Source organism: Paenibacillus massiliensis 2301065 = DSM 16942, from assembly GCF_000377505.1.
Lineage (GTDB): Bacteria > Bacillota > Bacilli > Paenibacillales > Paenibacillaceae > Paenibacillus > Paenibacillus massiliensis.
This window is the reverse complement of record NZ_KB898188.1, coordinates 57,672-115,342: the sequence shown is the minus strand read 5'-3', so window position 1 is coordinate 115,342 and position 57,671 is coordinate 57,672. Positions and strand designations below refer to the sequence as shown.

General features: G+C 49.5%; 45 protein-coding genes, 2 pseudogenes and 2 riboswitches (1 of these 49 only partly in view). Of the genes and pseudogenes, 38 read left to right on the top strand and 9 right to left on the bottom strand.

Annotated elements, in window-relative coordinates:
• A protein-coding gene (locus D328_RS0109405; RefSeq protein ID WP_018884743.1) for a helix-turn-helix domain-containing protein crosses the window boundary here: on the bottom strand, positions 1-1,770 show its 5' portion. 525 nt of this gene lie to the left of the window's left edge; only the first 1,770 of its 2,295 coding nucleotides appear in the window; its start codon is at positions 1,768-1,770; the stop codon falls past the left edge of the window.
• Between the two features lie 241 nt (positions 1,771-2,011).
• Here D328_RS0109405 and D328_RS0109400 point away from each other — a divergent pair, with 241 nt between their 5' ends.
• The 22 genes and pseudogenes from D328_RS0109400 to D328_RS28700 all read left to right on the top strand — a co-directional run bounded on the left by D328_RS0109400 (position 2,012) and on the right by D328_RS28700 (position 28,383).
• On the top strand, positions 2,012-3,682 hold the full coding sequence (locus D328_RS0109400) for a response regulator (RefSeq protein WP_018884742.1): 1,671 nt from the start codon (positions 2,012-2,014) through the stop codon (positions 3,680-3,682).
• A complete protein-coding gene (locus tag D328_RS0109395; protein ID WP_018884741.1) occupies positions 3,679-5,508 on the top strand; it encodes a cache domain-containing sensor histidine kinase in 1,830 nt (609 codons plus the stop codon). The genes D328_RS0109400 and D328_RS0109395 overlap by 4 nt, the downstream gene beginning before the upstream one ends.
• Positions 5,505-6,932, top strand: coding sequence for a sugar ABC transporter substrate-binding protein (locus D328_RS30225; protein WP_018884740.1), 1,428 nt, complete (start codon positions 5,505-5,507; stop codon positions 6,930-6,932). Before D328_RS0109395 ends, D328_RS30225 begins: the two co-directional genes overlap by 4 nt.
• Positions 6,933-7,055: 123 nt before the next feature.
• Positions 7,056-8,126 (top strand): galactose ABC transporter substrate-binding protein, encoded by a 1,071-nt coding sequence (locus D328_RS0109385; protein WP_018884739.1) that lies wholly within the window; start codon positions 7,056-7,058, stop codon positions 8,124-8,126.
• A gap of 73 nt (positions 8,127-8,199) precedes the next feature.
• Positions 8,200-9,717: a sugar ABC transporter ATP-binding protein gene (locus tag D328_RS0109380; protein ID WP_018884738.1), complete on the top strand. Its 1,518-nt coding sequence runs from the start codon at positions 8,200-8,202 to the stop codon at positions 9,715-9,717.
• Positions 9,718-9,737: 20 nt separating this feature from the next.
• The gene (mglC, locus tag D328_RS0109375) at positions 9,738-10,757 is read left to right on the top strand and encodes a galactose/methyl galactoside ABC transporter permease MglC (RefSeq protein WP_018884737.1); all 1,020 of its coding nucleotides are present in this window, start codon (positions 9,738-9,740) and stop codon (positions 10,755-10,757) included.
• Between the two features lie 243 nt (positions 10,758-11,000).
• Positions 11,001-11,372 (top strand): annotated as a pseudogene (locus D328_RS0109370) (DUF2262 domain-containing protein); the annotation flags it as partial.
• A 197-nt stretch (positions 11,373-11,569) separates the two neighbouring features.
• Complete coding sequence (locus D328_RS0109365) at positions 11,570-12,721, top strand: cysteine desulfurase family protein (protein WP_018884735.1); 1,152 nt, start codon at positions 11,570-11,572, stop codon at positions 12,719-12,721.
• A gap of 22 nt (positions 12,722-12,743) precedes the next feature.
• Positions 12,744-13,267 (top strand): annotated as a pseudogene (locus tag D328_RS0109360) (PRC-barrel domain-containing protein).
• Positions 13,268-13,278: 11 nt separating this feature from the next.
• Positions 13,279-13,488 (top strand): hypothetical protein, encoded by a 210-nt coding sequence (locus D328_RS0109355; RefSeq protein WP_018884733.1) that lies wholly within the window; start codon positions 13,279-13,281, stop codon positions 13,486-13,488.
• A 254-nt stretch (positions 13,489-13,742) separates the two neighbouring features.
• Positions 13,743-14,285 carry a flavoprotein gene (locus D328_RS0109350; RefSeq protein ID WP_018884732.1) on the top strand — a complete coding sequence of 181 codons (543 nt, stop codon included), beginning with the start codon at positions 13,743-13,745 and terminating at the stop codon, positions 14,283-14,285.
• A gap of 128 nt (positions 14,286-14,413) precedes the next feature.
• On the top strand, positions 14,414-15,442 hold the full coding sequence (locus tag D328_RS0109345) for an AI-2E family transporter (protein ID WP_404821475.1): 1,029 nt from the start codon (positions 14,414-14,416) through the stop codon (positions 15,440-15,442).
• A gap of 504 nt (positions 15,443-15,946) precedes the next feature.
• A complete protein-coding gene (gene alaS / locus D328_RS0109340) occupies positions 15,947-18,571 on the top strand; it encodes an alanine--tRNA ligase (RefSeq protein ID WP_026281093.1) in 2,625 nt (874 codons plus the stop codon).
• A gap of 131 nt (positions 18,572-18,702) precedes the next feature.
• Complete coding sequence (locus D328_RS0109335) at positions 18,703-18,963, top strand: IreB family regulatory phosphoprotein (RefSeq protein ID WP_018884729.1); 261 nt, start codon at positions 18,703-18,705, stop codon at positions 18,961-18,963.
• 10 nt (positions 18,964-18,973) lie between these two features.
• Positions 18,974-19,390 carry a Holliday junction resolvase RuvX gene (gene ruvX / locus D328_RS0109330; RefSeq protein ID WP_018884728.1) on the top strand — a complete coding sequence of 139 codons (417 nt, stop codon included), beginning with the start codon at positions 18,974-18,976 and terminating at the stop codon, positions 19,388-19,390.
• A 13-nt stretch (positions 19,391-19,403) separates the two neighbouring features.
• Complete coding sequence (locus tag D328_RS0109325) at positions 19,404-19,706, top strand: DUF1292 domain-containing protein (protein WP_018884727.1); 303 nt, start codon at positions 19,404-19,406, stop codon at positions 19,704-19,706.
• Positions 19,703-20,002 carry a DUF1292 domain-containing protein gene (locus D328_RS0109320; RefSeq protein WP_018884726.1) on the top strand — a complete coding sequence of 100 codons (300 nt, stop codon included), beginning with the start codon at positions 19,703-19,705 and terminating at the stop codon, positions 20,000-20,002. Before D328_RS0109325 ends, D328_RS0109320 begins: the two co-directional genes overlap by 4 nt.
• A 102-nt stretch (positions 20,003-20,104) precedes the next feature.
• A complete protein-coding gene (gene mltG / locus D328_RS0109315) occupies positions 20,105-21,154 on the top strand; it encodes an endolytic transglycosylase MltG (RefSeq protein WP_018884725.1) in 1,050 nt (349 codons plus the stop codon).
• Between the two features lie 12 nt (positions 21,155-21,166).
• Complete coding sequence (locus D328_RS0109310; RefSeq protein ID WP_018884724.1) at positions 21,167-22,099, top strand: peptidase U32 family protein; 933 nt, start codon at positions 21,167-21,169, stop codon at positions 22,097-22,099.
• Between the two features lie 28 nt (positions 22,100-22,127).
• A complete protein-coding gene (locus D328_RS0109305; RefSeq protein ID WP_018884723.1) occupies positions 22,128-23,456 on the top strand; it encodes a peptidase U32 family protein in 1,329 nt (442 codons plus the stop codon).
• A 386-nt stretch (positions 23,457-23,842) separates the two neighbouring features.
• On the top strand, positions 23,843-26,152 hold the full coding sequence (locus D328_RS0109300; protein ID WP_018884722.1) for a methyl-accepting chemotaxis protein: 2,310 nt from the start codon (positions 23,843-23,845) through the stop codon (positions 26,150-26,152).
• 332 nt (positions 26,153-26,484) lie between these two features.
• A complete protein-coding gene (locus tag D328_RS28700; RefSeq protein ID WP_018884721.1) occupies positions 26,485-28,383 on the top strand; it encodes a peptidoglycan D,D-transpeptidase FtsI family protein in 1,899 nt (632 codons plus the stop codon).
• Here D328_RS28700 and D328_RS0109290 read toward each other — a convergent pair.
• The gene (locus tag D328_RS0109290) at positions 28,357-29,493 is read right to left on the bottom strand and encodes an AI-2E family transporter (RefSeq protein WP_018884720.1); all 1,137 of its coding nucleotides are present in this window, start codon (positions 29,491-29,493) and stop codon (positions 28,357-28,359) included. The two genes, D328_RS28700 and D328_RS0109290, sit on opposite strands and share 27 nt — an antisense overlap.
• A 358-nt stretch (positions 29,494-29,851) precedes the next feature.
• Here D328_RS0109290 and D328_RS0109285 point away from each other — a divergent pair, with 358 nt between their 5' ends.
• Positions 29,852-31,312 (top strand): polysaccharide deacetylase family protein, encoded by a 1,461-nt coding sequence (locus D328_RS0109285; RefSeq protein ID WP_018884719.1) that lies wholly within the window; start codon positions 29,852-29,854, stop codon positions 31,310-31,312.
• Between the two features lie 133 nt (positions 31,313-31,445).
• On the opposite strand, the gene ilvD is transcribed toward D328_RS0109285, so the two are convergent.
• The 3 genes from ilvD to D328_RS0109270 form a co-directional block, all read right to left on the bottom strand.
• Positions 31,446-33,134: a dihydroxy-acid dehydratase gene (ilvD, locus tag D328_RS0109280; protein ID WP_018884718.1), complete on the bottom strand. Its 1,689-nt coding sequence runs from the start codon at positions 33,132-33,134 to the stop codon at positions 31,446-31,448.
• Positions 33,135-33,366: 232 nt separating this feature from the next.
• Positions 33,367-33,615 carry a KGG domain-containing protein gene (locus tag D328_RS0109275; RefSeq protein ID WP_018884717.1) on the bottom strand — a complete coding sequence of 83 codons (249 nt, stop codon included), beginning with the start codon at positions 33,613-33,615 and terminating at the stop codon, positions 33,367-33,369.
• A gap of 165 nt (positions 33,616-33,780) precedes the next feature.
• Positions 33,781-34,821 carry an acyltransferase family protein gene (locus tag D328_RS0109270; protein WP_018884716.1) on the bottom strand — a complete coding sequence of 347 codons (1,041 nt, stop codon included), beginning with the start codon at positions 34,819-34,821 and terminating at the stop codon, positions 33,781-33,783.
• Between the two features lie 392 nt (positions 34,822-35,213).
• Between D328_RS0109270 and D328_RS0109265 the strand changes: the two genes are divergently transcribed.
• The 5 genes from D328_RS0109265 to mgrA all read left to right on the top strand — a co-directional run bounded on the left by D328_RS0109265 (position 35,214) and on the right by mgrA (position 39,544).
• Positions 35,214-35,882 (top strand): bifunctional 2-keto-4-hydroxyglutarate aldolase/2-keto-3-deoxy-6-phosphogluconate aldolase, encoded by a 669-nt coding sequence (locus D328_RS0109265; protein WP_018884715.1) that lies wholly within the window; start codon positions 35,214-35,216, stop codon positions 35,880-35,882.
• 126 nt (positions 35,883-36,008) lie between these two features.
• Positions 36,009-36,824: an alpha/beta fold hydrolase gene (locus D328_RS0109260; protein WP_025681313.1), complete on the top strand. Its 816-nt coding sequence runs from the start codon at positions 36,009-36,011 to the stop codon at positions 36,822-36,824.
• A 42-nt stretch (positions 36,825-36,866) separates the two neighbouring features.
• On the top strand, positions 36,867-37,643 hold the full coding sequence (locus D328_RS0109255; protein WP_018884713.1) for an HAD family hydrolase: 777 nt from the start codon (positions 36,867-36,869) through the stop codon (positions 37,641-37,643).
• Between the two features lie 55 nt (positions 37,644-37,698).
• Positions 37,699-38,439, top strand: coding sequence for an NAD-dependent protein deacylase (locus D328_RS0109250; RefSeq protein WP_018884712.1), 741 nt, complete (start codon positions 37,699-37,701; stop codon positions 38,437-38,439).
• A gap of 88 nt (positions 38,440-38,527) precedes the next feature.
• Positions 38,528-39,544: an L-glyceraldehyde 3-phosphate reductase gene (gene mgrA, locus D328_RS0109245; RefSeq protein ID WP_018884711.1), complete on the top strand. Its 1,017-nt coding sequence runs from the start codon at positions 38,528-38,530 to the stop codon at positions 39,542-39,544.
• Positions 39,545-39,787: 243 nt separating this feature from the next.
• Here mgrA and D328_RS0109240 read toward each other — a convergent pair whose 3' ends face one another.
• Positions 39,788-40,648 carry an AraC family transcriptional regulator gene (locus tag D328_RS0109240; protein WP_018884710.1) on the bottom strand — a complete coding sequence of 287 codons (861 nt, stop codon included), beginning with the start codon at positions 40,646-40,648 and terminating at the stop codon, positions 39,788-39,790.
• 389 nt (positions 40,649-41,037) lie between these two features.
• Between D328_RS0109240 and galE the strand changes: the two genes are divergently transcribed.
• From galE to ptsP, 9 genes are all read left to right on the top strand, one after another.
• The gene (gene galE, locus D328_RS0109235) at positions 41,038-42,024 is read left to right on the top strand and encodes a UDP-glucose 4-epimerase GalE (RefSeq protein WP_018884709.1); all 987 of its coding nucleotides are present in this window, start codon (positions 41,038-41,040) and stop codon (positions 42,022-42,024) included.
• A gap of 29 nt (positions 42,025-42,053) precedes the next feature.
• Entirely contained in the window at positions 42,054-43,661 is a 1,608-nt protein-coding gene (locus D328_RS0109230) for a UDP-glucose--hexose-1-phosphate uridylyltransferase (protein WP_018884708.1), read from the top strand.
• Positions 43,662-44,026: 365 nt separating this feature from the next.
• Positions 44,027-45,190, top strand: coding sequence for an iron-containing alcohol dehydrogenase (locus D328_RS0109225; RefSeq protein ID WP_018884707.1), 1,164 nt, complete (start codon positions 44,027-44,029; stop codon positions 45,188-45,190).
• Between the two features lie 362 nt (positions 45,191-45,552).
• Positions 45,553-46,071, top strand: coding sequence for a membrane protease regulatory membrane protein (locus tag D328_RS0109220; RefSeq protein ID WP_025681318.1), 519 nt, complete (start codon positions 45,553-45,555; stop codon positions 46,069-46,071).
• A 30-nt stretch (positions 46,072-46,101) separates the two neighbouring features.
• On the top strand, positions 46,102-47,682 hold the full coding sequence (locus D328_RS0109215) for a flotillin family protein (RefSeq protein WP_018884705.1): 1,581 nt from the start codon (positions 46,102-46,104) through the stop codon (positions 47,680-47,682).
• A gap of 212 nt (positions 47,683-47,894) precedes the next feature.
• Positions 47,895-48,752 (top strand): glucose PTS transporter transcription antiterminator GlcT, encoded by an 858-nt coding sequence (gene glcT / locus D328_RS0109210; RefSeq protein ID WP_026281092.1) that lies wholly within the window; start codon positions 47,895-47,897, stop codon positions 48,750-48,752.
• Between the two features lie 276 nt (positions 48,753-49,028).
• On the top strand, positions 49,029-49,853 hold the full coding sequence (locus D328_RS0109205) for a glucose PTS transporter subunit IIA (protein ID WP_018884703.1): 825 nt from the start codon (positions 49,029-49,031) through the stop codon (positions 49,851-49,853).
• 166 nt (positions 49,854-50,019) lie between these two features.
• A complete protein-coding gene (locus tag D328_RS0109200; RefSeq protein ID WP_025681322.1) occupies positions 50,020-50,295 on the top strand; it encodes an HPr family phosphocarrier protein in 276 nt (91 codons plus the stop codon).
• Positions 50,288-52,000: a phosphoenolpyruvate--protein phosphotransferase gene (gene ptsP, locus D328_RS0109195; protein WP_018884701.1), complete on the top strand. Its 1,713-nt coding sequence runs from the start codon at positions 50,288-50,290 to the stop codon at positions 51,998-52,000. The genes D328_RS0109200 and ptsP overlap by 8 nt, the downstream gene beginning before the upstream one ends.
• A 293-nt stretch (positions 52,001-52,293) precedes the next feature.
• On the opposite strand, the gene gcvPB is transcribed toward ptsP, so the two are convergent.
• Genes gcvPB through gcvT form a run of 3 tightly spaced genes read right to left on the bottom strand, consistent with a single transcriptional unit; the run spans position 52,294 to position 56,251 of the window.
• Complete coding sequence (gene gcvPB / locus D328_RS0109190) at positions 52,294-53,760, bottom strand: aminomethyl-transferring glycine dehydrogenase subunit GcvPB (RefSeq protein ID WP_018884700.1); 1,467 nt, start codon at positions 53,758-53,760, stop codon at positions 52,294-52,296.
• Complete coding sequence (gcvPA, locus tag D328_RS0109185) at positions 53,757-55,112, bottom strand: aminomethyl-transferring glycine dehydrogenase subunit GcvPA (RefSeq protein ID WP_018884699.1); 1,356 nt, start codon at positions 55,110-55,112, stop codon at positions 53,757-53,759. The genes gcvPB and gcvPA overlap by 4 nt, the downstream gene beginning before the upstream one ends.
• Before the next feature lie 38 nt (positions 55,113-55,150).
• Positions 55,151-56,251, bottom strand: a complete 1,101-nt coding sequence (gene gcvT, locus D328_RS0109180; RefSeq protein WP_018884698.1) for a glycine cleavage system aminomethyltransferase GcvT — start codon at positions 56,249-56,251, stop codon at positions 55,151-55,153.
• 133 nt (positions 56,252-56,384) lie between these two features.
• Positions 56,385-56,469, bottom strand: a riboswitch (glycine riboswitch).
• A gap of 3 nt (positions 56,470-56,472) precedes the next feature.
• Positions 56,473-56,633, bottom strand: a riboswitch (glycine riboswitch).
• A gap of 365 nt (positions 56,634-56,998) precedes the next feature.
• On the opposite strand from gcvT, the gene gcvH reads away from it, so the two are divergent.
• Entirely contained in the window at positions 56,999-57,391 is a 393-nt protein-coding gene (gene gcvH, locus D328_RS0109175) for a glycine cleavage system protein GcvH (protein ID WP_018884697.1), read from the top strand.
• The last annotated feature ends 280 nt before the right edge of the window (positions 57,392-57,671 follow it).

Here is a 57,671-nt window from a genome sequence, read left to right as displayed (position 1 = left end):
CCTGTACAGGACCAGTTGAAAGTCTTGATGACGCTGATTGTCCTTAAGCAAGAGTTGTAGAAGTTCCTTCAAAAGCAGGCGGGAATTATCGGTGTCTGAGGCCTTGATGGCATCAAAGAGCTGTTTTTCCAGCCATTCTGGGTAGGAAGCTCGAATTTTATGATTCGGCAGTACATCGTCTAAATACAGCACGGAGGATTCTCCGAGTCTAATCCTGTAATGCAAGGCTTCCAGGCTTTCCAGATAGGCCTCGCCAGAATGCTCTAACCCTTGGTATGTCCGACTGATGCCGATACTGACATTCAAATGCAAGATCTTCGCTACCGTAGACTGAATGATTTCTCCCCAATGATAAATGGTATTCGTTGCCTCCACATCGGAAATTTCCCCCAGATGATGCGGATTATGCAATATCGTAGTCTGGTGCTCCCTCATCACAACTGGGGGAAGTTGATGGGAGTCTCCTAGAAGATCATTCACAATGTTATTAATTGCGAACATCAACAAGTCCTTATCCTGCTCTTCATAGCGACTTTCTTCAAGAGAGTCGATCCGAACAGTCAGCACACAGAAGAAGCCCTCTCTGAAGCTGTAACCAAGCTGATCCAAGCGTTCTGTAACCTCCCGTTGTTTGATCTCTCCAAGCAGCAGCTTGCGGACAAAAAAAGCTCTCAGCTGTCCAGTCTGACCAACGATCCGGGCGCGTAGCTCCGAATGTGTGGAATGTAGAGAATGAATATGGTCAGTGATAAGCTTGAACTCATCGCTCGCCGGAGTCAGCTTAGGAGTCGCAGTACCAACGAATACAGAATCCATAATGTTGCGAATGGGAATGTACATGCGTCTTGAGCCGAATATGGCTAGCAAGAAGACAATTAGCAGCATCACGGTAGAGAGAGATAGTGTATACCAGCTTATGGATTTGGCATCCTTGGTCATTTCTTCAATCGATACGAGGGAGACGTAGGTCCATCCGTTGTATGCGGATTTACGGTACGTAATACTGGTCTTAACGCCGTCCATATCGAGTCTTAACGTATTCGTGTCTGGATACACGCTTGCTTGATGGCTGACATAATCTGTGAACCAGTCGGGCGGATACGCTAAAGTGCCTACGGAAGCCAATGGTGTATTATACGCATCAAGAATTAACGAGACTGCTTCGCCTTTAGCTGGAGGGAGCAGCTTTTGCAGTCTTGCCACGGGGATCTCTGCGATGATGAGACCCGTGGGGTTCTTCAGAGTATTAATTGGTAGCTTTTTCATCAGATAAATCCGTTCGGTCTGATCTCCATGGAATTCAGTAATCCATTGTGTTAATAGGGAGGGGTCGTTCTGCTCCAGCAGTTGTTGTACAAGAGGCTCCTTGTTCACGGAACTGAAGCCATTGTTAGAGATGAGCCATCCGTGCTGCTGATTTACCAGATACACATCGCTTATCCCTAGATCATAGGTCTGCAGCCGATATAGACCCTCCTTCATCTGTTCGATGGCAAGGTAATCCATCACCCCCAGATCCCGATGGAAGGATTGATTGATGACTGTAGTATTGGAAAATTGTGTGATGGAGTTGTCAATCATCTGAATAATCTGCTCGACCTTCAGTTGTGTCTGTGTGAGCGTCTGCATAGTACCTTCATTGACCTTTTGTTCAATAATGCCATTTGCCTTCAGCGTGGACAGTATTCCAAGCAGAACAAGCGGCACTGTTCCCAGAAGCAATCCGAACATCATAAGTGTCCGAACATATTTGGATTTCGTCCAATTCATTGACTCCGAACCCCCATCTACTGTGAATCACAGGAATGTAAGCGCTATTATTTATCCACTATCATAATATAGATCCGAGGCAGAGACTATCATTTATTGACAAAGGGGCTTATAGAACAAAAAAAAGGTAAGCGGTTACAATATTTCGAATCTATTGTATAGTAATGTCCGGGCACTTCACACATATGATTTTGGAGCAGGCGCTGCTCATTCATTTTAGAGGTAAGGGAGGCATATCCCCATGTATCGGGTATTGCTGGTAGATGACGAAGAGGATGTAAGAGAAGGACTTGTGCTGGAGATTGATTGGGAGGCATTGGGCCTTCGAATTGTGGGACTTGCCGAGAATGGAAGGGAAGCCTTGGAGCTAGCAGAGCGGGTGGAACCCGATATTGTAATTACGGATATCAGCATGCCCTTCATGAACGGTCTGGAGTTGGCCCACGAGCTGCGTAGGCACAATCCACTCATTAAGCTAGTCATATTGACGGGATACGATGAATTTGATTATGCCCGGCAAGCAGTATCCCTTAGCGTAGACGAATATCTGCTGAAGCCTTTCTCAGCAGGACATCTGACGGAACTATTGACTCGTCTACGTTCACAGATGGCTGCGGATGTAGCAGAAAGGGAGAATTTACGAAAGCTGAAAGAGTACTATCACAATAGCCTTCCACTGCTACAATCAAATTTTCTGGCCTCCTTGTTATATAGACAGCGATCAGAGGACTACGTACACGATAAAGCAAGGCAACTGGACCTTGACCTCACAGGCTTCAGATACAGCATTTCTGTATTGACATTACATAAGAACGAGACGGATAGGAGGTCTGGACAAACGGGAGAGGAAGCCGACGATACAGCTATCGTGCTATGGAAGGATGCAGAGCTTAAGCAATTCGCTGCCCTGAATATTGCGAGTGAGGTGTGGAATGAATTCGGTGCAGGCTATGTATTCTGGCATCAGGATATGATCGTATTGCTGTTCATTGATCGGGACGGCCTTAATGAGCGTGAGCTGGAGCGTCAGGAAGCGCTTGATCGTGTGCTGCGCAGCATGAATCATTATTTACGGCTGGCAGTTACGATTGGTGCAGGCTCGCTCGTCGATTCCCTGGGTCTGCTGACGCATTCTTATACGGATGCGATGCTGGCCCTGGATTATCGTCTGGTACCTGGTACCGATCGACTGATCTACATTGATGAGGTCGAGCGACGAGCAGGCGGGCAGCTGCGGTTCGATGAACTGAAGCAGCAAATGCTGACCCGCTGCCTGAAGGCAGGCACCGAGGACGAGCTGGAAGAGGCTCTGGATACGATCTTCGCCGAAGTAACCCGCCAGCATGGTAGCCATGATATACAGCTTTATCTCATTGAAGTTGTTACGACCGTATGGAAAGCCACCCTGTCCTCGGGTGAGGAGCTGGAGGAATTGTTCGGGGCAGGTTTCCAGGTCTACGCAGAGCTGCTCAAGCTGGCTGGATTGGAGGAGGCCAAGCGCAGACTGCGCGATATCTGTCAGTTGGTGCAGAGGCGGATCGCCTCCGGTCGCCAGCATGCTTACCGGGATATGATCGACCAGGCTTTGCAGTACACCAAGGCGCATTACAGAGACCCGGAATTGTCCATTCAAAAGGTATGCAGCCATCTCCATATCAGTCAGGGGTACTTTTGCAGCATTTTCAAGAAAGAAGTTCAGCTGACCTTCCTGCAATATTTGATGCAGCTACGGATGGAGGAGGCGAAGCGCCTGCTCCGCTCGACGGAGCTGAAGTCCTTCGAGATTGCGGCGGAGGTGGGCTTTGCGGAGCCGAATTATTTTAGCTTTTGCTTCAAAAAGCAAGTTGGCGTCTCCCCCAAGGAATACCGCAAGCAGGCAGAACGGGCGGAAGGCGAGGAGCGTCATATATGAAGCGCTGGTTAGGAGACAGAGGGGCATTGCTACTGCGATCTATCAACCGCCGATTCTCCGATCCGGTACAATTCATAGGTGCGAAAAGCATCGGTACGATTATTACGAGATCGTTCTCCGCATTCATGGTCATCGTGCTAACTGTAACGTCGATGCTGCTGTATAACCAGTTCACGCGAGCTGCCGAGCGCAGCGCAGAGCTTGCAACCCGGCAGATAGTAGACCAGGTCAGCTACAATCTGGAGGACTACGTCCGGGGCATGTCCCACGTGTATCGTGCGATTGAGGAGCATATGCTGGCGGACGGTGACTGGCAGGGGCAACAGGTAGATAAGCAACTGGATACCCTCTTAAGTAGTCGTGAGGATATCATATCAATCACCCTGCTGGATCAGGAGGGAGGATTGCTCAAAAATCGACCAGCTGCCGAATTGAGAAGCAGTGCGCATATTACCCAACAGGGCTGGTTCCAGTCCGCGTTGCGTGTGCCTGATCACTTGAGCTTCTCGCTGCCGCATATTCAGAATATGTACGCAGGCTCATATCCGTGGGTAGTCTCGATGAGCAAAGGCATAACCGTCCGGCGAAATGGTCAGGATGAGCAGGTGATTTTACTGGTAGATATCAACTTCAAGCAGATCGACGAGCTCAGTCGTCGTGTAAGCCTAGGTCAGCGTGGCTACGTGTACATTATTGATGAGAGTGCAGGCAATATCGTCTATCATCCGCAGCAGCAGCTTATGTACATGGGGCTGAAGCGGGAAAATATCGAGCAAGCGCTGGTTGCGACGGGCACTTATGAGGATACAGCGGAAGGGCAGCAGCGCTTGAATGCTGTCAAATCCGTCGCCAATATCGGCTGGAAAATTGTTGGGGTCGCCTACAAGGAGGAGATCATGACGACCCGTCACGAGGTAACAGCTTATTTGTTGCGCATGTTGGTCGTGGTTCTGGTGCTGGTCATTATCATTTCGATATTGCTATCCACGACGTTAACGAGGCCGATCCGTCGAATGGAACGCCGGATGAAGACCGTAGAGCAGGGAGACTTCAATGTAGAGCTGCCGATGACGGGACCGCTGGAGGTGCAGCAGCTGTCCAGACGTTTCAATCTTATGGTCAGTCAGATTCGGACGCTGATGGATGAGATTATTCGGGAGCAGGAGCAGAAGCGCCAATTGGAGCTGGCAGCATTACAGGCACAGATTAACCCCCATTTTTTGTACAATACGCTGAATTCGGTCGTACGGATGGTTGGCATGAGTCGTAACGAGGAAGTAATCACGATGATTACCTCGCTTTCCAAGCTCTTCCGCCTAAGCTTAAGCCAAGGACGTACTATCATTACCGTTCGCGAAGAGCTGGAGCATGTCTATCATTATTTGACGATTCAGCAGATGCGCTTCAAGCAGAAGTTCCAATTCCACATAGATGCCGAGGAGCAGACATTGGATTGCACCACACTGAAGCTGATTCTACAACCATTGGTAGAGAACGCGATTGTACACGGTATTGAGGGATTGGGCGATGAGGGCTTCATCCAAATACGTACGTACACCAATGAGCAATTGCTATATATCGAGGTTAGTGATAATGGCATGGGTATGTCTGAGGAGCAAATGAAGCGGTTATTCACCGGTAAGCCTGTGGTTAAGAGCGGAGCCGGTTCAGGTGTGGCGGTTCGGAATGTTCATGATCGGATTCGCCTGGTGTATGGCGAAGGTTACGGCTTGACATTTGACAGCGAATTGGAGGAAGGGACAGTCGTGACCATCCGACTCCCCGTCAGACCCGTCCACGACGTAGGAGAGGAGCATTCTCAATGAAAGGGATCATCCGTCGCGAAAACGATTGTACAACGAGAGGAAATGTAGATAGTAGGCTCAGGTTCAATTGGGTACGGGTGCCATTATTCATTATGTTGGGTCTGCTGCTGACTAGCTGTAGCTATTCATCTAGCGATGCTGAGCCACATGTCTATCGTATTGCACTCATTACCCCGGCAGGGAGTAAAAGTGTATCCGATGCGGTACAGTTCGGAGCCGAATCTGCTGCCAGGGAGCTGGGGGCAGAGCTGATTACGGTGGAAATGACCACGGCCGCAAGGGACTCTTCACAAGAACATGGTGCGATGGTAGAGGCCAGCAATACGAAGGAAACTGCTAATTCCGATAGTGCCACGACAACACTCTATACGAAGCCCATCATTGCATTCGATGCTGCCCACTCACAAGCCAAAGTTGATGAGCAATCGGCTCAAGCTGCAGCAGTGGCCCATGCTCTGGAGTTGGGTGCCACGGCAATCATTTTGAATCCGGAAAGCGATCGTGGATTGGAGCAAGCCATTCGCGAGGTAGCTGCCATTACAGGACAGAAGGGCAAGACGATTCCGGTTATATCACTGAATGCTCAACATGTGCAAGGAGTTACCAGCAGTATTTCGATGGATCATCATGCAGCTGGTCGTCAGGCTGGGCAAGCCATGGGGGAGCTGCTAGAGGGTAGGGGAAGGGTGCTGTTACTTGGCATTACTCAGGATACGGCTCGGGTCGCGGATCAAACCAATCCTAAGCAAATGACTCAACAAACGAATCAGAATACAGGCCGGAATACAGATCGAGACGCAAATCAAATTACAGATCAGAAAACAGATCATGACGCAGGTCAAAATGCAGGTCAAAATGCAGGTCAAAATGCAGGTCAAAACACTTATCCGGGCTTGAGTATAGATAGCTATGCTCTCGCTGAGCGTGAACAAGGAGTACGGGAGATCCTCCAGCAGCAGTATCCACAGCTGCAAGTCGAGTCTCAGTTGGCTTGTCAGGATGAGGCGTCGTGCCAGCTGCATATTGAGCAATGGCTTCATGCTCAATGCGCCAAGCCGGATCAACAGACGAATGCGAATTCACCAGCAGAGCCTGCTAGGTCCATTGGGATGATCGCTCTGGATGAGTCGGCGAGCATTATTGCTGCACGGAGTGCTGCCGAGCAATGCAGTTCCCACAACGGCATTCCGATCGTAGGGTTCGGGAGTGAACGTGAGCAACTGGAGCAACTACAGGAGGGAATTATACGCCGTCTGGTCGTTCACAATGGCTTCAGTGCAGGCTATCTTGGCGTTCAACAAGCGACAGCGTATCTGAATGGTGAGCAGGTACAGCCACAGATTACGCTGGAGACGAGAGTGGTCAGCACCGAGAATATGTTCTGGATGGATAACCAGAAGCTGTTATTTCCCTTTGTTCAATGACAGGTCCACCAATAAATGAAGATTTTTATATAACAGATGAAGATATTGTATTCGAAAATACTGAAAACCCTTTCATAATAAAGACATCGGCATTGCCGAATGAATCAGGGGAGGTCATTATACATGAAGAAAACATGGACCATGCTTGCGATGACAGGATTGATGCTGGTTACTGCAGCTTGCGGCGGAGGTGCTGGCAGTACGACTACCGGGAACAGCGGCGGTACAGATACAGCGGCGCAAAACACATCCTCGGGCACAGAACTGCCCAAAGTCGGGGTAGCCATCTATAAATTCGACGATACGTTCATGACTGGAGTCCGAAATGCGATGAAGGCTGCTGCTGAGAGCAAGGCTGAGCTGGATATTGTCGATAGCCAGAATGCCCAGCCGACCCAGAACGAGAAGGTCGATTTGTTTATTTCTAAAAAGTACAATGCCATGGCCGTGAATCCTGTGGATCGCACAGCAGCCGGGGTTATTATTGACAAGGCCAAGGCAGCTAACGTGCCTGTCGTGTTCCTGAACCGGGAGCCGGTAGCTGAGGATATGAACAAATGGGATAAGGTCTATTATGTTGGAGCAAAAGCTGAGGAATCCGGTACCATTTCCGGCCAACTAATCGTCGACTACTGGAAGGCACATCCTGAGGCTGACAAGAATGGGGACGGCAAGCTTCAATATGTCATGCTGAAGGGCGAGCCAGGTCATCAGGATGCGGAGCTACGCACCAAATATTCCGTGCAGGCGATCGAGGATGCAGGAATTGAAGTCGAAGCATTGGCTGTAGATACCGCGATGTGGGACCGCGTCAAAGGGCAGGAGAAAATGCAGGCATTCCTGGCCTCACACGGTGACAAGATTGAAGCCGTACTCGCGAACAATGACGACATGGCTCTGGGGGCTATTGAGGCGCTGAAGGCAGCTGGATATTTCCAGGGTGACAAGAGCATTCCTGTCGTAGGTGTGGATGCCACTGCACCAGCTATTCAGGCTTTGCAGGACGGTACGATGCTCGGTACGGTGCTTAACGATGCCAAGAATCAAGGGGCAGCTACGGTAGCTATTGCTGAGGCTCTGGCTAAGGGCGAGACGCCTACGAAGGACAACACTGGCTTCGATATTACGGATGGGAAGTACGTATGGATCGCCTATAAGAAAATAACCAAGGACAATATCGCAGACGCCCAATAACCGCGAAGAGAGGGGGAGCCGTGAAGTCACGGCACCCTTCTCCGCAAGGGAAGCGGAAGGGGAGATACACAATATGGAATCACCGTATTTGCTGGAGATGAACGGCATCTCCAAGGCTTTTCCCGGTGTGCAGGCGCTGAGTCAGGTTACGCTGAAGGTCCGACCAGGAACCGTACATGCTCTTATGGGTGAGAACGGTGCGGGAAAGTCCACGTTGATGAAATGCCTGTTCGGGATCTATCGACCGGATGAAGGCGAGATCAAGCTAAATGGGCAAGTGGTGGACATTCCGAATTCTAGTACAGCGCTGGCGCAGGGCATATCCATGATTCATCAGGAGCTGCATCCCGTACCCCATCGTCCAGTGATGGAGAATATATGGCTCGGGCGCTTTCCTATGATGGGTATAGGTCCGTTCAAGCTGGTGGATGAGAAGCGGATGGCTGAGGATACAAAGGGGCTGTTCGCAGATTTGGGCTTGGACATCGACCCCAAGGCGCTTACGAGAACGCTCTCCGTGTCCAAAATCCAGTCGATTGAGATCGCGAAGGCCGTATCCTTCCGCTCCAAGGTCATCGTCATGGACGAACCGACCTCTTCATTAACAGGTAAAGAAGTGGAGCAGCTGTTCACCATCATCCGGGAGCTTCGCAGTCGCGGGGTATCCATTATCTACATCTCCCACAAAATGGAGGAGATACTGACGATCTCCGATGAGGTGACGATCATGCGGGATGGCGCATTGGTTGGAACCTGGGCTGCAGCCGAGCTTACGACAGACCTGATCATTACACGTATGGTGGGCCGTGATCTGAATGAGCGTTTTCCAGAAAAGACGCATGTGCCTGGTGAAGTCATAATGAAAGCGGAAGGGCTGACGGCTATGCAGCCGAACTCTTTTCGGGATGTGTCCTTTGAGCTCCGTAAGGGAGAGATTCTAGGCGTCGGAGGGCTGGTAGGCGCACAGCGAACAGAACTGATCGAAGCCTTGTTCGGATTGCGGGCGCTGGCTGCTGGCAAGATCCACATCAATGGTCGTGTAGCGAGGATCTCTTCACCTGCTGCCGCCAAGCGGCATAATATGGCGCTTCTGACGGAGGAACGTCGGGTAACAGGGATTTTTCCAGTGCTATCGGTCTATGAGAATACGATTATTGCGAATCTTGGACGCTACAGGAATCGCCTGGGCCTGTTGAACGAGAGGAGAGGACGAGAGGAGGCAGCCGAGCAGACGCAGAAGCTTCGCACGAAGACACCATCGGTGAATACATTAATTCGCAACCTGTCTGGTGGCAATCAGCAAAAGGTGCTGCTGGCCCGTTGGCTGCTTACCGATCCAGATATATTGCTGCTGGATGAACCCACTCGTGGCATTGATGTCGGGGCGAAGTTCGAGATTTATACCATCATTACAGAGCTGGCCCGTCAGGGCAAAAGTATCATCATGATCAGCTCCGAAATGCCTGAGCTGCTGGGGATGTCGGATCGCATCATGGTTATGAGTGAGGGCAGGCTCACAGGAATTGTGGAAGGCGCCGAGGCTACGGAGCAGCATATCATGCGGCTGGCGGCGCAGCAGCGCATGGCTTAAGCTTAGCGGGAGGAATAGAAATGAATACACGTGTGATGACACAGGTGCGGCAATATATGATGCAGCGCGCCATCTTTATGGTGTTGATCCTGTTGGTAATCGGGATTGCCATTGCAGACCCCAATTTTTTGGCCTTTTCTACATTACGAGATATTCTACAGCAGTCTTCTACTAGAGCCATTATTGCACTTGGTGCCGCTTTTATTCTGGTCACAGGTGGGGTAGACCTGTCTGCCGGTCGGGTCGTAGGGCTGACCGCAGTTATCTCGGCCTCCATGCTCCAGATAGATACCTATGCCAATCGTTTCTTCCCTGATCTTCCCCAGCTATGGGTAGGGTTACCGATTGTGATCGGGATTATTGCAGGACTGCTCGTAGGCCTGGTCAACGGAATTATTGTTGCAAAATTAAATGTTCCACCTTTCATAGCCACTCTGGGAACTATGGTAGCCGTATATGGTCTGAACTCCATCTATTTTGACATGGAGCCCAACCAGTCCCAGCCGATTGGTGGGTTAAGACCTGACTTTACAACGATAGGCTCAGGCTATATTGATCTGGGCGGGGGCTACTCCATTCCATACATTGTGCTCATTGCGATTGCTGTAGCCGTGATATGCTGGGTAATTTTTAACAAGACAAGACTTGGCAAGAATATGTATGCCATCGGCGGCAATATTCAGGCTGCCCATGTATCCGGTATTCACGTTGCCCGCAATCTGATCGCACTCTATGCCATTGCTGGTGCATTGTATGGACTGGGTGGAGTGCTGGAGGCTGCTCGTACGGGAGGGGCTACCAACAACTATGGTAACATGTATGAGCTTGATGCGATCGCGGCCTGTGTGGTGGGCGGCGTATCGACTGCGGGCGGTATCGGTACTGTACCTGGTGTAATGGCCGGGGTGCTGATCTTTGGCGTCATTAACTACGGCTTGACCTTTATCGGCGTCAGTCCATACTGGCAGTTGATTATCAAAGGACTCATTATTGTAGCCGCGGTTGCTTTCGATATTCGCAAATATATGGCGAAGAAGTAATTGAGTCTGCACAACTATTAGGTCTGGACGACTTTAATGTTTTAACTATCATGCTCTGATTCAACAAAGCTGGTCAAACTTGATCAGCTTTTTTCTGCTTGAGTTTGAGAGTGAATTTGAGATTACGGTTCAGATTATAGAATATACAGGGACATATTTTAACAATGACGTATCTCAACTGACTGATAAACTTTAACTTCAGAACTAACTCGATCTTGCAGTGCCGAAGAGTCATCTTATACTGGTGATACTGAGTGGCAGGGCAATCGTATACATATCTTGCTCCATGCAGAAGATAAGGGAGAAGCGGAGTCTATGCTTCCAGCTGTGGAGCAGCTGCTGGACAATCTGAACACGTTGGATGAGCAAGCGCGTCAATCATTAGCTGTTGAGCTACTGGACATCTGGAATGAGCATTGGCTTGATGAATATCTCGAAGAAGAGCCTTACACAACTGCTCAATTTGCCTCTCACCTGAAGCTGCGCGAGCTTGAATGGGAGCAGGAGCAGCAAGTATGTATTATTCCAATGCTGCTGGTCTCTCCTTCAGCGTCAAGTACCATATCGAGCAGGGATTTCAATCTCATCAGATTGGATGATCTAACAGGGCTGTAATAGCATACATTAAGCCGGGCAGGATTCACTATGAATTCCTGCCCGGTTATTGTAATTATTACAGGATATTTTCTTGCTTTTTTTCATAGTTGCTTATATAGTGAAGGCACAGAATGGATTACAATTCCAGTCGGAGTGCATGCATATCATTGCAGCTTCCTTCAAATAACTGAATTTATAACGGGGTGGCATATATAATGAAGCGTATTTATTTGGACCATGCCGCATCGACCCCGATGCATCCAGAGGTAGCGCAGACCATGATGGGAATCATGACCGGCCAATTTGGCAATCCCTCCAGCATTCATGCTTTTGGGCGGTCAGCCAAGCGTACAGTAGGTGATGCACGGGATGTCGTTGCGGCTTCTTTGGGGTGCATGCCAGAGGAATTGGTATTTACTGGCGGAGGCACTGAGAGTGATAACCTGGCTATATTTGGGGCAGCTGAGGCCCAGAATCAAAAGTCTGGCCATATCATTACAACATCCATCGAGCATCACGCTGTGCTACATAGCTGCGAGGAATTGGAGCGGAAGGGCTACGAGGTGACTTATCTGCCTGTGGATCACACGGGACGTATACGTATCTCAGATCTAGAAGCAGCAATTCGCCCAGATACCTTCTTGATTACCATGATGTATGGGAACAACGAGACAGGAACACTTCAGCCGATTGTGGAGGCAGGAGAGCTGGCCCGCTCCAGAGGGATTCTACTGCACGTAGATGCTGTACAAGCCTTCGGAGCAGTACAGATTCGTTGTCACGAGCTGCCTGTTGACCTACTCAGTGTATCTGCACACAAGATCAATGGCCCGCAGGGAATGGGAGCTCTGTACATCCGGCGTGGTGTCTCACTTCAACCGCAGTCCTATGGGGGGCTGCAGGAGAAGAAGAGACGAGCAGGTACTGAGAATATGGCAGGAATCGCAGGCTTTGCAGCTGCAGCCCGACTGGCATCCGAGGGCCTCACTCTACGTAGGGAGCATGATCTGTATTTGCGCCAGACGTTCTTGAATCGATTGGAGGAACGTTTGGGCCAGGGAGCTTTCGTTGTGAATGGTAATCAGGAATATTGCTTACCTCATATCGTAAATATCAGCTTCCCGGGGTATAGCACGGAGACACTACTAATGAATTTGGACATGGAGGGGATTGCCGCAGCAAGTGGGTCGGCTTGTACCTCAGGATCACTTGAGGTATCCCATGTGCTGGAGGCGATGCAGCTTCCTGAAGAAGTATTGAAATCAGCGATTCGTTTTAGCTTTGGGTTGGGTAATACTATGGAGGAAATCGAGTACACAGCCGAAAAAATTGCAACCATTCTGACTCGGCTGCGTAATAGGCATTAGGGATGAGGAGGCCCTGTATATTATGAAGCTTCAAGAAATGATTGGACTAGCCGTATTCGATCTAGAGAGCGGCAGTCGCATAGGTACGATCCACGACTTCCTGCTGACAGCAGACTGGAAGATCGAGGGGATCGAGCTTGAAGACAAGGGCCTATTCACCACACATCTAAAGGTCGTTCATTGGGACGATATTGTTGCCTGCGGTGAGGATGCCGTAATGATCCGTAATCAACAGGCCATCCGCAAGCTGGAAGCCGACCATATACAGCATACATTCCTGAATGGCAGCAGCAAGCTGAGATCCCTGTCGGTGCTGACAGAGCAAGGCTCCTTGCTGGGCCAAATTACAGATGTTTATTTTGACCAGAAAATGGGCAATACAATAAGAAGGCTGGAAATCAGCGACGGCTTTGTAACTGATGTAATTGAAGGAAGAAAATGGTTGCCTGTCACTGAAGAGATGTCCATCGGTAAGCATGCCGTTATGGTCCCTCCCCTCAGTGAAGAGCGCCTGGATTAAAAGCGACACATTCTGTTAATGGATAGGGTGAGTATACATGAGATGTCCAAATTGTAATTCGAGGGATATCGGTAAAATCGGATCTCATCAGTTTTACTGCTGGGGGTGCTACATTGAGCTGACTGTCAACGGCGAGAAGATGTCCGTGTATCAGGTAGAGGAAGACGGAACGCTCAGTTCGCTGGACGATCTGTTCTTTGGCGAAGAGATCGCACAGCAATTCCCGGAAGCACATGCATCGTCTTAAACGGATGCTGAATTGTTATTCGTGACTGCAAATTAAATATGATGTCTGTATGTGACCGCTCTCGATTTTTTCGTCGAGAGCGGTCTTTTACATGAATTTGTGATTACGTTCACAAAAGTGTCGAACTATTCGACTTCAAAAGCCAATTTTCTCCGATATTCTCGCTGGTTAGAGGCGATCATCAGGTTTATACTGTGAGCTATATTACCAACAACATTTTCTTATATATCTCTCAATGAAATAAGGTGAATGATATGCTTAAGGGAAAGGTTATTTTATGTGGGGTGTGTGGAGGAATTGCTGCATATAAGACTGTAGAGCTGGTTAGTAGATTGAAATATTGTGGAGCAGAGGTCCATGTGATAATGACTGCTAATGCTACCAGGTTTGTTACACCTTTAACTTTCCAGAGCATCTCACGAAATCCAGTCTCAATAGACATGTTTGAAGCTAAGCAGGAGAGTAGCTTTCAGCATTTGGACCTTGCGGCACGAAGTGATCTTCTGATTATTGCGCCAGCAACTGCCAATATGATTAGCAAGGCAGCTAATGGCATCGCAGATGATCTGCTCAGTACGTCAATTTTAGCGTTTCACAATAAGATATTGATCATTCCTTCCATGAACTCCTCTATGTATGGCACCGAAATCGTACAAGAGAACATTCACAGACTTCAAAAGCGGGGGTATCTGCTCCTGGAGCCTGAACGTGGTTCGATGGCAAATGGCACAACGGGGATTGGAAGATTTCCGCACACGGAAAAGCTAATTGAAAGAATACAGCTTGAACTAATTTAGATGCGAGCTCCCTTAATCAGGGTTAAAGCCTCCTCTTCCCGCATATACTGTCATCGACAGAGCAAGTCCGAAAGAGGTGGACAAGGGGATTGGAATCTTACCTGAAAAATAAATGGTTTCGGTATGGCATGATGGTGCTGCTGGGGCTTGTTATTTTATATTTCTTGTGGCTACTGCTTCCGTTGTTTCGTACAACCTATGGCTTTCTGAAGAAAATAATAGCCCCCTTCGCCCTCGCCATGATCATATCCTACGTTCTCAATCCCGTGGTCAGTATGCTCAGCGGTCGCAAGGTTCCGCGAAGCGTGGCAGTTCTGCTCATTTATGCTGTCTTCCTCACCTCGATTGGTGTGGTGCTGATGAATGTGATTCCGATGTTCATTGAGCAGCTTGATGAGCTGAATGAGCATTTGCCAGAGATTACGATGCATGCACAGGGATTCATGACCAATCTGGATGGCAGTATGCTGCCACTTGGGGTTCGCGACGGGATGAATCAGTGGTTCTTCCAAATGGAGGATCGGCTCACGACGGGCATCTCGGCGTTCATGGACAATATCGGGGGGATGATTAATGCGTTACTGAATGTGTTCATTCTTCCGTTTCTCATATTTTATATCCTGAAGGACTTCGATGTGTTCGAGCGCACGATTGTCTCGTTCCTGCCTGGAGCCCATCGTAAAGAGATTGTCCATGTGCTGAAGGAGATCGATACAGCGCTTGGCAACTACATTCGTGGCCAATTCGCCGTCTGCATTATCGTTGGAATGCTAGCTTACATCGGCTATATGGTCGTAGGTATGCCCTATGCACTGCTCTTGGCGAGTGTGGTGGCGGTATTCAACATTGTTCCTTATCTGGGTCCCTTTCTGGGAGCGGCTCCCGCCATCATTATGGCCTCTACTGTGTCGATGAAGATGGTCATCTATGTGGTCATCGTCAATGTGCTGTGCCAGATGCTGGAGAGCAATGTGGTATCTCCTCAGGTCGTAGGTCGATCCTTGCACCTACATCCGCTGGCGATTATTTTTGCGTTGCTTGTCGGTGGAGAACTCGCGGGGATTGTTGGCTTGATCCTTGCTGTTCCTGTGCTGGCTATTCTGAAGGTCATCGTGCAGCATGTATTCGCTTACTACATCCGTCGGAAGACGGTGTAGCATCCTTTGTGAAAAGTGGTTGTAACGCGCATTGACACTGCGATTTCGGATGGATATACTAGACAATGTATCATTTTGTGTAATTACTCCTTCTGTAATTGCACCAACTTGTATTTACATTAATGTTTTCCCAAAGCTTGCGCTGGGAGCAGTAAGCGTTCCAGCTTGACTGGGCTGTCTAATAAATAACACGTTGATGAAATCAAGTACGTCGTTTTACCCTCCACAGCGAGCAGGCTCCTTCGGGAATTCCCGATGGGTGGAAGAGCCTGTGCGGCGTGACGACGGAAAGCTCATTTCGGAGTGCGGCTCATCCCCGCCGGGAGGCTCCCGTTATCAGCTGATCAAAGGCGATCGTTCATGCTTACCGGCATGGTCGATAACCAGGGTGGTACCGCGATGAATTCGTCCCTGAAGTATGGAGGGGCGTTTTTTTGTATTTTCACATCTATTTTTGATTCAGCACGAACCAATCATCTTAATTCTGATAGTGGAGGCATGAACATGAAAGCCAGTGAAATCCGTTCCAAATGGCTCGAGTTTTTTGCAGAAAAAGGACACCATATTGAACTAAGCGCATCGCTAGTTCCTCACAATGATCCATCGCTGCTGTGGATTAATGCGGGCATGGCACCATTGAAGCCATACTTCGACGGTCGTGTGAAGCCGGATAATCCGCGTATTGCGAACTCGCAGAAATGTATTCGTACCAATGATATTGAGAATGTCGGCAAGACACGCAGACACCATACATTTTTTGAAATGCTGGGCAACTTCTCCATTGGTGACTATTTCAAGGAAGAGGTTGTGACCTGGGCATGGGAGTTCCTGACCTCACCGCAATGGATCGGCTTTGATCCAGAGCGTCTGTCGGTTACGGTATATCCTGAGGATGAAGAGGCGTACAAGCTGTGGAACGAGAAGGTTGGTCTCCCAGCCGAGCGTATCATCAAGCTGGAGGACAATTTCTGGGATATCGGTGAGGGTCCTTGTGGTCCATGTACCGAAATCTTCTATGATCGTGGTGAAGCCTACGGTAGCGATATGTCCGATCCCGAGATGTATCCTGGCGGCGAGAACGAACGCTACCTGGAGGTATGGAACCTCGTATTTTCACAGTTCAATCATAACAAGGATGGCAGCTATACGCCGCTTCCGAATAAGAATATTGATACAGGTGCCGGGCTGGAGCGTTTTGCATCCATCCTGCAGGACGTGAACTCTAACTTTGATACGGACCTGTTCCAGCCTATTATTCAGAAAGCAGCGTCTATTGCCAATGTGACATACAACGAGCATGTGGATACGGATGTAGCCCTGAAGGTGATTGCGGATCATATCCGTACCGTAGCATTTGCTGTGGGAGATGGCGTGCTTCCTTCTAATGAAGGTCGAGGCTATGTCATCCGCAGACTGCTCCGCCGGGCTGTCCGTTACGGAAAAATGCTGGGCATGGAGCGTCCATTCATGTATGAGCTGGTCGAGACAGTAGGCGACATCATGGGCGTATACTACCCGGAAGTAGTAGAGAAGCGCGAATTCATCGTCAAGGTTATCAAGACGGAGGAGGAGCGTTTCCATGAGACGCTTAGCGACGGTCTGGCCATCCTGGCAGAGATCAGTGCTGCAGCGACCAGCAACGGTCTGAAGACCATCAGTGGTGCTGATGCATTTAAGCTGTATGACACGTATGGCTTCCCGTTCGATCTGACAGAGGACTATGCGAGCGAGCATGGACTTGGCGTGGACCGTGAGGGCTTCGATCAGGCCATGCAGGAACAGCGTGAACGGGCGCGTGTTGCCCGTAAGGACAGCGGAAGCATGAAGGTACAGGGCGGAGCATTGTCCGAATTGACGGTTAAAAGTGAATTTGTTGGGTATCATGATTTGGTGACCGAATCCAAGGTTGTTGCGATTATCCATGAGGATGCTCTCGTCGATCAGCTGCATGAAGGACAGACTGCACAGATTGTACTGGATGTAACGCCATTCTATGCTGAGAGCGGCGGTCAGGTAAGTGACCGTGGTGTCCTGCGTGGTGGCACGGTTACGGCACGAGTGGAAGGATTGAGCAAGGCACCTCAAGGACAGCATGTCCATCAGATCGTGGTGGAAGCTGGCGAGCTTCGTGTAGGTGACTCCATTCGGGCTGAGGTGAATAGTCAGGCGCGTCAGGATATCGAGAAAAACCATACGGCCACGCATCTGCTGCACAAAGCGCTCAAGGAAGTATTAGGCGAGCATGTCAATCAGGCAGGCTCTCTGGTAGAGGCCTCCCGTCTGCGCTTTGACTTCTCTCACTTCGGTAGCATTACTGCGGAAGAGCTAGCAGATATTGAACGTCGGGTGAATAACCACATCTGGGCTCAGGAATCCGTGAGTATTGACCTGAAGCCGATTGACGAAGCTAAAGCCATGGGAGCTATGGCACTGTTCGGCGAGAAGTATGGGGACATCGTAAGGGTAGTCAAGGTTGGCGAATACAGCATTGAGCTATGTGGTGGATGTCATGTGAGCAATACATCGCAGATCGGCCTGTTCAAGCTGCTTGGCGAGAGCGGTATTGGATCGGGTGTCAGAAGAATTGAAGCCGTAACGGGTCGTAATGCGTATGCATATATGGAAGAACAGCTGGAGCTGCTCAAAGCCTCAGCCAGCCTGCTCAAATCCAACATTGCAGATGTGCCTAAGCGAATCGAAGGTCTTCATCAGCAAATGAAAGAGCTGAGCCGTGAGAACGAGTCCCTGCAAGGCAAGCTGAGTGCGATTGAGGCTGGTCAATTGACGGATAAAGTCGTGCAGGCAGGCAATACAACACTGCTAGCTGTACGAGTGGAAGCCACGAATATGGACGCATTGCGTGCTATTGCAGATGAGCTGAAAGGCAAGCTGCCGGAGGCAGTGCTCGTACTCGGTGCAGTAATGGAAGACAAGGTGAACTTTGTCGTATCCGTGCCGAAGGAGCAGGTCCAGGCAGGACTTCATGCAGGCAAGCTGGTCAAGGAGATTGCTTCAGTCTGCGGCGGCGGCGGCGGCGGCCGACCAGACATGGCTCAAGCGGGCGGCAAGGATGTATCCAAGCTGGATGAAGCTTTGAAGCGTGCCGTAGAGCTGGTGTCCCAAGGCTAAGTGAAGAATTTTTGCCCTAAATAATGGATTTCCAATTCCTTTATTTCCTTACGGGGCGCTGATTATGGTATGATAGAGAAGAAAAGCTGGACATAACATGTACACATGTTTTGTGGAAGCGAGGTGTCAACATGGACTCTATGGATAAGACGGTCAAGTTTAATGTCAAAGGGGACGAGGAAGAAGCGTCTTCCCAGGAAATTTTGTTGACAGTATACGACGCACTGGTGGAGAAGGAGTACAATCCAATCAACCAGATCGTCGGCTACCTGTTATCCGGGGACCCCGCTTACATTCCCCGTCATAACAATGCAAGAAGTCTGGTTCGCAAGAAAGAACGCGATGAGTTGATTGAAGAATTAGTCCGTTCCTATCTGGCCAACCATCGTTAAGGGAGACTGGATGAGATTACTGGGACTGGATTACGGTGACCGCAGAATCGGTGTCGCACTAAGCGATGCGTTCGGCTGGACCGCTCAAGGTTTGGAAGTTATTGAAAGGCGCAAGGATGCAGGTGAGTTTGCCAGAATCGAAGCCCTCGTCAAGGAGCATGAGGTGGAGCAGATTGTATTGGGTCTTCCCAAGAACATGAATGGAACCATCGGTCCCAGAGGAGAGCTGGCAATGGCGTTCGCTGAGCATTTGCGCGAAGTATTGAACATCCCCGTTCACCTTTGGGATGAGAGGCTCACTACCGTTTCTGCCGAGCGTGCATTGATTGATGCTGATGTAAGCCGGAAGAAGCGCAAGCAGGTTGTGGACAAAATGGCGGCATGCTTGATCTTGCAAAATTATTTGGATGCTAACAGTACAAGGTGAGGGGGATTTCGCAATGGCTGATAACCGAGTGGAATTGGAAGAAGAGCAACCGGAAATTATCTACATCGCTGATGAAGATGGCAACGAAGAGGAATTCGAGGTCATTATGAAATTCGAGGTAGATGGCTCCGACGCCAAGTATATGATGGTTGCACCAGTCGAGCCTGAAGAGGATGAGACCGATGTATATGCGTTCCGCTATGAAGAAGAGGGAGACGATATCAAGCTATTTGTCATCCAGGATGACGCCGAATGGGAGATCGTCGAAGAAACTTTTAATACATTTGTAGAAGAGGAAGAGGATGCTGACGCATGACATCCTACTCTCGTGAAGATATTCAGTGGCTGTCTCGACTTCAGGAATCCTTCGGCTTTGACATCGAGCTGGAGGATGAACAGGGGAAGAGCGTCATGTATCAGCTAGTAGCGGAATTCCAGGTACAGGGTCAAGGCTATGTCGTGATCCAGGCACCGAATGCATCTGCAGAGGATTATGAGTTATTGCGTGTTCAATATAACGGTGATGGGGAGCCTGAACTCACAACCATTGAGGATGATGAGGAATGGGAAGACATTGCCGAGCTATACGACGAAGTAACCTTGCCGGAGTAAGCTTGACGGCCAGAAGAAGCTTGACCAATTGTAAAGCCTGTTGAGATGAACCTGAAAGGGCGGACCAGTCCGCTCTTTTTGGCTGTGAAGGGGTTGGGATTGTTGAAGCGTAAATCTAGACCGGCATTGCTCTTCCTGCTCTTGCTTGTTCTATTAGCGGGAGGAGCTGCGTGGTATCTGTGGCAAATGATGCAGCCTGTGCAAGCAAAGTCCGAGCCTGTTGCTTTTACCATAGAACAAGGGATGAGCTCCTCTAGGATTGCTGACCTGCTGGAGGAGAAAGATCTTATTCGGAATGCTCTCGTTTTTAAAGGATATGTGAGATGGAATAATGTCGGGAGCGGCTTCCAGGCGGGGAATTACGCGGTTACACCTGGGGCCGATTTTGATGCAATTATAACGAAGTTATCCTCAGGAGACGTTGAGAAGGAAGAAATGCTGCGTTTTACCATTCCTGAGGGCTATACAGTAATCCAGATCGCTGATCGACTTCAGGAAGCAGGAATTGCGGACAAGGAAGAGTTCCTCAAGCTGGCCAATGATGCAGCTGCCTTCGAGCTCCCACTGGCCGATTCGATTCCGCGGAATGATAAGCTGAGATATCAACTGGAGGGCTACCTGTTCCCTGAGACTTATGAGGTGAAGAAGGACAGTACAGTAAAGGATATTGTTACAGTAATGCTGCAGCAGACCCAGAAGGAGCTGGACTCCATCACCGATCTGGAGGCACGACTGCAGGAACGCGGCGAATCCTTACATGAGCTGATGACGGTCGCTTCCCTGATTGAGCGTGAGGTTGTGGTGGATGAAGAGCGTCCGATGGTAGCCAGCGTTATCTATAATCGGCTGAAGAAAGGGCAAAGGCTTGAGATTGATGCCACGGTGCAATATATGCTGGACAAGCAGAAGGAGCGGCTTCTGTTCAAGGATCTGGAGGTAGATACCCCGTACAATACGTATATGTATGACGGACTACCGCCAGGACCGATCTCGAGCCCGAGTCTAAGCGCCGTAGAAGCTGCGCTGGAGCCAGCCAATACGGATTATTTCTACTATGTGACAAAGAAGGATGGTACGCAGGGGCATTTGTTCGGGCGTACGTATCAGGAGCATTTACACAATATCGAAGCTAGCAAAAATGTGACACAATAGGAGTTGTACAATATGCAAAAAAAACCGGAACTGCTTGTTACGGCAGCTACACCGCAGGAGGCACGGCAGCTTCTGGAGGCAGGAGCAGATGCCCTGCTGATCGGGGATGACCGCTTTGGTATGCGCCTGCCGGGTAGCTTTACGCTGGAGCAAATCAAGGAGACCGTTGATGAGGCGCACAAGCGTAACGGGAAAGTCTACGTATCTATGAGCAACTTGATGACCAACGATCTGCTGCAGTCGATCCCGACATATATCGAGAAGCTTGCGGAGTACGGCGTGGATGCGATCGAATTCAATGACCCCTCTGTGCTGGCAGCTGCGAGAGAGCATGCTCCGAATATTCGTTTGTTCTGGAATGCCGAGATGACCTCGACGAACTATGCCACAGCTAACTACTGGGGCGAGAAGGGAGCTTCTCGCGTCGTACTGGCACGTGAGCTAAATATGGATGAGATTACAGGGATGATTCCTCACCTACAGATCGAGGCCCAGGTGCAGGTGCATGGGATGACGAACATTTATCATTCCAAGCGCAGTCTGGTGGCTAGTTACATGAAGCATCAGAATCGTCCAGTGGATGGTAATCTAGGCATGGATCGCGGGTTGTTCCTGATCGAGACGGATGAGCGCCCTGATCAGAAGTTCCCTATCTATGAGGATGTCAACGGAACGCATATCATGAGTTCGGATGACATCTGTATTATCGAGGATCTGCATATTATGATGGAAGCTGGCGTGCACAGCTTCAAGATCGAAGGCCTTATGAAGTCGCTCGCTTATAACTGCGCTGCAGTCAAGGCTTATCGTCAGGCCATAGATGCCTATGCTGCTGATGCTGACAGCTACGCGTTCGATGAGAGCTGGCTGGATGAAGTAAGGCGATTGCAGGACCCGGAGCGGGAGCTGTCCTTCGGATTTTTCTATAAAGAGCAGGTTTATTAATTGAAAATAAAAAGGGGTGGACAACACGATGGCAACCTTAACGAAGCCTAAATACGCAGGAAAGAGAAACCGTCTTGATAAACCGGAGCTTCTGGCACCGGCAGGGAATCTGGAGAAGCTAAAATTTGCGATTCATTATGGAGCAGACGCTGTCTATATCGGAGGTCAGCATTATGGCCTGCGCTCGAATGCGGATAATTTCAGCTTTGAGGAAATGCGTGAGGGTGTGGAATTTGCACGAAAGTATGGGGCCAAGGTGTTTGTGGCCACCAACATTTATGCACATAATGAAGATATCGAAGGAATTAAGGAATATTTGCAGAACCTGCATGACGCGGGAATCTCTGCGATTATTGCGGCTGATCCGGCGATCATTGATGTAGCTCGCAAGTTCGTACCTGGACTGGAAGTCCATCTGAGCACTCAGCAATCCACGTTGAACTGGCAAGCTGTGAAGTTCTGGAAGGATCAGGGGCTACCACGGGTTGTGCTCGGACGTGAGACTAGTATGGAAGAGATTCAGGAGATCAAGAAGCATGTCGACATCGAAATAGAATCCTTTATTCACGGTGCCATGTGTTCCTCGTTCTCCGGACGTTGTGTCCTGTCCAATCATTTTACGGATCGTGATTCCAATCGTGGGGGCTGCTGTCAGTCTTGCCGCTGGAAGTATGATCTGTTCGAGGACGCTCGTCCAGAGGGTACGTGGATCTCTGAGGAGGAAGCACGGGATAGCCGAGTCCTTCAGAACTTCCGTCTTGGCGAGACGCAGCTGCCGCTGTTCGAGGAGAAGGATAATGCCTTCACTATGGGCTCCAAGGATTTGTGCATGATTGATCATATTCCGGATCTGATTGATGTGGGTGTGGACAGCTTTAAGATCGAAGGACGTATGAAGTCCATACACTATGTAGCAACTGTGGTGAATGTCTACCGTCAAGCGATTGATTCGTATATGGCGGACCCTGATAACTACGTACTCAAGCCAGAATGGGTTGAAGAGATTAACAAAGCAGCTAATCGTCCGCTGAATACTGGATTTTTCTATGACACACCTGATCATGAGGATCATATCTATGAGCCTGAGGAGAAGGCGGTACCTTACGATTTTGCTGGACTCGTATTGGACTATGATGCAGCAACTGGTATGGCTACTGTTCAGCAACGGAATCACTTCAAGCCTGGACATGAGATCGAGTTCTTTGGGCCTAACGGTACCTTCTTCAAGCAAAAGGTTGGACAAATCTGGGACGAAGAAGGCAATGAGCTTGACGCTGCCCGTCATCCACTTCAGCCGATTCGAATGAAGGTGGACCAGCCTGTATCTTATTTTGATATGATGCGTAAGAAAAAATAGTATAAATCGCCAGTTATAAGACAATTATCCTATAACAGTGCTGCTTAAGACCCTCTTTGAATAAGAGGGTCTTATTCATGAATAGGAAAAAAGTTTTAAGAAATTTATTAGTGGGACGTAAAAAGTGTTAACATCCGACCATAATATTACGATATATATTAAGAGTAGCTTTTTACATAATGCCCCAAAACTATGTTTGAATGCATGTTGCAGCTGGCAATTGACTATGGTCAAGCCTCTCAAGCAAGACCTTTGTGCATAATCCGGCATGTGCTTATTTAGCGTGCGGCCAAAAATAGGAAGGGGGACGTGTATTATTCAGGCAAGCTGTGAAAGAGGAAAATGTTGTAAGGAGAGAAATATAACACATTCGGCAGGTGAGAGAAATGGGTTTTAAACGTCAGAACAAGCAGGGCAACAAAAACCAAAAGTTTCAAGACACCAATGCACCACAGAACATCCAAAAAGTAGTAGAGGGCTCATCTAAGCCATGGGAATCTACAAAAGCAAAGCTTGGACAAGCTGCAGGCAAGCTGTCTCCTCTATTCAAGAAACAGTTGGCCAAGCTACCGAGCAAGAAAGGTAACAGTCAGGGCACGCAAGGGAGTGCGAACGGTGGGGGCAATGGTCGTCAACCGCGCGGGATGAAAACGTTTACTGTCAAAGGTATGGGAGCAATGATACGCAAGGCAAATCCAGTCAAGTCGGTCGGGATGAAGCTGTTTGCTATCTTTTTCGTTGCCATTATGTTCTTCGTAATCTGTCTGGGTGTAATGTCATATATGACAGCTCGCGGTGTCATTGAGAAAAATGCAGCAGATGCATATCAACAAACGATCGCGCAGACAGCAGACAAGCTGGACATTATTCTTGAGCGACTGCTGGATACCTCGACACAGGTATTTTTCGACTCGGAGATGTCTGATTTGCTCAAGAAAATATCGGACCCGAACCAAACTTCATTTGATGTCTTCGTAAATACAGACACGATTAACAAGAAGCTCGCTAATATCGCTTTTACGAACAAAGCGATTGAGAGCCTATATCTGTACCCTGAGGACAAGAGTAAGAACCCGATGGGAACCGGAAATCGAGTTGAGGTTCGTGAAGAAGCGTGGTTCGATGAAGTGCTGCAAAACAAGGGAGCACGCTGGATTCCTACGGACAGTGAGGGTAAGACCTTCAGACTGGTCAGAACTATGAACGACGTAAGTGGTGTTGGGGGTACTTACGTGCTCGTCATGGACTTGAAGACAAGTATTCTGGAGGAGCAATTGAGTGGTCTCTCCTTGGGTGCAGGAGGTCGAGTCGATCTCGTAGCTTCAGACGGGGCAGTCGTAGCGTCTACATTGGACAATATGGCTGGGGGAGAAGTGAAGCTCGACTACGTAAAGGATTATACAGAGCCGCAAGGAACAAAGAATCTCAATCTGAATATCGGCGATCAGCAAGTAAATACACTGGCGGTCTATACGACTTTAGGGAGCTCACAATGGATACTGAATGGACAAGTACCTGTGAAGGAACTGGTAGTTGACGCCAGAAGTATTCTGATTACGACCTGGATATTTGCTATTGTCGCTGCTGCGCTAGCTGTAGTGATCGGTCTGGTCATGATTCGGATGATTGCTCGTCCATTGTCCAATCTGACTGAGCTGATGCTTCAGGGAGCGAAGGGTGACTTGCGTGTACGCACGAAGCATCATTCACAGGATGAGATCGGTCAGCTGTCAGCCAGCTTCAACGAAATGATGGAGCAAATAACGCTCCTGGCGCAGCTTACCAACAATTCTGCACAGGATGTTCTGGGAACAGCCTCTGAGCTTAGTGATGCATCCAGAAAGACCGCTGTCTCGGCCCGTGAGATCGCTGTAGCAACAGAAGAGATTGCGAATGGGGCTACCAGCCTGGCAACTGAAGCGGAGAAAGGAAATGCGTTAACGGAGAATATTTCCCGTCAGATGGAGCTCGTCATCGACTCAAACAAAGAGATGGGAGATGCTGCCCGTCACGTAGAGCGTTCAAGCGAAGAGGGTACCAAGCAGCTAGAGCAGCTGATGAGCAAGACACGTGTGACCGAGGAAACAACCAAGGCATTGGTAGCGAAGGTAGATCGTCTGAAGGAGACGACAGCTTCGGTATTCAAGGTATTTGATGTGCTACAGAATATTACGAAGCAGACGAATATTCTATCCTTGAATGCTACGATTGAAGCAGCGCGTGCCGGGGTAGCCGGAAGAGGCTTTATGGTCGTAGCAGACGAGATTCGGCAATTGGCTGACCAATCTCGCCAGTCCATTATTATGGCAGGGGACATTGTCGATAACATTGTGTCTGAAATGAACGAAACGGTAGCTGCATTGTCTGAAGTCTATCCATTGTTCCGGGAACAAATGGGCGCCGTTAAGGAGACAACAGAAATCTTCAATTCTGTACAGCAGCAAATGGGTGATTTCGTAGAACGTCTTAATTCTGTAACGGGCTCGATTCAGGAGTTGAATCAGTCACAGAGCGTATTGTCTGATGCCATGAGCAATGTAAGTGCTGTTGCCGAGCAATCCTCCGCAACCTCAGAGGAAGTAGCTTCCCTGAGCAGTGAGCAGGAGAACGTGGGCAATCAGCTCGTAACCTTGTCTGGTAAGCTGGAGAATGTATCCAACAACCTCAAGGAGACGCTTTCGAAGTTCATCGTTTAGCCTGAGCAAGTACAGATTAGTGTATATATTTTACAGCGATGCCCCCTTGTCGATCTGGCAAGGGGGCATTTTTGCGTTCAGAAGATCGGATGCTTGCCGAAGGCCTTCTTCAGAGCTTTGACGTTCAATCTACGGCGTATCCTCGTTCGAAAGAACAATAAGCTTAACATGGCCACCAGGGCACCTCATAGCAGCTGATTTATACTTACACTTGATTGGGCAAGGTGATATTTGGCGAGCGGTCTTAGCTTTACAGGAATAAGCTGGATGGTGTCTGCTTTCCAAGGGCATACTATCTTCCACATCCAGAGGATCGGCAAGGAGGACCCACCATGGCGGGACAGAGAGCACCGGCGCAGCGGGAAAATAGAGCTTGCTGCATCCAAGGAACACCGGATTCACATTGTACACAGCACTCACATCACTCACAGCATTCACAGCATACAGGGCACAAACAAAGCAAACAGTATCTACAAAATACACAGCGTAGACAGCGAATCCGAGCGCTCATGATCTTCTTTGGTAGCCTTCTCATGCTGATCATAGCCAGATTGGGCTGGCTGCAGGCGGGCTTTTACATCGGGCAGAATGTTCTGTCATCTAAGACTATAGGCGAGTTGTCAGTTTTACAACGTCAGGAAGGGGTTGTGGTGGATGATGGCCGAGGGCATATAGAGGATCGCAATGGTCATCCCTTGACGGGAGAACGCATCTGGGTACCGGTGTTATTTCCGAGAGGCTATGAGCGGCTGAGCGAAGGAGAACTAGAGACACTCGCTTCGATATTGAAGATCAGGGTCACTAAACTGCGACAGCAATGGGAGACGCTGGAGTCCCCGTTTATCTGGAGAGATGCAGTGAACCAACCGTTAGCTCTGCAATCTGCGCAGCTCCATAAGCTTCGTGGAATTCACAGCGATGCTGTAGAGGTGCTTCCGTATGTGAGAAGATATGCCAATTCAGCTACAGGACGCCAGTGGCTGGGATACGTCTATGATCCTGGCAAGAAGACATCCCTTGCAATAGGGGCATCGGGTCTGGAGAAAGCATTCGAGCCGCTGCTCAAGAGCCGTGGGAAGACGGTCATGCTGCACTTGGTTGATCCGGTGCGTGCAACACTTCCGGGCTCTGCGCTTCGTATGATTAAGCCAGATAATCCCTATTATCCTTTGCGGCTACAGACCACGATTGATCTGCCCATACAGGAAAAGATTGAGGGGCTGCTGGAGCAGTCGAGGATGGGGGAAGGAGCGGTAGTCGTACTGGACGTAGAGAATGCGGATATTTTAGCTATGGTATCCAGTCCCTTTTATAATCCAAATGATATCCACCCGAAGCAGGGACAGTGGGTTAATCATGCGACACAAGCAACAGCTCCGGGCTCAGTATTCAAGATTGTGACGGCTGCTGCTGCCCTGGAGGCGAATCAGACTTCTGAGGATGAGGTCTTCGAGTGTAAGGGGGACTTTGGTAAATATGGGCTTTCCTGTCCTGTCCCCGGAGGTCACGGAAGACTGAGTCTGCGTGAGGGCTTTGCCCGTTCCTGCAATACAGTGTTTGCACACCTCGCTGAGCGGGTAAGTTCAGAAGATATCCTAACTATGGCCAGACATCTAGGACTTGGTCAAGCGGTCGGATGGCAGGCAAACGGAATACCTGGGATATCGACCGTGCAGCCACTGGCGCATGAGCATGGGGGACGCATTTATGCATCTGGCGCAGACCTGGAGGATGAAGGGATACGGGTCCAGACAGCTATTGGTCAAAGGGACGTCATAATCACCCCGTTACAGGCGGCGAATGTGGTAGTAACCTTGCTGCATGAAGGCCAGGTCCTCTCCCCACGTCTGGTCAGTCGGGTCAAGTATCGTGACGGAAGTGTGCTCAAGGAGCTTGGGCCACATGCGATGCCAGCTACGCCGGGCAGGTTGCGACCAGAGACAGCTCGCCAGCTGTTGGCATGGATGCGGGATACCGTGAATGAAGGGACAGGCCGCTCTCTACGATCAGCTAGTTGGCATCTGGCAGGTAAGTCAGGCACTGCGCAGACAGGACAAGGCCGCAACCATCAATGGTTTGTTGGTTACGGCCCAGTAGAGCATCCTAAGTATGCAGTTGCAGTCTTAGTGAAGAACAGACCGGAGAATGTCGGCAATCAGGCAACACGACTGTTCGGTCAGGTGATGGACTTGCTGGCCCGATCTTCATCTGCTGCTAGTCGGACCTCCTGAAGGCGGACCAGAAAAGGGAGATTCCTCGAATTCATCCTTAGGCAGATGAATCCAGCGTTGAAGGTAGCCCTGCTGCATGAGCTCCTTGATCAGGATTAACAGAATTGGTGACATGATCAGTCCTGAGACACCGAAGATCGACAAGGAAATAATCATGAATGACAGCATGAGATAGGCGGATGTCACACCGATGGAGTTGCCCGCAATTTTAGGCTCGGCCAGTTGACGCACCAGCATCGTAATAACCAGCAGTACGATCAATCCAATACCGAGTCCAGTCTGACCTACAATCAGCAGGTAGATAGCCCAAGGCAACAGAATTACAGGTACACCAAGCAGTGGCAAAAGATCAAATAGAGCACATAAAATAGCTATATAGAAGGCATTTCCTGTCCCCAGAATAAGCAATCCGGTAAAAATGAGCGCAAATGTAATGGAGACAAGTAGAAATTGGGCACGCAGATACGAGAAAATGGCCTTGATGACGTGATTTTTGAAGAAATCAAAGGCTGTTTTCAAGGTCTGCGGTGTCTTTTTTCGGGCAATAACCTTCCATAAATCAATCTCGACACTCAAAAAGAATGCTAAAATAACAGCAACGGCAAAATTGGCTATAAAGGTAGAGGATGAGCCTACAAACCCAATCAGCCAGCGAAGAAAGCTCGCCCCCCATGTGCCAAGCATGCTGGTGATCGTCTCGAAGTATTCATTCAGACGCTCTGTCAAGCTTGGAGGCAATGACGTGATCTGACTCTGCACAAATACGCTGGATTGCCGGAATGCATCCTGAATCAGCACTGTATAGCGTGGAATGTCATCAGCCAGCTTCATGGATTGTACCGCCAGAATGACACCTAACCCGAGAAAGACCCCGATGAGCACAGCAGCGAACAGCAGCACGGAAATTGCTGAAGCGAAAGCTTTGCGCATTCCCCGGCGATGCAGGAATTGAGCCAGCGGTTCAATGCAAGCGAAGACGATGAAGGATAGAAATACGGGAGCAGCCAAATGGTATAACTTACTGAACAGTAACATGATAAGATAGACAGTGAGGACAATTAATGCGATGTCAAATATGGTGCGCCAGTATTTTTTGTATAACGGTAGCATGATTCCGTCTCCTTTTCTCAATCAATTGATGTGCTTAGAGCAGCACCCTGCTCATAGTTAATCATGTGTGCATTTGTATCATACATCTAAATCATTTTTCAAAATACACTATATGGGGCAACATAAATCCTCTATAGGTTATCATGATTCTTCTAAACTATGTAGTATATCTAGTGATATATCCAGTACCACTGGGCATCTGAGGGGATTCAAAATACTGAACTGTGTACATATACGATGATATTCGGAGAATGGTTCCCAAATTTGAGCATGATCCAGCATCACCGACCTGTGTTATGTATGTTCAAGTTCATATGCTTAGAGAGTGCCAAGACAAAACGGAAAAGTGGGGATATTCATGCTGCAGAATTTACTGTTGTTAATATTGTACATCTCTTCTTTGTATGCATTTATTCCACTGGTCATTAGCCGATTGTTCGGGTTCAGGGTACTACGTAGAGGGAAAATACAGGATTCGTTCGCATTAACCTTCGATGATGGCCCGCATCCAGTCTACACCCCACAGCTATTGGATCTGCTTCGACGCTATAAGGTGAAGGCGACCTTCTTTGTCGTCGGTATGCATGCCAAGGAGCATCCGGATATATTGCGAAGAATGCACCAGGAAGGGCATTTGATTGGTATTCATAATTATGAGCACAGGGCGAATTGGTTAATGCGACCCAAGACGGTGCGTAGACAGATTGAGTGGACCGAGCAGATTATTAATCAGGCTACTGGACAGCCAGTCATGTATTATAGACCTCCATGGGGAGTGGTTAACCTATTTGATTTCTCCCCTTCAGCTGGAAAAAGAATCGTGCTCTGGTCTTCAATGTTCTATGATTGGAGATTCCGACTCGGTGCTGATCGGCTTGCCGAACGTATGCTGAGGAAGCTGCGAGGAGGAGAGATTATGCTGCTGCATGATCGGGGGACTACCTTTGGGGCTGACCCGCAGGCGCCAGAGAATATGCTGCTAGCTGTCGAGAAGCTGCTGGAGGAAGCCGCGCACCGGGGGATGAAGGGAATTAGAATTGATGAGATGGAGGAGGCTGAAGCAGTCATGGGTAAGGAGAAGGAGCGACAGAGCGATGCAGGTTGGCTAAAAAGAAGCATACTACGCCTATGGTTCCAATATGAGAAGCTGTTCCACAGTCTCTTCCATCTCCAGCCAGCTTCGAAGGACACTCCATTACTGCATTACAGACAGCGCTCCTATCAGGGAGAAGAGATCAAGCTAGGCGATGGTTCTATGTTAAGCAAGGGGGACAGTGTGTTGGAGCTGCATTTTGACAATCGTAGATTGTATGAGATCGGCGCTAGCGCAAAATCCACGCTCCACATTGCTATTCAGATGATTCGCGGTGTAGAGCAGCAGCTCCCCGCTCTGGCAACCCGGATTGCCGAGGAGCCGGGTCTTACAAATGTAAAGGCACTGTATGGTGTAAGCATGATTAATAGGGGAGCCGAGAAGCTGGGCTTCATCGTGGAGGAATTACCAAATGGGCTATTCGCCACAGCTTCGCGCTGGTACCTGGCATTGCTGCTGTTGGTCATTCACCCTGCTGGACAGAGACGCTTCAGGAAGGGAAAGCTTCGTGGAGAGCAACAGAGATCAGGCGGTGAAATTGCGGCAAGAGCGACCTTGGTCCCCAAGAGAATCGTTATGCCAGTCAGTATCCTGAAGAGTCGATATGGTGGCACAAGCAACCGCCTATCCAAGTCAGCAGAAGCGGGGGCAGACTATGACAATGAGATCGTGGACATGGAATCGGCAACTGCTGCCCAAGTGAACAGCACAGGCACCACGGCCTAACAGCGACTTCATGGGGCTAATTAGCAGAATACAAGTAACCAGTAAGACAAAAAAGCTGTTTCGAGGCTAGATAAGCCCGAAACAGCTTTTGTTGTATGCTATAGTACTTCTTGTTCATGCTAAGGTGCTATGATTAGATTTTCATGATTCCGCCATTGCTCGCATTTGTAACAAGCTTGGAGTAGCGGGCGAGATAACCAGTCTTCACCTTTGGCTCGAAGCCTTTCCAGTTGGCACGACGACGATCGAATTCCTCATCACTGATCTCCAGCTGGATGGTGCGGTTGTTCAGATCCAGCTCAATGAAATCTCCGTCCTCGACGAAGGCAATCGGTCCACCCTCAGCGGCCTCTGGTGAGATATGACCGATCGAGATACCTCGGGATGCCCCTGAGAAGCGGCCATCCGTAATCAGTCCTACCTTGGCCCCCAGACCCATACCTACGATTTGGGAGGTTGGTGCCAGCATTTCCGGCATACCTGGTCCACCCTTAGGTCCTTCATAACGGATAACCACGACGTGGCCTTCCTTCACATGGCCGTTAGCAATTCCGTACAGCGCATCGTCTTGGGAATCGAAGCAGATCGCAGGTCCACGGTGATAGCCGCCAACGGATGGATCAACTGCTCCCACCTTGATAATGGAGCCCTGTGGAGCCAGATTGCCGAAGAGCACAGCCAGTCCACCACGCTCAGAATGAGGGTTGTCCAGCCTATGAATAACGTTCGTATCCAGAATCTCTTGGCCTTCCACATTCTCACGCAACGTCTTGCCTGTCACGGTGATACAGTCCGCGTGCAGCGCTCCTGGCTTCTTGAGTAGTTCGTTCAGAACCGCGCTTACGCCGCCTGCATTGTGTACATCCTCGATGTGATAGTCAGAGGCAGGAGCCAGCTTGGACAGATGTGGTACTCGGTTAGCCACTTCGTTGATGCGCTCAATTGGATAATCTACCTCAGCTTCATGTGCCAAAGCCAGTGTATGCAGTACAGTGTTCGTGGAACCGCCCATCGCCATATCCAATGCGAAGGCATTGTCAATCGCTTCCTTCGTTACGATGTCACGCGGCTTGAGATCAATCTTGATCAGCTCCATCAGTTGCTTCGCAGACTGACGAACGAACTCTTTACGTTCCTCAGCGACTGCCAGGATAGTACCGTTGCCCGGCAGAGCCAGTCCCAGTGCTTCAGCAAGACAGTTCATGGAATTCGCTGTGAACATCCCTGAACAGGAACCGCAGGTTGGACAGCCAAATTGCTCAAGCTCCAGCAAGCTTTGATCATCAATCTTACCTGCCTGATAAGCACCTACACCTTCGAATACGGAGGTCAGGGAGATCGAGCGACCGTTCTTGTCCTTACCGGCCTTCATTGGTCCACCGCTGACGAATACCGTCGGAATGTTGACGCGAAGCGCACCCATCATCATGCCTGGCGTGATCTTGTCACAGTTAGGGATACATACCATTCCGTCGAACCAGTGAGCCGAGACGACAGTCTCCAGGGAATCGGCGATGATCTCACGGCTTGGGAGAGAGTAACGCATGCCGATATGGCCCATAGCAATTCCGTCATCAACACCGATGGTATTGAACTCGAACGGGACTCCGCCTGCTTCGCGAATCGCTTCTTTAACGATCTTACCGAATTCCTGAAGGTGTACGTGTCCAGGAACGATATCGATATAGGAGTTGCACACGGCAATAAATGGTTTGCCAAAATCCTCTTCCTTAACTCCTGCTGCGCGCAGCAAGCTCCGGTGTGGTGCACGATCAAAGCCTTTTTTGATCATGTCAGAGCGCATTTTTTTGTTTGCTGTCATGCTGACTTATCCTCCCAATCGGTGTATATTTTAGCGCTGTTGAGCGCTAATGAACGTTTATGTTTTCTAAAGAGTCTATCACATCTAGTCAGCTTTTGCTATATGGGCCTTGCTGGAGGATACACAAAAAAACCGGCTCACACAGAAGCCGGCTACTGCCAGAAATAATGGGGACTTCAACGGACATGTCAACTGGATATGCCCCAGTGACGTGCATAAATGGAGATGAGGATTACTTTTTGCCGCCCTTGCGACCGATTTCCTGATAAAATTCCCGATCCCGGGACTCAGCAGTGGCTTCTCCACCCTTGCGACCAATCTCTTGATAGAACTCCTTGGTATGTGTCTCTGCTGTCGTCACGCCGCCTTTACGGCCGATTCCCTGGTAGAAAGCCCGACTGTGCTTTTTGGAGGTGGCTTGCCCGCCAAGCCTTCCGGCCTCGGCCCTAGTCATCTTGCCTTTGTCTGAGGGGGGTGCCATAACCAATCACTCCTTGGGACAAGTTTGATGTACGCACCCTGTACTTACCACTTCCCTTGCGACATGAAACAAGGAGAAAAGATGCCTGGGACAAGTCACAATAGTTCCCAGATGATATGTGAGACATGAATATTCAAGCTTGTTCATTCTTTATCTAATTCGTATTCACGCCTTTCTTGGCTGGCGCAGGCTTGGCTTCATGTAGCGCAATAACCAATCTGTCCGAGGCTCTACAATGGCGTGCGATAGTGTTCTCACAGTCGGAAGCGTCAGCAGGGCAGTCGCTCCGCAAGCCGTAACGATGAGCAGTAATGCCTCATAGGGAAGTGTAATGTAGCTATAGATCCCTGAGATCACAGCCGCCCGGATCACAAAGCCATGCAGCAGGAAGACATAGAGAGTCCGTCTGCCCATATCCGTCCAGAAGCCGGCAGCTAGTGGAACGAATCCGAGGAAAACGACAGAGGCAGCAATCTGTAGCAGATAGATACCGATACGGAACAGACCAGCATACCAATCGGTGTGACCCAGCTGTAGGTAGGTCATGCTTCCGTATAACCAGCCCGCTGGGAGTACTTGAGCGATCAAGCCTGATACCGATAGTAGCATGCAGGATAGCACAATAGCCGTCACTCTTGCCTTGCGGTTCCACCATGCGGCTAGCTTCTCGTAAGAGAAGTGATAGCCAATGACGAAGAATGGCATGAATACGAAAGTCCGGCTCAGGCTCAGCCAAATTCCGTCCACCGGAAGGTATCCGATCATAATACCAAGTCCGAAGGCAACAGCGAGCTGTGAAGTCACAGACAGCCGAATAAGGAGCATCATCAGTAGCCGCCAACAAATATGACTAGCCAGGAACCACAGCAGCAAGTAAGGTGCAAAGAATGAATGGTCAATGCCAGGTACATGGAAGAACAGGGCATCAAGAGAGGAATAGAGCGTCTGAAATATCAAATACTGCAGTCCAATTTGTAAAAGTACCTTGCGACCGCCCGAACCGAGCAGATTAAATTTGGAAAAATATCCTGTGACAAATACAAACAGTGGAATGTGGAACATAAATATCCACGTGTACACCTCTTGGGCTATTGGCATGTCAGCAAGCAGCGGCTCAAGAGCATTTCCAATAAATACACAAAAAATCAGCAGCAACCGCAGGTTGATCAGCACGGTGTCACCGCGCGAGGTGTCATGTACAGTCATTCGGTATTCCCCCATCAATACATAATGAAAAGTAATTATGAAATCATCTTTTTATACTTTCAAAATACGCTAGCCAAAGGAATTAGATAGTGATTTTTTTCACAATAGAAAACGTTCTCAGATCCCATATTTGTGTCGAAACGTTGACACGTTTGATGGCTCCAGATTTGACCTGCCCCTATACCAATGGTACCCTAACGAAAGCTGGGCATCTTCCCTTGAAGGTATGAAACACCTTTGCAATGAAGGCTTTCTGGCAAGTTAGCGTTCCTGATCCAAGCTGTCTTCCTATATAATTGAACCCAAGAGTCTAACCTAGCGTGAATAGGATCAGCTGTATAGGCTGTGGGATGTCCTGAATACAATCAAACAAGTGCTAAGGAGAATAAGTAATGAAAAAAATTCAACTTGTGCAAAAAATAGTCGACTGCGGTGTAGTTGCTGTGCTGCGGGGGGATTCCAGCGATCAGGTCGTGCAAATGGCTGAGCAGGCTATCGCGGGTGGAATCAAGGCGATTGAAATTACTTTGACAGTTCCGGGAGCTTTGCGTGCGATCGAATCCCTTAGCAGAATCTATAGCTGGAACGCAGAGCATGAGGATCGGTTCGCTATCATTGGGGCGGGTACGGTACTGGAACCACACTCTGCTAGAGCCGCCATTATGGCAGGTGCTGAATTCGTGGTGTCTCCATCGCTGAATCCGGAGACGATCAGATTGTGCAATCTCTATCGTGTGCCTATCTTGCCAGGGGTTATGACCTTGGCAGAGGTTCAGCAAGCGCTGGAGTGGGGCGTGGATATTGTAAAGCTCTTCCCGGGCAGTGTGTATGAACCATCAATTATCAAGACAATGAAGGGACCCATGCCACAGGCGAATTTCATGCCAACGGGTGGTGTCTCCGTCGCTAATCTTGGGGACTGGATTCGAGGTGGAGCTGTGGCTGTAGGTATCGGTTCAGATCTGACGGCCGAGGCTACCCAATCTGGAGATATGAAGCGGGTACGTTCCAAGGCAGAGCAGTACATGAAGGCTTACCGGGAGGCTAAGGCTAGACGGTAGTAGAATGGGCTGGACTGTGAGCATGAGGTGGTCCGGCCTTGCAAGACAACATTAGACTCCGAAGCTGCGATTATGGTGGCGTTGGAGTTTTGTATTTCGCTAGACAATTTCGAAAAGGTGGTTCGCATGAGAAGACGAAGTAGAGGTATGAGTGTATACAGTGCGAGACAACCTCGCCGAATGGTATGGAAGGTGCTTCTGATCGTACTACTCCTGTTGGTAGCTATCGTTGGCTGGGGCGCTTGGAAGGTGTTGACACCCTACAAGGCAGACGAGGTGGCTCTGACAGCTATCAGCAGTGCAGCAGAGGCTCAAGTGAAGGTGACCGAGACGGAGCAGTGGATTGATTTCATGCCAGAAGAGGGAGCGGGCAAGGGTACAGGGGTTATTTTCTACCCAGGCGGACTGGTAGACCCGAAGAGCTATGCCCCGTTAGCGAAGTCTCTCGCGGAGCAAGGGCATCATACGGTCATTGTGAAAATGCAGTTCAACCTTGCGTTTACGGAGCCTGACGCGGCGAATGCTGTCCTGGCTGCCTATCCTGACGAATCCTTCGTGATCGGGGGCCACTCCTTAGGCGGAGCCATGGCGGCCCGGTATGCAGCGACTCATTCAGGTCAGATTCAAGGGTTGTTCCTTCTGGCGTCTTATGCGGACAGCAAGGCAGATCTGCATACGACCTCCCTTCCAGTGCTATCCATTCTGGGTACACAGGATCAGGTGATCAATAGGGAGAAATATCAGAGTGGACGAGCTAATCTGCCTGATAGTACGTTGTACTACACCGTAGAAGGTGGAAATCACGCTCAATATGGAAGCTATGGCCCGCAAAAGGGGGATGGCGTGGCTACGATTACCGCAGAAGAGCAGGAAAGCCGCACAGCACAGGTTATGATGGACTGGTTAACTGCGACTGTCGATGTTGATGCATCCTCAAAATAAGACTTGTCTAATACCTATGTCCACTCTAAGGAGAAGATTGGAATGGCTGAGTTGCTTGTAAAAGGAAGACGACATCCCTGCAGAGCCGTCCTGTTCGATAAGGATGGCACGCTGCTGGACTTCTGGCAAATGTGGGGACCTTGGACTCGTACGCTGCTGGAGATGCTTGAGCAAGAGCTTCAAGTGCTGAAGGGTAGCTTTACAGGCCCGAAGCACCGGGTACTTGGTACAACTCATAATGCGGATGGTGAGCCGATGGGCTACGACCGCAGAGGTCCACTGGCCATGGGATCGATTGAGGAGACAACCGCTGTTCTGGCTTGGCAGCTGTATGCAGCTGGTAAGCCTTGGAATGAGGCGGTGCTGCGTGTACGTGAGTTGGCCTCAGTGGCGACGCAGGAAATCCGACAACAGAGGCCAGCAAGTCTGCCGGCAGGCTTGTTGAGTTTGCTGCAACAGTGTCACCAAGTCGGGATTGTCATGGGAGTAGTTACGGCAGATGGAACGAAGGAAGCGGAGGAGCATCTCCATTGGCTGGGAATCCATTCTTATTTTGCCACAGTGGTAGGCTATGATCAGGTCGTACATAGTAAGCCTGATCCTGCCATGATGCTTCATGCCTGCGCCCAGCTCCGGGTCAGTCCGTCTGAGACCGTACTGATCGGGGATACGAATGGAGACATGCAGATGGGCAGACTTGCTGGAGCGGGTTTGAAGATTGGCTATGCTGCAGAGTCGGAGACAGCCACATATCTGCTGGATGCAGATGATATCATTCACAGCTATGATGAGATTATAGTAAGACAGAGTCTTGTGTAATGAATTATAGGGTTGCATGTTATTCTATGGAGACAATTAATGAGGTGATGCTGGTATGGACAAAAAACAGACACTAGCTTCATGGATTACAGACAGCAGCAAAATCGTATTTTTTGGTGGGGCAGGAACGTCCACAGAGAGTGGAATTCCGGATTTTCGGTCAGCTGCAGGACTGTATCGAAATGAAGAGAAGCTGCCTTACCCACCGGAGGTTATGCTAAGCAAGACCTTTTTCCTCGAACACCCGAACGTCTTCTTTGACTTTTATCGTCGCAAGATGCTGCATCCGAATGCTAAGCCTAATGGTTGTCATGAATTGCTGGCCAGGCTAGAAGCTGAAGGCAGGCTGTCCGCGGTTATCACGCAAAATATTGATGGTCTGCATCAAAAGGCTGGCAGCCAGCGTGTGTTGGAGCTTCATGGGTCTGTGCATCGCAACTACTGTATGAACTGCTCACGCTTTTATTCCCTTGAGGAGATTATGGACAGTGAGAGCACCGTGCCTGTCTGTCCGCATGACGGAGCCATGATCAAGCCTGATGTGGTGTTATATGAAGAGGAATTGAACTACAAGACTTTATCAGATGCAGTGGAGGCTATAGCAGAGGCTGATTTACTGTTAATTGGCGGCACGTCACTGACCGTTCATCCGGCTGCTTCCTTAATTACTTATTTTCAAGGAGAACGCACGGTATTGTTGAATGCGGACCCGACTCCGTATGACCATCGGGCGGACCTGTTGTTAACCGAACCGATCGGGCAGATCATGCATGAGGTTGGAAGGTTGGTAGTGTAATCGTTTTCTTGTAAAAAAGTTGTCAAGGGCGTATGATGTTCCGTAGGAAAGAAAACACAATCATGAGTGGAGAGAGGCGGGTATAGCAATGGTTTATTTAGCTGGTGAAGATCGTTATGAACATATGAAATATAATCGTACAGGCAAATCCGGCCTGAAGCTCCCGGCTATTTCTCTGGGACTGTGGCATAACTTTGGTGGCACCAACAACGCCGAGAATGGTCGGAATATGTTGACAAGAGCGTTTGATCTAGGGATTACCCATTTTGATTTGGCAAATAATTATGGTCCTCCAGCAGGATCTGCTGAGCAATTGTTCGGGCAGGTTCTGGCAAGTGACCTTAAGGCATATCGCGATGAGATGGTCATCTCTACCAAAGCAGGTTACTATATGTGGCCTGGACCATACGGTGAATGGGGTTCTCGTAAATATCTGGTCTCAAGTCTGGATCAGAGTCTGAAGCGCATGGGACTTGATTATGTGGATATTTTCTACTCCCATCGCTTTGATCCGGATACTCCGCTTGAGGAGACGATGATGGCACTGGATCACATTGTCCGTTCCGGGAAGGCCCTTTACGTGGGGATCTCCAGCTATAGTGCCGAGCAGACTGCCGAGGCGGCTCGAATCTTGAAAGAGCTCGGGACACCACTTCTCATCCATCAGCCCATGTATTCCTTGCTGAACCGCTGGATTGAAGAGGGTTTGCAGGACGTGCTTGATGAGAACGGAGTAGGCAGTATCGCATTTTGCCCGTTGGCGCAAGGACTGCTTACCAATAAATATCTGAATGGTATCCCGGATGATTCTCGCGCTGCAGGCGCTTCACAGTTCCTGAGCTCCAATAATATAACACCGGACATGCTGCGCAAGGTGAGAGCCTTGAACCAGATGGCGGGTGCAAGAGGTCAGAGTCTGGCTCAATTCGCTCTTGCCTGGGTACTTCGTGAGGGACGTGTAACCTCTGCGCTCATAGGTGCCAGTCGTCCTGAACAGATTGAAGAGAACGTGGCAGCACTCTCTAATCTGGATTTCTCGACAGAAGAGCTGGAACGGATCGATTCCATTCTGCACTCCTCCGGCCAAGAGGGCTCCAAGTCTTAATTAGAAGTGGTATGCTCTAAGCGTACCTGTTACAACATAGTCACGAGTTCGTGATCGTTACTACAATCGTTATGGCTACTAGAGTTCGAGTTACTCTAGACCTAATCACTTAATCACTTTCATTAGAGCCACTATAGATGAATAGCAGAGTCATTATAGATGAACAGCTCAATTAGCCCGCTTGGATGTCCAAGCGGGCCAGCTTTATGTATTCGTAGCGTGGCCCCAGCCCAGCTCGCACACTCAGGAGGAGCCTGCAAGAATCGAGCGCCGATATTCGCTCGGCGATTGCCCATACAGCCTGCTGAATTGTCTGGAGAAATATAGGGCATCCTGCATTCCAACGGAGGCCGCTACTTGTTCGATGGAGAGTCCGGGCCGTTCCCGGAGCAGCTGTCGGGATTTGTCTATACGAAGCTTCAGCAGATAAGTCACTGGCGATACGCCCGTTTCCTGCTTGAATATGCGGGATAGATAAGCACGGTTGTATCCCAGGCCTGTAGCCATATCCTCAATCGACACGGGATGGGCATATTGGGTACCCATGTATTGAATCATCTGCCGGACTGTAGAGCGAAGGTGTGATTCAGGTCCTGCTAACGGCAGCTCCTCGGCCAAGTGGTCCATGGCTTCAGCCATGATCAAATGAAGATATCCGATCGCTGCGGGATGCGAGCTGCTCTTGCGCGTGTTGAAGCCCTGCTGCATGCTCTTAATCCATTCAGGAATACAGCTATGCTCGGCAGCCCGGAATACAGTCGCTCCAGTGGTAAAGCCTGCTTGACGAACCAACTCGTGGGAGGCACTGCCCGTGAAGGCTGCCCATCTGTATTTCCAAGGCTCCTCCTGATTGGAAGCGTAGCTGACGAGCTGCTCAGGATGGATCAGGAAGCAGTCGTGAGTCTGCAAGGAATAGCTTTGCTGCTCTGTGCGAAATACCCCTTGACCGGATTCAACGAAATGAAGCAGATAATAATCGTAAAGCTTGGGACCGAGCGAGTGCCCAGGATGGGTCTGGCTCTCCCCGGCAAATAGCACATGGAGTCTGCTCTGATCATAATAGACCGGGTTAGAGGCTATAGCGTACGAGTAATCTGCGGACATGGGCGGGTACCACTCCTTGCTTTTACATGTTCATAAAATGGAGTTGAAGCTGTGGGTCGCAATTCTCTTGAATTGTGTGTGTACGCTTCATGTTGTAGTATAAACTGTGAAGTCACATTTATCCATATGGATAACACATCAATACATTACATATCGGCTGTGTGTTCTATATACTGATCAGTGTAAGGGGCATGCCCGAAGTAACATTCTGAATGATAGCCGAGGCTTGGATTCATCAATGAAATGATCTTTTTAGCATGGCATTCATCACATGTCATGTATGGTACACTGGAGCGCAAGTGCTCATCTTTTGTTGCCGTTGTTGTTTTGAAACAAACTCTTATACATGTGATATTCATGCAGTAACTAATAGAAAGGGGATTTGGAAAATGGCTATTTTGGTAACTGGTGGAGCAGGTTATATTGGTTCTCATACGGTGGCAGCATTGCTTGAGAAGGGTGAAGAGGTTGTAGTCGTTGATAATCTGCAGACAGGACACAAGGAATCGCTTCTTGGCGGTAAGCTGTATGAAGGCGATCTGCGTGACAAGGAGCTCCTGGCGACTGTGTTTGCGGAGAATCAGATTGATGCGGTTATTCACTTTGCAGCAAATTCCCTGGTAGGCGAAAGTATGAAGGACCCAGCAAAATACTATGATAATAACGTATTTGGTACATTGTGCCTGCTGGAAGCAATGAGTGCAGCCAAGGTATCCAGAATTGTCTTCTCCTCTACAGCAGCTACCTATGGTGAGCCGGAAAAGGTACCTATTGAAGAGACTGACCGTACGGAGCCTACCAACGTCTATGGTGAGACCAAGCTGATGATGGAGCGCATGATGTCCTGGTTCGACAAGGTGCTGGGCATTAAATATGTATCCCTGCGCTACTTCAATGCGGCAGGAGCTCATGTGAGCGGCAAGATCGGCGAGGATCACCGTCCTGAGAGTCATCTGATTCCATTGGTACTGCAGACAGCCTTGAAGCAGCGTCCGCATATCTCTGTCTTCGGTGATGACTACCCCACACCGGATGGAACATGTATTCGTGACTACATCCACGTGAGTGATCTGGCTGATGCACATCTGCGCGCAGTCGGTTATCTGCGCGAGGGCAACGACAGCAATGTATTTAACCTCGGTAACGGTCAAGGCTTCTCCGTCAAGGAAGTGATTGAGACTGCGAAGCAGGTGACTGGCCTTGATATTCCAGTAGTCATGGAGGCGCGTCGTGCAGGTGATCCTGCGATTCTGGTTGCTTCCTCGAATAAAGCACGGACCGTGCTCGGCTGGAATCCTAGCCGCACCGAGCTTGCTGATATTATCAGCGGAGCCTGGAGCTGGCATCAGTCCCATCCTGACGGCTACGGCGAGTAATATACCGCAAGAATCAAAGGAGGCCCATCATGGCGAAGGGAACACAAGCATCACCAGACACGGAACTTACTGCCGGAGCGCAAAGCGCGCTTCAGGCTATTGATAGACTGACAGGCTTTGCTCTGAAGCAAGGACTGATTGAAGAGACGGATTACGATTACAGCCGTAATCTGCTGCTGGAGCAGTTTGGCTTCTCCGAGCCTTATGCTGGTCATGAGGAACTAGATATCCCGGACAGTCCGCAGTCGATGCTGGATGTATTGATTGATTATGGTTACGAGCTGGGGTTAATTCCTGAGAATACAGATACGTATCGTGATTTGCTGGATGCGAAGATTATGGGCCAATTGATGGCTCGTCCATCGGATGTCATTCGTGCCTTTAGACAGACACAGACAGAGCAGGGGATTGAGGCGGCAACGAATCAATTTTACAAGCTATCCATCGACTCCAACTATATCCGCATGGACCGGGTCAATAAGAATGTATATTGGAAGCAGCCTACGGATTACGGAGACATGGAGATTACCATCAATCTCTCGAAGCCGGAGAAGAGCCCGAAGGAGATTGCCATGGCGAAGCTGCTTCCGCCTCCTGTCTATCCTAAATGTCAGCTCTGCCGGGAGAATGTGGGTTATGCAGGTCGCGTGAATCACCCTGCCCGTCAGAATCTGCGCGTCATTCCACTTAAGCTGATCGAGGAGCCGTGGTTGTTCCAGTACTCTCCATATGTGTACTACAACGAGCACTGTATCATTTTCCATCATGATCATGTGCCAATGAAGCTTACAAAGGATACGCTGCGCCGTCTGCTGGCGTTCACGACGGACTTCCCGCATTACTTTATCGGCTCGAATGCAGACCTGCCGATTGTAGGTGGCTCGATCTTGACGCATGACCATTTCCAGGGGGGCAAGCATACCTTCCCGATTCAGCTGGCTCAGCGTGAAGCAGTATATCGCAGTGACGCATTCCCTGAGGTGCAGGCCGCAACGGTTAAATGGCCAATGTCGGTCGTTCGTCTAAGCTCTAACAATCCTGAGCAGCTGTTAGAGGCAGGTAATGTGCTCTATGAAGCGTGGAAGCAATACAGCGATGCTGAAGTAGATATTCTGTCCTTCTCCGATGAGAATGGTGAGCAAGTCCCGCACAATACGGTCACACCAATTGTACGCCGTGGTGAGAATGGTGAGTATGAAATGGATCTGGTGCTGCGTAACAACCGTACCAATGAGCAGTATCCGGAAGGGATCTTCCACCCACATCGTGAGATGCACCATCTGAAGAAAGAAAACATTGGACTGATCGAGGTCATGGGTCTTGCGATCCTGCCGGGCCGTCTTAAGGAAGAGCTGGATGGCATTGCAGACTTGCTGAGCAGCAGTGCTCCGCTGGAGCCGGCAATTCAGGAGGATGAGACCCATCCGCTCAACAAGCACGCCGAGTGGATCGGGTCACTGATTGAACGTCATGGTAGCAGCCTTGATAAGGATCAGGCTGTTGAGATTATTCAGAATGAGGTTGGGCTGAAGTTCAGCGAGATTCTGGAGCATGCGGGCGTATTCAAACGGGATGCTCAGGGTCAGAAGGCCTTTGCAGCCTTCCTGAATAGCCTTGGGTACCGCGCGCAAGTGTAATTGTCTCAAGTGTGATTATCTAAAGTGATAATTAATTGATAATCCATATCAAATTATACACGAAGGGCAAGCTCTGCTGCAGAAGCAGGACTTGCTCTTTGTGTTGTTCATCTATGCAGTGCAATCTGTTGTTCCTTTATTCAGAGCAATATTGAATATTCCTGATTGCTGTACTTCTAAAAAACATACCAATACTTCGTCATTAAATCGTGCGCAATATACTGAGATTTGTTATTTTGTGTCTAAAAGCGTTATAATGTATGAGTGCGTGGCATGAACGCTGGTTAAGAACAAACCAAGAAGTAAAACGAAGAAGTAGAACCAAGAAGTGAAATTAAGAAATGAATCGGAGGCGAACATCCACGATGAGAGCATTTGAATTCCATAATCCTACTCGTCTTATTTTTGGTCAGGGCAAGCTTGAAGTATTGACTCGGGAAATTCCAAAGTACGGTAAGCGCGTACTGCTGGTCTACGGTGGTGGTAGCATCAAGCGCAGCGGCCTCTATGAAGAAGTCATCGGCTTCCTCAAGCAAGCTGAGGTAGAGATTACAGAGCTCGCAGGTGTCGAGCCCAATCCGCGTCTGGCTACGGTACATAAGGGTGTCGAGCTGTGCAAGCAGCATGACATTGACTTCATCCTTGCTGTAGGTGGAGGCAGTGTGCTGGATTGTACGAAGGCAATCGCGGTTGGTGCGAAATATGATGGCGATATGTGGGATTTCGTTGAGCGTAAGGCTGTACCGACGGCAGCACTTCCATACGGAACTGTGCTGACGATGGCTGCAACGGGCTCCGAGATGAACTCAGGCTCAGTGATCACCAATGAAGTTACTCAGGAGAAGCTAGGTTGGGGTAGCCCTCTGGTATACCCTGCGTTCTCCATCTTGGACCCGACGTACACCTTCTCTTTGCCTAGAGATCAGACAGTATACGGTATGGTGGACATGATGTCTCACGTCCTTGAGCACTACTTCCACTTGGATACGAACACCCCGGTACAGTTGGGTTGGTGTGAGACCATTCTGCGTGCTGTTATCGAGGCAGCGCCGAAGCTGGTGGATGATCTCGACAATTACGAGCTGCGCGAGACGGTTATGTTCTGTGGTACCATGGCACTGAACGGATTCCTGAACATGGGGCTGGCTGGTGACTGGGCAACGCACAATATTGAGCATGCTGTATCTGCTGTGTACGACATTCCGCATGGTGGTGGTCTGGCCATTCTGTTCCCGAACTGGATGAAGCACAATATCGACGTGAAGCCTGAGCGTTTCGCACGTATGGCTGTTCATGTGTTCAATGTGAATGCTGAGGGCAAATCTGAGCGTCAGGTTGCTGAAGAGGGCATTGAAGCGCTGCGCAGCTTCTGGAGCTCGATTGGTGCGCCAAGTCGTCTGGCAGACTACGATATTACGGATAAGGACATTGAACTGATGGCAGACAAAGCGATGCGCTTTGGACCATTCGGCAACTTCAAGAAACTGCAGCGTGAGGATGTAGTCAGCATCTATCAAGCTTCGTTGTAGTATACTTACACTTCATATTTACAATGCGTACTATGTTCTACTACTCGGCCAATGGCAGCTGAACGAGTAGCAGCTTAACAAAGTAGCCTTGCAGGAACTGGCGGTCTTGGATAAGACTGCCGGTTTTTTGTCGTTCATTGAGAAGGTAGAATGGATATGAGTCGTAAAGTCATAGACGTAATATTACATTTTAGGTAAGATATATAGATGATGAAGCGACAGAATGAGTATTTCATATTCAGGGATTCAGAGGATTAGCTGGGTAATAATTCGAACTTTAGGAAAATATCTGAAACTTAGCATTGGCAACATACGTATGTATTGATATAAGATCAGCGACGGACAAAGGAGGTCTGGTTATGCTGGAAACGGTCTTCTGGGGATTCTTGATCGGCGGAGCGCTCTTTACAATTGTAAGTGTATTGATTGGCGATGTGCTAGGTAGCTGGCTTGATGGCGTATTCGATCTGGCTGGTATTGATTGGCTCAATCCTGTAGTACTGGCAGGAGCGGCTACGACATTTGGCGGAGCCGGTATTTTACTAAGCAAATACACGAACCTGGGGAGTACAGCCGTCTTGATTGCAGCCCTGTTGATCGCTTTCCTGGTTGCTGTGGTGGTGTTCCTTGCATTTGTGAAGCCCATGATGAACAGTGAAGTATCTACTGGCTTTTCCATGAAGGAGCTGGGCGGGAAGATTGGAGAGATTACGATTCCTGTGCCCGCCAAGGGCTTCGGAGAGGTCATGGTGAAGCTGGGGGCGGCAAATACGATCCATACAGCATCAAGCTTCGAGCATAAGCCGCTTGCTGCAGGTACCCGCGTAGTGGTCATAGAAGTCACTGATGGTGTGTTGGTTGTCTCTGATCTTAATGTGTAAGACGAATACATAGGGGAGAGGATGAAGAACATGCAGGATTTGATTAACATGGATGTAATACTTATTCCCGGTATTGTAGTAGCTGTGATTGTGGTTATGGGTATTGCGTTCTGGGCCCGTTATAAGACGGTTGGCCCGGATGAGGCGATGATCGTAACGGGGTCCTTTCTGGGAAACAAGAACATCTCTGAGGACGATTCGGGTCGGAAAATCAAGATTGTGCGTGGTGGCGGTGCGTTCATTTGGCCAATCTTTCAGCAATCCGAATTCATTTCCTTGCTGTCACACAAGCTCGATGTGACGACTCCTGAAGTATATACGGAGCAAGGGGTTCCTGTTATTGCAGACGGAGTTGCTATTATCAAGGTGGGTAGCTCCATCGAGGATGTGGCTACTGCTGCTGAACAGTTCATCGGCAAGCCGCTTGAGGCGCTGAGAAGCGAAGCCCAGGAAGTACTTGAAGGTCATCTGCGTGCGATATTGGGGACGATGACTGTAGAAGAGGTATATCGTAATCGTGATCGGTTTGCTCAGGAGGTACAGGGCGTCGCTGCGCGTGATTTGAAGAAAATGGGACTGCAAATTGTCTCGTTCACAATTAAGGATGTACGTGATAAGCATGGCTACCTGGATGCGCTCGGTAAACCGCGGATTGCAGCAGTCAAACGTGATGCAGAGATTGCAGAAGCTGAGGCTGTTCGGGATGCGCGGATTCAGAAGGCGCGTGCCGAGCAAGAGGGTCAAAAGGCTGAGCTGTTACGGGATACCAACATTGCTGAGGCTGAGAAGGATAAGGAACTGAAGGTCGCTGCGTTTAAGAAGGATCAGGATACGGCCAAGGCCGAAGCGGATCAGGCCTATCATATCCAGGAGGCGCGTGCCAAGCAGACCGTGGTTGAGGAGCAAATGAAGGTCGAGCTCGTGCGCAAGGAGCGGGAGATCGATATTCAGGGCAAGGAAATTCAAGTGCGCGAGAAGCAGTATGATGCTGAGGTGAAGAAGAAGGCTGAAGCAGACCGTTACGCGGTCGAGCAAGCTGCCGAAGCGGATAAGGCGCGTAAAATGCGGGAAGCTGATGCGGTACAGTACTCCATTGAGACACAAGCCAAGGCTACAGCCGAGCAAAAACGGCTCGAAGGTCAGGCGGTTGCGGATGCTGAGCTTGCCAAAGGTACTGCTGATGCGGAAGTTATCCGACTGCGTGGTCTGGCTGAAGCCGAAGCGAAGGAAAAGCTTGCCGAGGCCTTCCAGAAGTTCGGAGAGGCTGCCGTGCTCGATATCATTGTCAAAATGCTGCCTGAGCTGGCTGGCAAAATTGCAGAGCCAATCGCCTCTATTGAGAAGCTGACCGTCGTTGATACAGGCAAGGGAGATGGCGCTGGAGCTGCCAGAGTAAGCAATTATGTTACAGAACTGATGTCCACGGCCCCAGAGATGCTGAAGAGCGTGTCCGGAATTGACGTGGAGAGTCTGATCCATGGACTTACCAAAGGTAAAACGGGTACACCTGCATTCACGGTGCCGACTGATGGAGCAGCATCGACGGTAACAGCAGTTCCTGCTACCGAGCAAGCTCCGTCAGAGTCAGGGAAGCGTCGAATTGAAGAATAGTCTTAGTCGGTCTAAGGACTAATTCATAATTTGATATGAATTTGGCGACAGCCCCCTGCAAAGGACTTTCCTTCTGCCAGGCGGGCTGTCCGTTGTTCCTGACGTAATCAGGGGCCTGCGAGATGTACCTCTATTGACCTCTACTGAAAATTTTGTTACCTTAAGCGAGACACCCTGTAAGTGCGAGAGTTGGAGCAAAAGAGGTGCGGATGGTGAGCAGCCTACAAGTGGTCAAGGTATTAAACAACAATGTTATTATTGGCGTGCGTCCTGATGATCAGGAGGTCGTCGTTATCGGGAAGGGAATTGGCTTCAATCGAAAGTCCAATGACCATATATCGCTGGAATCGGTGGAGAAGATGTTCATTCTCACCAACCAAGAGGAGCAGGAGCAGTACAAGCAGCTTATTCCTCAGGTCGACGAGCGACTGATTGAGATCATCGGTGAGGTTATTCACCATATCGAAGGTCAGGTTCGCGTGCCTTTGAATGAACATATTCATATTGCCATTACGGATCATATTGCATTCGCCTTAAAGCGCAAGGAGCAGGGGATCATTATTCATAATCCCTTTCTATACGAGACCAGAGAGATCTATCCCGAGGAGTATCGAATGGCGGAATATGCAATTCACTTGATACGTGATCGTCTTGGAATCGATTTGGGACAGGATGAAATTGGCTTTGTAGCTTTGCATATATATAGTGCGATGACGAATCAACATATTTCTCAGGTGCGTGAGCATTCAGCGTTGATTACGGATCTAGTGACGATTGTAGAGGATGCATTGGAATATAATATTCCTGTCGATTCCTTGGATTACTCACGCCTGTTAACCCATCTGCGCTTCGTGATCGAGCGTGTCCGGCGTGGGGAAGCGGTGGAGCAAATGCACAAGCTGGATAAGCTGATGAGCTCGGAGTATCCTGAAATGTACACGCTTGCCTGGAAGCTGACGAAGATTATGGAGAAGCGGCTGGGATTGCCTGTATATGCTGCGGAAGTGAGCTATTTAACTATGCATTTACAGCGTTTACAACAGCGCAAGGAGCAAGAATACTCTGGTTAAAGATCTCACCAAGCACAAGAGAACATCAGGTTGCAAACTCTGAAGGCTTCGTGCTATAATTAGCCTTGTTCTTAGATTTATTGAATGTGCATGAATAATTGCATAACGATACGTGTTACTGATTCGATCAGGCATGAGTTGATTAAAGTATGATTGGATATAGCTATAATGGGAAAGATACATTCCAAAGGCTATAACTGTCACTTTGTTAACTGATGCCTTTTTTGCGCAGTTGTGCAACTGTTCTCGCAACACGACTAGGAGGAAAGCTCGTTGATGTTCCACAAGCGTTTCGGAAATTCACGGCCTTATATCCCGGAGAACTTATCCGAAGAAGCTATGGAAGCACTTCCGGGAGCATTGCTGGAAGCCTTTGGGGGACCGGCTAACATTGAGCATCTGGATTGCTGTATCACACGGCTGCGAGTTGAAGTCAAGGACGCATCTGTCGTACACTATGTTATGCTGGAGGGACTAGGTGCTGCTGGCATCCAGATTATAGAGAACCATTTTCAGGTGGTGTACGGTCTTGTATCGGAGCTACTGAAATCCCGTATGCAGGACATCATGGCTGGACGTCAGCCTGAGCCACTACAAGGACATTTGCATTCTATGCAGCAGGATCGGCAGCTTCTACATGAGATTGTCGTCATGCCTATGCAGGGTGAACTGCTGGACCTTGGTCAAGTGCCTGATCCTGTATTTTCCAATCGAATGACAGGGGATGGATTTGGGGTAATACCTCATAGTGGACTTGTCGTATCTCCGGTATATGGACGGATTGCCAACGTCTTTCCGACGCAGCATGCTGTTACCATCCTATCAGATGGTGGAAAAGAGGTACTCGTTCATATAGGTGTTGGTACCGTCAAGCTACGTGGTCAGGGCTTTGAGCTTCTCGTTGAGGAGGATGAGCTGGTGGCGGCAGGACAGCCGATTATCCAGTTCGATCTGGACGTTATTCGTGAGCAAGCAAGATCCAGCGTATCCTCTGTAATCTTCATGAATCTGCCGGAAGAGGTAGCCGTGATGCTGAACAAATCCGGTGAGCTTGTCGCTGGTGAGGAAGATATTGTTACGTTCACTTGGAAAACGTGTTAAGCGCGTTAAGTAGGCACTAAGTAGGTTAATAACATTGTGAAAACATGCCCGTTCGAGCAGAGCTCTTATAGAGCTGCTACTTTCGGCGGTGCAGTTTCTATATAAGGCCATTCATAGCCTAATGATTAACTCCATAATATATTTTAAAAAAGGCGGGAAGATGATTATGCAAAAAACATTCAAAATTACGGACGAAGACGGTATCCATGCACGCCCAGCAACAGCTCTGGTAAACACAGCTAACAAATTCAGCGGTGCAGAATCCTTTGCTGAAGCTAACGGCAAAAAAGTAACTTTGAAATCCATCCTGGGAGTATTGTCCCTTGGTCTTGAGCAAGGCGACACCATCAACATCATCTGTGAGGGCGCTGAAGCTGCAGCAGCTCTGCAAGCTTTGGAAGATGTAATGGTTAAGGAAGGGCTGGGCGAAGTACATGCATAAGATTTCAGGGATTGCGGCCTCCGCAGGTATCGCAATTGCCAAGGCGTTTATCTTGGAGCACCCTGATTACTCTGTAGAGAAGCGCACAGTAACCGATGCACCGGCGGAGATCGCCAAGCTGGATGCTGCGCTGGCAGCATCCCGTACCGAACTGGAAGCGATCAAGGAAAAGACGCTGCAGGAGCTGGGCGAGAAGAAGGCTGAGATTTTCGCGTCTCACCTGCTTATCCTCGAAGATCCTGAGCTGATTGATCCGGTCAAAGCTAAAATTAGCGATGAGATGGTCAATGCAGAGCATGCACTCAATGAGACAGCTAACCAGTTCATCTCGATGTTCGAAAACATGAAGAGTGCATATCTGCAAGAGCGTGCCGCTGACATGCGTGACGTGACGAAGCGTGTGCTGAATCACCTGCTGGGCGTGAAGTTCATGAGCCCTGCCGAGATTCGTGAAGAGACTATTGTACTGGCTGAAGACTTGACGCCTTCGGACACAGCACAATTGAACCGCGAATTCGTCAAAGGCTTTGCTACCAATATCGGTGGCAGAACTTCTCACTCCGCAATCATGGCTCGCTCGCTGGAGATTCCAGCGGTTGTAGGGACGAAGAGCATCATGTCCGAAGCCAAGCATGGTGATGTGATCATCGTTGACGGCCTGGACGGAGATGTGTTCATTAATCCTTCGGATGAAGTGATTGCTGAATATCGTGCGAAGCAACAGGCTTATGATGTACAGCGTGAAGAATGGCGTAAGCTGCGTGATCAACCAACCGTTACAACAGATGGTGTCCATGTGGAGCTTGCTGCGAACATTGGTACACCGAACGATGTAGCGGGCGTTATCGACAACGGTGGCGAGGCTGTTGGTCTGTATCGTACAGAATTCCTGTATATGGGCCGCGACAAGCTACCATCCGAGGATGTACAGTTTAATGCTTACAAGGCTGTACTTGAAAGAATGGAAGGCAAACCTGTAGTTGTGCGTACACTTGATATCGGTGGAGACAAGGAGCTTCCTTACCTGGATCTGCCGAAGGAAATGAACCCGTTCCTGGGCTTCCGTGCGGTACGTCTCTGCTTGGATCGTCAAGACATCTTCAGAACACAGCTGCGTGCATTGCTGCGTGCGAGCGTATACGGAAATCTGCGTGTCATGTTCCCGATGATTGCTACACTGGATGAATTCCGTGAAGCGAAGGCTCTGCTGCTTGAAGAGAAGGCTAAGCTGGTAGCTGAAGGAACTGAAGTATCTGAGGATATCCAGATTGGAATCATGGTCGAAATTCCTTCGACGGCTGTACTGGCAGACCAGTTCGCCAAAGAAGTGGACTTCTTCAGTATCGGTACCAACGATCTGATCCAATATACAATGGCTGCAGACCGTATGAACGAACGTGTCGCTTACCTGTATCAGCCATACAACCCGGCGATCCTTCGTCTGGTGAAAATGGTCATTGACGCAGCACATCGCGAAGGCAAATGGGCTGGCATGTGTGGCGAGATGGCAGGCGATGCTACAGCAATTCCATTGCTGGTGGGCCTCGGTCTTGACGAGTTCAGCATGAGTGCTACTTCCATTCTGCCTGCTCGCAGTCAGATCTCCAAGCTGTCCCGTGCAGAGATGGAGAAGCTGGCGGCAGAAGCGCTGAATATGCAGACAGCTGAGCAAGTCGTGAAGCTGGTACAAGGTATTCAAGCTTAAGCTCGCTACTTGACAAGCTTTAGCATCCGTTTTTTTGAAAGGTCTGTAATTTTGTCTTTTTCCAACATCTAACCTTTCGCCGATAAGGCAGCCGGTATCCTAGGATACCGGCTTTTTTACGTTCACACCCAAAACATGAAAATAAAACATCCATCAACACCCTTGATAGGCCTGCTGATGGATGAGGGAGAAGAACTCTGCAATGCTTGGGCATTGCAATGATAATAATTAGGGTTGTCGACAGACCTTTACGCTTGCAGCGCCTCTATGGTGGGATTTAAGCTGCCGAAGGTCTAACTACACGCACAATTCAGCACAGGCTTCCGCGCAGCAGTAGTCTCGTCGAGACGGGTGACAGTCGTTGTATATGGAGCATTCAGCACGAGTTCAGAATTCTCCTCTGCTTCCTTGGCGATGTGAATCATCGTGTTAATGAACGCGTCTAGTGTCTCCTTGCTCTCTGTCTCGGTGGGTTCAATCATGATGCATTCCTCGACATTCAGCGGGAAGTATACGGTTGGCGGGTGATACCCAAAATCAAGCAACCGCTTCGCGACATCCAGAGTGCGGACGCCATATTGCTTGAGGCCTTTGCCAGACATGACGAATTCATGCTTGCAGATGCCTGGATAAGGAAGCTCGAAATAAGGAGCTAACCGATGCATCATATAATTGGCGTTCAGCACGGCGCATTCGGATACGTTGCGCAGACCAGATGGACCATAGGTACGAATGTAGGCATAGGCCCGTACCAGAATGCCAAAATTACCATAGTAGGCTTTGACACGTCCAATGGAGGAGTCTGCTTGTGTATCCCAATGATAGCTGCCTTGCTCATCCTTCACAACCAGTGGTTTGGGAAGGAAAGGGACGAGGAGTTGCTTTACACCTACCGGACCTGCACCGGGTCCACCTCCGCCGTGTGGTGTGCTCATCGTCTTGTGCAGGTTGAGGTGGACTACATCAAATCCCATGTCTCCAGGTCTAGTAATACCCATAATGGCATTGGAGTTGGCACCGTCGTAATAAAGCAGTCCACCTGCTCCATGCACAATGTCAGCAATGTCTGTTATCTGCGTCTCGAACAAGCCGAGTGTATTCGGATTGGTCAGCATGAGCGCCGCCGTATCTGTACCTACTGCCGTGCGGAGTGCATCAAGATCTACCAGTCCTTCGGCAGTAGACGGGATCGTCACCGTCTCGAAGCCCGCAACCGTAGCGCTGGCTGGATTGGTACCGTGCGACGAGTCCGGTACGATCACTTTGGTACGCTGCTCTCCCCGGCTCTCATGGTAGGCGCGAATCATCATCAGTCCTGTCCATTCTCCATGTGCTCCCGCAGCTGGCTGCAACGTCACCGCATCCATCCCAGTCAGACCAGCCAGATCCTGCTGGAGAGTGTAGAGGAGTTCCATAGCTCCCTGAATGCTCTCTTCAGGCTGGTACGGGTGGATCTTGGCTAGTCCTGCATAACGGGCGACATCCTCATTTACCTTCGGATTGTATTTCATCGTACAGGAGCCAAGCGGATAGAATCCGTTATCCACTCCGAAATTGCGGCGGGATAGCTCGGTATAATGCCGAATGACATCCACCTCAAATACCTCAGGCAACGCTGCGGGCTCGCTACGCAGGGCAAAATCAGGCAAAAGCTCAGCAACCGATTGCTGGGGGACATCACATTCCGGTAAGGAGTATGCGACACGGCCCGAACGGCTTCGTTCGAAAATAAGCGGCATATCTTGTTCAGGTCGGTTCATAACAATCCCTCCAACGTGCTAGCAAATTGGTCAATCTCTTCTTTGGTCCGCTGCTCTGTCACTGCAATCAGCATACAGTCTTTGTATTCCGCATAGGCTTTTCCGAGATCATACCCTCCGATGAAGCCAGCGGATAACAGACTGGACTGCAGCTTGGTCATGTCGGTGCCTTCTGGAAGTCGGATGCTAAATTCATTAAAGGTAGAAGAAGTAAAGGCAGGCTCAATGCCCGGGATTGAGGTCAAGCGTTCCAGTGCATATCTGCTCTTATGAAGATTCAGAGTTGCGACGTCCGCCATACCCTGTCTGCCCATTACGGACATATAGACGGAGGCAGAAAGAGCAAGCAGCGCCTGATTTGAGCAAATATTGGAGGTCGCCTTCTCCCGCCGAATATGCTGCTCTCTCGCCTGAAGGGTTAATACGAAGCCACGTTTGCCGTTGCGATCTGTAGTCTGGCCTACGATCCGCCCGGGAATTCGGCGCATATGCGCCTGGGAGACAGCGAAGTAACCGCATGTCGGTCCGCCGAGGGAGGTCGAGATACCCAGTGGCTGCGCATCGCCAACGACAATATCGGCACCAAGCTTGCCTGGAGCCTCCAGCAGTCCGAGTGATATCGGATTGGAGCTGACCACGAGCAGTCCCTTATACGTATGAATCAGCTCAGCTATAGCACGTACATTCTCAACAGCTCCGAAGAAATTCGGATTTTGTACGAGTACAGCTGCGGTCTCCTCATTCACTGCTGCTGCAAGCGCCTCAGCATCTGTCACGCCATTCTTGCAGCCGACCTCCACGATGTCGAGATTCAGACCATGCGCATAGGTAGCCAGCACCTCACGTGCCTCGGGATGAATGGCACGCGAGACGACAAGACGCTTGCGCCGTGTGGCCCCGGCAGCCAGCGAGCCAGCTTCGGCCAACGCTGTGGCACCGTCGTACATACTGGCATTGGCCACAGCCATGCCTGTGAGCTCGCAGATGTAGGACTGGAACTCAAAAATCGCCTGTAGCTCACCTTGGCTAATTTCCGGTTGATAGGGGGTGTATGCTGTATAGAACTCAGAGCGGGAAATGATGTGATTGATGACAGATGGAATGTGATGCTCATAGATGCCTGCTCCAAGAAAGCTGATATGGGAATCTGTATGAGCATTTCGATCTGCCAGACCAGCCATGTGGCGAGTCAGTGCGCGTTCGTCCAGACGGGAGGAGACAGGTAGTTCTCCTCTGAACCGGATGTTCTCCGGAATATCTTTGAACAGATCCTCGATGTTCTCCGCGCCAACGGTGCGCAGCATCTCGGCCTGATCTTGCTCGGTCATCGGTAAATAACGGTGCGGTTTCATGCAGCAACAGGCTCCTTCCAGATTCACTTTGTAGTGGGTTAGTGGCTTCGCTTGTAGAAAGGTGCAGGAACAACCTCTGCCTTGAGGAGCTTGCCGCGAATCTCAATCTCCAGCGGAGTGCCTACAGCCGTGTATCGACTATCAATGAGGGCCAATCCAAGGTTACGCTTCAACGTAGGGGATTGGGTTCCTGTAGTAATCTCGCCGATCTGTACTCCCTCAGCGAATACAGGATAGTGCGGACGAGGGATGCCGCGGTCAATCATCTCTACACCGACAAGCTTGCGTGGAACGCCGTTTTCCTTTTGTGCGAGCAGAGCGTCTCGCCCGACAAAGTCGCCTTTGTCCCATTTCACAAAGTATCCCAGACCCGCCTCCAGTGGTGAAATGCTGGAAGACAGCTCCTGACCGTAGAGTGCCAGCTTGGCTTCAAAGCGCAGTGTATCCCGCGCCCCGAGACCTGCCGGTAACAGACCGTGAGACTCACCTGCAGTTAGCAATGCCTTCCAGACTCCCGGAGCATCCTGAATAGGAAGATACAGCTCGAATCCGTCTTCACCTGTGTAGCCTGTTCGGGATACCAAGGCTTTATGTCCAGCTACCTCAACGTCTTCGGTGAAACGGAAGGACTGAAGACTGGCAGGCTCCAGTGAGCTGATGGAAGCAAGAATATCTGCAGCAGCTGGTCCCTGAAGCGCCAAGAGCGCGGTGTCATCGGAGACATTATGCATACTGACCTTTCCGGTAAGATGCTTTTGTAGCCATTCCCAGTCTTTGTCGATGTTGGAGGCATTCACAACCAGCATATAGCGTCCCTCTCCACGCTTGTAAATCAGCAGATCATCTACAACTCCGCCATCGGGATAGCAGAGCAGCGTATATTGGGCCTGACCGTTCTCCAGTCGGCTTACATCGTTGGTTGTCATCTGCTGAAGAAATTGCTCGGCATCTGCTCCCTCCACGGTGAACTCACCCATATGCGAGACATCGAACAGTCCAGCCTGCTGCCTTACCGCCTCATGTTCCTTCACAATTCCGCTGAATTGGACTGGTAGCTCCCAGCCTCCAAAATCAATACATCGTACACCTGGTAGCTCGCCATACAATGGGAACAGCGAGGTTTGCTTTAATTTGCCCATGGTCTGTCACCTCATCATCATGATTCGTACTACATTTCCTAAGCGTCTCATGTTGTTCCAGGTCATGCAAAAAAGGACAGCCCAAAAAATGCGCCACGGAGCCATACTGCTACCGTGATCCATCATTCTTTGGCTCTGTCCTTGATACCTGAGAGTTACCCCATGCGAGCACAGGTTTCCCCTTGGGTGACCCACCGTGTGGTGGATTCTCTCCAGAGTTGCGTCCGGTAAAGGTCCTTTTGCCTGAGAGATTCACAGACGGTGCTGCTTACTCCTTCGGCGCTACCTGTGGTCCTGCGACAATGGCTCAGCCTGACCTGATCGAAATACACCAGCTAATGCCAGATATTCGATCATTGATAATCTCTCCCTATACCTTCATCCGCATCGTTCGTCACGTTGTTATGATTTTGTGTATTGCCACAGGTTCGTGTATGCTGTACCTATATAACCATTAATACGCGATTCATAGATGTATGTCAACAAAATTATCATATTCTATGAAATTAATCACATTCATGGCTGATCCTTCCTGATCTTCGCGCCGAATCACTAGCGGGAGGACAAAGTTCTTTATAACTTCAGACATTTTTGTGAGCTATATTGACACCATATTCAACCTTGGCGTAATCTTATCGTGTAATAGCTGATACTGGATAATGTATGGTAAATCGATGCTGCATGGATGAATTAAACGCTGCATAGACCTTGAAATGACCAACGATCATTAGGAAATGAGGATGAAGCATGAGCGAGGTAAGAGATAACTATCTGTACAGTGAAGAGCATGAATGGGTGCGCAAGACGGATGCAGGCACATTGCTCGTTGGCATCTCTGATTTTGCACAGCATCAATTGGGTGATATCGTGTTCGTTGAGCTACCTGAAGAAGGAAGCGTAGTTACTGCTGGGGAAGGCATTGGTACGATCGAATCTGTCAAGACGGTATCTGACTTGTTCGCACCTGTGAGTGGAACGATTGTGAAAGTGAATGGTGCCTTGGAGGCATCTCCTGAGCTGGTCAATTCCTCACCTTATGAGGAGGGCTGGATGATAGAGATTGAGTTGGATGATAACGCGGAGGAGGCTTTAGCCAAGCTTCTGAGCCCTGAGGCCTATACAAGCCATGTAGCAGATTGAGGTTGACCACTATTCGCTTTCATGTAGTTTCTTGAGAGTTGCTTGAGAAATATGCGACTTTGGAGAGAATGAATTAGCTTAAGTGACTATGTCCGATTTTGTTGGCTAATGTCATATTAGGGTTACTTATATGTTATATTTATGTCGTGTTTGAGTTGCCTAAGTATGATAATTGAGTCCTCATATCTACTCCTACAACAATTAGTCGCAACTGACAACTGTGTGAATCTTGCGAAAATAGTGTGATTGAGATAGAACAAGAACTAATATTTTGACCAGA

Coding starts and splice junctions, on each gene's coding strand:
- D328_RS0109230 (WP_018884708.1), top strand. CDS start 42,054: ATGGCGAAGGGAACACAAGCATCACCAGACACGGAACTTACTGCCGGA.
- gcvH (WP_018884697.1), top strand. CDS start 56,999: ATGAGCGAGGTAAGAGATAACTATCTGTACAGTGAAGAGCATGAATGG.
- D328_RS0109345 (WP_404821475.1), top strand. CDS start 14,414: ATGATGGTGCTGCTGGGGCTTGTTATTTTATATTTCTTGTGGCTACTG.
- D328_RS0109265 (WP_018884715.1), top strand. CDS start 35,214: ATGAAAAAAATTCAACTTGTGCAAAAAATAGTCGACTGCGGTGTAGTT.
- D328_RS28700 (WP_018884721.1), top strand. CDS start 26,485: ATGGCGGGACAGAGAGCACCGGCGCAGCGGGAAAATAGAGCTTGCTGC.
- D328_RS0109240 (WP_018884710.1), bottom strand. CDS start 40,648: ATGTCCGCAGATTACTCGTACGCTATAGCCTCTAACCCGGTCTATTAT.
- D328_RS0109200 (WP_025681322.1), top strand. CDS start 50,020: ATGCAAAAAACATTCAAAATTACGGACGAAGACGGTATCCATGCACGC.
- D328_RS0109320 (WP_018884726.1), top strand. CDS start 19,703: ATGACATCCTACTCTCGTGAAGATATTCAGTGGCTGTCTCGACTTCAG.
- D328_RS0109400 (WP_018884742.1), top strand. CDS start 2,012: ATGTATCGGGTATTGCTGGTAGATGACGAAGAGGATGTAAGAGAAGGA.
- D328_RS0109325 (WP_018884727.1), top strand. CDS start 19,404: ATGGCTGATAACCGAGTGGAATTGGAAGAAGAGCAACCGGAAATTATC.
- D328_RS30225 (WP_018884740.1), top strand. CDS start 5,505: ATGAAAGGGATCATCCGTCGCGAAAACGATTGTACAACGAGAGGAAAT.
- D328_RS0109275 (WP_018884717.1), bottom strand. CDS start 33,615: ATGGCACCCCCCTCAGACAAAGGCAAGATGACTAGGGCCGAGGCCGGA.
- D328_RS0109305 (WP_018884723.1), top strand. CDS start 22,128: ATGGCAACCTTAACGAAGCCTAAATACGCAGGAAAGAGAAACCGTCTT.
- ptsP (WP_018884701.1), top strand. CDS start 50,288: ATGCATAAGATTTCAGGGATTGCGGCCTCCGCAGGTATCGCAATTGCC.
- D328_RS0109285 (WP_018884719.1), top strand. CDS start 29,852: ATGCTGCAGAATTTACTGTTGTTAATATTGTACATCTCTTCTTTGTAT.
- D328_RS0109300 (WP_018884722.1), top strand. CDS start 23,843: ATGGGTTTTAAACGTCAGAACAAGCAGGGCAACAAAAACCAAAAGTTT.
- alaS (WP_026281093.1), top strand. CDS start 15,947: ATGAAAGCCAGTGAAATCCGTTCCAAATGGCTCGAGTTTTTTGCAGAA.
- galE (WP_018884709.1), top strand. CDS start 41,038: ATGGCTATTTTGGTAACTGGTGGAGCAGGTTATATTGGTTCTCATACG.
- gcvT (WP_018884698.1), bottom strand. CDS start 56,251: ATGGGCAAATTAAAGCAAACCTCGCTGTTCCCATTGTATGGCGAGCTA.
- D328_RS0109385 (WP_018884739.1), top strand. CDS start 7,056: ATGAAGAAAACATGGACCATGCTTGCGATGACAGGATTGATGCTGGTT.
- D328_RS0109255 (WP_018884713.1), top strand. CDS start 36,867: ATGGCTGAGTTGCTTGTAAAAGGAAGACGACATCCCTGCAGAGCCGTC.
- gcvPB (WP_018884700.1), bottom strand. CDS start 53,760: ATGAACCGACCTGAACAAGATATGCCGCTTATTTTCGAACGAAGCCGT.
- mglC (WP_018884737.1), top strand. CDS start 9,738: ATGAATACACGTGTGATGACACAGGTGCGGCAATATATGATGCAGCGC.
- D328_RS0109310 (WP_018884724.1), top strand. CDS start 21,167: ATGCAAAAAAAACCGGAACTGCTTGTTACGGCAGCTACACCGCAGGAG.
- D328_RS0109205 (WP_018884703.1), top strand. CDS start 49,029: ATGTTCCACAAGCGTTTCGGAAATTCACGGCCTTATATCCCGGAGAAC.
- D328_RS0109395 (WP_018884741.1), top strand. CDS start 3,679: ATGAAGCGCTGGTTAGGAGACAGAGGGGCATTGCTACTGCGATCTATC.
- D328_RS0109335 (WP_018884729.1), top strand. CDS start 18,703: ATGGACTCTATGGATAAGACGGTCAAGTTTAATGTCAAAGGGGACGAG.
- mgrA (WP_018884711.1), top strand. CDS start 38,528: ATGGTTTATTTAGCTGGTGAAGATCGTTATGAACATATGAAATATAAT.
- D328_RS0109355 (WP_018884733.1), top strand. CDS start 13,279: ATGAGATGTCCAAATTGTAATTCGAGGGATATCGGTAAAATCGGATCT.
- ilvD (WP_018884718.1), bottom strand. CDS start 33,134: ATGACAGCAAACAAAAAAATGCGCTCTGACATGATCAAAAAAGGCTTT.
- D328_RS0109215 (WP_018884705.1), top strand. CDS start 46,102: ATGCAGGATTTGATTAACATGGATGTAATACTTATTCCCGGTATTGTA.
- D328_RS0109290 (WP_018884720.1), bottom strand. CDS start 29,493: ATGCTACCGTTATACAAAAAATACTGGCGCACCATATTTGACATCGCA.
- D328_RS0109365 (WP_018884735.1), top strand. CDS start 11,570: ATGAAGCGTATTTATTTGGACCATGCCGCATCGACCCCGATGCATCCA.
- D328_RS0109270 (WP_018884716.1), bottom strand. CDS start 34,821: ATGACTGTACATGACACCTCGCGCGGTGACACCGTGCTGATCAACCTG.
- D328_RS0109380 (WP_018884738.1), top strand. CDS start 8,200: ATGGAATCACCGTATTTGCTGGAGATGAACGGCATCTCCAAGGCTTTT.
- D328_RS0109250 (WP_018884712.1), top strand. CDS start 37,699: ATGGACAAAAAACAGACACTAGCTTCATGGATTACAGACAGCAGCAAA.
- D328_RS0109260 (WP_025681313.1), top strand. CDS start 36,009: ATGAGAAGACGAAGTAGAGGTATGAGTGTATACAGTGCGAGACAACCT.
- D328_RS0109350 (WP_018884732.1), top strand. CDS start 13,743: ATGCTTAAGGGAAAGGTTATTTTATGTGGGGTGTGTGGAGGAATTGCT.
- gcvPA (WP_018884699.1), bottom strand. CDS start 55,112: ATGAAACCGCACCGTTATTTACCGATGACCGAGCAAGATCAGGCCGAG.
- D328_RS0109225 (WP_018884707.1), top strand. CDS start 44,027: ATGAGAGCATTTGAATTCCATAATCCTACTCGTCTTATTTTTGGTCAG.
- ruvX (WP_018884728.1), top strand. CDS start 18,974: ATGAGATTACTGGGACTGGATTACGGTGACCGCAGAATCGGTGTCGCA.